The organism is Achromobacter sp. ACRQX, assembly GCF_022346505.1.
In the GTDB taxonomy this organism is placed as follows: Bacteria; Pseudomonadota; Gammaproteobacteria; order Burkholderiales; family Burkholderiaceae_B; genus Achromobacter; species Achromobacter animicus.
Map to the genome: position 1 here is coordinate 56,179 of NZ_JAKRML010000020.1, position 52,667 is coordinate 108,845.

55 protein-coding genes and 2 tRNA genes (1 of these 57 running past the window's edge) are annotated in these 52,667 nt (G+C 66.1%); 7 read left to right on the top strand and 50 right to left on the bottom strand.

The annotated features are described in order from the left end of the window. The 3 genes from MHZ91_RS18130 to MHZ91_RS18140 all read right to left on the bottom strand — a co-directional run. Positions 1-441, bottom strand: partial view of a peptide chain release factor 3 gene (locus tag MHZ91_RS18130; RefSeq protein ID WP_056565700.1) — the 5' portion only. 1,167 nt of this gene lie to the left of the window's left edge; the window shows 441 of its 1,608 coding nt (coding positions 1-441); it begins with the start codon at positions 439-441; the stop codon falls past the left edge of the window. A 110-nt stretch (positions 442-551) separates the two neighbouring features. Next, positions 552-1,181, bottom strand: coding sequence for a LysE family translocator (locus tag MHZ91_RS18135; RefSeq protein ID WP_175123938.1), 630 nt, complete (start codon positions 1,179-1,181; stop codon positions 552-554). Between the two features lie 45 nt (positions 1,182-1,226). Then, positions 1,227-2,765 carry a DEAD/DEAH box helicase gene (locus MHZ91_RS18140; protein ID WP_191576253.1) on the bottom strand — a complete coding sequence of 513 codons (1,539 nt, stop codon included), beginning with the start codon at positions 2,763-2,765 and terminating at the stop codon, positions 1,227-1,229. Between the two features lie 304 nt (positions 2,766-3,069). Between MHZ91_RS18140 and MHZ91_RS18145 the strand changes: the two genes are divergently transcribed. Together MHZ91_RS18145 and MHZ91_RS18150 are read left to right on the top strand one after the other, a co-directional pair. Next, complete coding sequence (locus MHZ91_RS18145) at positions 3,070-4,542, top strand: YdgA family protein (protein WP_239215051.1); 1,473 nt, start codon at positions 3,070-3,072, stop codon at positions 4,540-4,542. A gap of 133 nt (positions 4,543-4,675) precedes the next feature. Next, the gene (locus MHZ91_RS18150) at positions 4,676-6,127 is read left to right on the top strand and encodes a YdgA family protein (RefSeq protein ID WP_239215053.1); all 1,452 of its coding nucleotides are present in this window, start codon (positions 4,676-4,678) and stop codon (positions 6,125-6,127) included. A gap of 3 nt (positions 6,128-6,130) precedes the next feature. Here the strand turns inward: MHZ91_RS18150 and MHZ91_RS18155 are convergent, their stop codons facing one another. The 8 genes from MHZ91_RS18155 to MHZ91_RS18190 all read right to left on the bottom strand — a co-directional run bounded on the left by MHZ91_RS18155 (position 6,131) and on the right by MHZ91_RS18190 (position 16,920). After that, positions 6,131-7,339 (bottom strand): amidohydrolase family protein, encoded by a 1,209-nt coding sequence (locus MHZ91_RS18155; protein WP_239215055.1) that lies wholly within the window; start codon positions 7,337-7,339, stop codon positions 6,131-6,133. A 27-nt stretch (positions 7,340-7,366) separates the two neighbouring features. Further along, positions 7,367-9,094 carry an ABC transporter ATP-binding protein gene (locus tag MHZ91_RS18160; RefSeq protein ID WP_175137045.1) on the bottom strand — a complete coding sequence of 576 codons (1,728 nt, stop codon included), beginning with the start codon at positions 9,092-9,094 and terminating at the stop codon, positions 7,367-7,369. A 7-nt stretch (positions 9,095-9,101) separates the two neighbouring features. Beyond that, positions 9,102-10,028 carry an ABC transporter permease gene (locus MHZ91_RS18165; RefSeq protein WP_105236903.1) on the bottom strand — a complete coding sequence of 309 codons (927 nt, stop codon included), beginning with the start codon at positions 10,026-10,028 and terminating at the stop codon, positions 9,102-9,104. A 23-nt stretch (positions 10,029-10,051) separates the two neighbouring features. After that, positions 10,052-11,023: an ABC transporter permease gene (locus MHZ91_RS18170; RefSeq protein WP_056565682.1), complete on the bottom strand. Its 972-nt coding sequence runs from the start codon at positions 11,021-11,023 to the stop codon at positions 10,052-10,054. 119 nt (positions 11,024-11,142) lie between these two features. Continuing rightward, positions 11,143-12,750, bottom strand: coding sequence for an ABC transporter substrate-binding protein (locus MHZ91_RS18175; protein ID WP_175123932.1), 1,608 nt, complete (start codon positions 12,748-12,750; stop codon positions 11,143-11,145). A 355-nt stretch (positions 12,751-13,105) separates the two neighbouring features. Further along, positions 13,106-14,494 carry a GTPase/DUF3482 domain-containing protein gene (locus MHZ91_RS18180; protein ID WP_239215057.1) on the bottom strand — a complete coding sequence of 463 codons (1,389 nt, stop codon included), beginning with the start codon at positions 14,492-14,494 and terminating at the stop codon, positions 13,106-13,108. Beyond that, positions 14,487-15,932, bottom strand: coding sequence for a DUF2868 domain-containing protein (locus MHZ91_RS18185; protein ID WP_239215059.1), 1,446 nt, complete (start codon positions 15,930-15,932; stop codon positions 14,487-14,489). Before MHZ91_RS18185 ends, MHZ91_RS18180 begins: the two co-directional genes overlap by 8 nt. A gap of 97 nt (positions 15,933-16,029) precedes the next feature. Continuing rightward, positions 16,030-16,920 (bottom strand): helix-turn-helix domain-containing protein, encoded by an 891-nt coding sequence (locus MHZ91_RS18190; RefSeq protein WP_218342383.1) that lies wholly within the window; start codon positions 16,918-16,920, stop codon positions 16,030-16,032. Between the two features lie 171 nt (positions 16,921-17,091). On the opposite strand from MHZ91_RS18190, the gene MHZ91_RS18195 reads away from it, so the two are divergent. Then, the gene (locus tag MHZ91_RS18195) at positions 17,092-18,000 is read left to right on the top strand and encodes a DMT family transporter (protein ID WP_175185557.1); all 909 of its coding nucleotides are present in this window, start codon (positions 17,092-17,094) and stop codon (positions 17,998-18,000) included. Between the two features lie 56 nt (positions 18,001-18,056). Here the strand turns inward: MHZ91_RS18195 and MHZ91_RS18200 are convergent, their stop codons facing one another. The 4 genes from MHZ91_RS18200 to MHZ91_RS18215 form a co-directional block, all read right to left on the bottom strand. Continuing rightward, positions 18,057-19,253, bottom strand: a complete 1,197-nt coding sequence (locus tag MHZ91_RS18200; protein ID WP_239215061.1) for an aminotransferase class V-fold PLP-dependent enzyme — start codon at positions 19,251-19,253, stop codon at positions 18,057-18,059. A gap of 34 nt (positions 19,254-19,287) precedes the next feature. After that, on the bottom strand, positions 19,288-19,761 hold the full coding sequence (locus MHZ91_RS18205; protein ID WP_239215063.1) for a RidA family protein: 474 nt from the start codon (positions 19,759-19,761) through the stop codon (positions 19,288-19,290). A 118-nt stretch (positions 19,762-19,879) separates the two neighbouring features. Next, positions 19,880-20,791 carry a transcriptional regulator GcvA gene (gene gcvA, locus MHZ91_RS18210; protein WP_239215065.1) on the bottom strand — a complete coding sequence of 304 codons (912 nt, stop codon included), beginning with the start codon at positions 20,789-20,791 and terminating at the stop codon, positions 19,880-19,882. Positions 20,792-20,953: 162 nt separating this feature from the next. Further along, positions 20,954-21,029: transfer RNA gene (locus MHZ91_RS18215), tRNA-Asn, on the bottom strand. Between the two features lie 173 nt (positions 21,030-21,202). Here MHZ91_RS18215 and MHZ91_RS18220 point away from each other — a divergent pair. After that, positions 21,203-22,591, top strand: coding sequence for a GntP family permease (locus MHZ91_RS18220; RefSeq protein WP_239215066.1), 1,389 nt, complete (start codon positions 21,203-21,205; stop codon positions 22,589-22,591). Positions 22,592-22,687: 96 nt separating this feature from the next. On the opposite strand, the gene MHZ91_RS18225 is transcribed toward MHZ91_RS18220, so the two are convergent. From MHZ91_RS18225 to petA, 6 genes are all read right to left on the bottom strand, one after another. After that, positions 22,688-22,763 (bottom strand) — tRNA-Thr (locus MHZ91_RS18225). A gap of 68 nt (positions 22,764-22,831) precedes the next feature. After that, positions 22,832-23,284 (bottom strand): ClpXP protease specificity-enhancing factor, encoded by a 453-nt coding sequence (locus MHZ91_RS18230; protein WP_175123921.1) that lies wholly within the window; start codon positions 23,282-23,284, stop codon positions 22,832-22,834. A 13-nt stretch (positions 23,285-23,297) separates the two neighbouring features. Continuing rightward, positions 23,298-23,909: a glutathione S-transferase N-terminal domain-containing protein gene (locus MHZ91_RS18235; protein ID WP_006388039.1), complete on the bottom strand. Its 612-nt coding sequence runs from the start codon at positions 23,907-23,909 to the stop codon at positions 23,298-23,300. 151 nt (positions 23,910-24,060) lie between these two features. Continuing rightward, complete coding sequence (locus MHZ91_RS18240; protein ID WP_175123920.1) at positions 24,061-24,912, bottom strand: cytochrome c1; 852 nt, start codon at positions 24,910-24,912, stop codon at positions 24,061-24,063. A gap of 24 nt (positions 24,913-24,936) precedes the next feature. Beyond that, positions 24,937-26,325 (bottom strand): cytochrome bc complex cytochrome b subunit, encoded by a 1,389-nt coding sequence (locus tag MHZ91_RS18245; protein ID WP_105236915.1) that lies wholly within the window; start codon positions 26,323-26,325, stop codon positions 24,937-24,939. 71 nt (positions 26,326-26,396) lie between these two features. After that, positions 26,397-27,038, bottom strand: coding sequence for a ubiquinol-cytochrome c reductase iron-sulfur subunit (gene petA / locus MHZ91_RS18250; protein WP_063954111.1), 642 nt, complete (start codon positions 27,036-27,038; stop codon positions 26,397-26,399). A gap of 138 nt (positions 27,039-27,176) precedes the next feature. On the opposite strand from petA, the gene mscL reads away from it, so the two are divergent. Further along, positions 27,177-27,623, top strand: coding sequence for a large conductance mechanosensitive channel protein MscL (mscL, locus tag MHZ91_RS18255; protein WP_105236917.1), 447 nt, complete (start codon positions 27,177-27,179; stop codon positions 27,621-27,623). A gap of 87 nt (positions 27,624-27,710) precedes the next feature. Here mscL and MHZ91_RS18260 read toward each other — a convergent pair whose 3' ends face one another. Beyond that, positions 27,711-28,487 (bottom strand): Nif3-like dinuclear metal center hexameric protein, encoded by a 777-nt coding sequence (locus MHZ91_RS18260; RefSeq protein WP_239215067.1) that lies wholly within the window; start codon positions 28,485-28,487, stop codon positions 27,711-27,713. Positions 28,488-28,506: 19 nt separating this feature from the next. Here MHZ91_RS18260 and MHZ91_RS18265 point away from each other — a divergent pair, with 19 nt between their 5' ends. Then, positions 28,507-29,664 (top strand): trypsin-like peptidase domain-containing protein, encoded by a 1,158-nt coding sequence (locus MHZ91_RS18265; protein WP_239215068.1) that lies wholly within the window; start codon positions 28,507-28,509, stop codon positions 29,662-29,664. On the opposite strand, the gene MHZ91_RS18270 is transcribed toward MHZ91_RS18265, so the two are convergent. The 26 genes from MHZ91_RS18270 to MHZ91_RS18395 all read right to left on the bottom strand — a co-directional run bounded on the left by MHZ91_RS18270 (position 29,661) and on the right by MHZ91_RS18395 (position 49,813). Next, positions 29,661-30,068 (bottom strand): helix-turn-helix domain-containing protein, encoded by a 408-nt coding sequence (locus MHZ91_RS18270; protein ID WP_175137059.1) that lies wholly within the window; start codon positions 30,066-30,068, stop codon positions 29,661-29,663. The two genes, MHZ91_RS18265 and MHZ91_RS18270, sit on opposite strands and share 4 nt — an antisense overlap. Positions 30,069-30,167: 99 nt before the next feature. Continuing rightward, positions 30,168-30,959 carry a twin-arginine translocase subunit TatC gene (gene tatC, locus MHZ91_RS18275; protein WP_175123917.1) on the bottom strand — a complete coding sequence of 264 codons (792 nt, stop codon included), beginning with the start codon at positions 30,957-30,959 and terminating at the stop codon, positions 30,168-30,170. Next, positions 30,956-31,567, bottom strand: a complete 612-nt coding sequence (gene tatB / locus MHZ91_RS18280) for a Sec-independent protein translocase protein TatB (RefSeq protein WP_239215069.1) — start codon at positions 31,565-31,567, stop codon at positions 30,956-30,958. The genes tatC and tatB overlap by 4 nt, the downstream gene beginning before the upstream one ends. 75 nt (positions 31,568-31,642) lie before the next feature. Then, complete coding sequence (gene tatA, locus MHZ91_RS18285; protein WP_056320404.1) at positions 31,643-31,870, bottom strand: Sec-independent protein translocase subunit TatA; 228 nt, start codon at positions 31,868-31,870, stop codon at positions 31,643-31,645. Between the two features lie 14 nt (positions 31,871-31,884). Further along, a complete protein-coding gene (locus tag MHZ91_RS18290) occupies positions 31,885-32,253 on the bottom strand; it encodes a histidine triad nucleotide-binding protein (RefSeq protein ID WP_175123915.1) in 369 nt (122 codons plus the stop codon). A 16-nt stretch (positions 32,254-32,269) separates the two neighbouring features. After that, positions 32,270-32,620, bottom strand: coding sequence for a phosphoribosyl-ATP diphosphatase (locus MHZ91_RS18295; RefSeq protein ID WP_175123914.1), 351 nt, complete (start codon positions 32,618-32,620; stop codon positions 32,270-32,272). Further along, positions 32,617-33,021: a phosphoribosyl-AMP cyclohydrolase gene (gene hisI / locus MHZ91_RS18300; protein WP_239215070.1), complete on the bottom strand. Its 405-nt coding sequence runs from the start codon at positions 33,019-33,021 to the stop codon at positions 32,617-32,619. The genes MHZ91_RS18295 and hisI overlap by 4 nt, the downstream gene beginning before the upstream one ends. Before the next feature lie 2 nt (positions 33,022-33,023). Next, positions 33,024-33,845 carry an imidazole glycerol phosphate synthase subunit HisF gene (gene hisF / locus MHZ91_RS18305; protein ID WP_239215071.1) on the bottom strand — a complete coding sequence of 274 codons (822 nt, stop codon included), beginning with the start codon at positions 33,843-33,845 and terminating at the stop codon, positions 33,024-33,026. Continuing rightward, complete coding sequence (gene hisA / locus MHZ91_RS18310; RefSeq protein WP_006224535.1) at positions 33,842-34,582, bottom strand: 1-(5-phosphoribosyl)-5-[(5-phosphoribosylamino)methylideneamino]imidazole-4-carboxamide isomerase; 741 nt, start codon at positions 34,580-34,582, stop codon at positions 33,842-33,844. Before hisA ends, hisF begins: the two co-directional genes overlap by 4 nt. Before the next feature lie 56 nt (positions 34,583-34,638). Further along, entirely contained in the window at positions 34,639-35,337 is a 699-nt protein-coding gene (gene hisH / locus MHZ91_RS18315) for an imidazole glycerol phosphate synthase subunit HisH (protein ID WP_175123911.1), read from the bottom strand. Between the two features lie 48 nt (positions 35,338-35,385). After that, positions 35,386-35,973 (bottom strand): imidazoleglycerol-phosphate dehydratase HisB, encoded by a 588-nt coding sequence (gene hisB, locus MHZ91_RS18320; protein ID WP_105236925.1) that lies wholly within the window; start codon positions 35,971-35,973, stop codon positions 35,386-35,388. A 1-nt stretch (position 35,974) separates the two neighbouring features. Then, positions 35,975-37,078: a histidinol-phosphate transaminase gene (hisC, locus tag MHZ91_RS18325; protein ID WP_239215072.1), complete on the bottom strand. Its 1,104-nt coding sequence runs from the start codon at positions 37,076-37,078 to the stop codon at positions 35,975-35,977. Continuing rightward, positions 37,075-38,379, bottom strand: coding sequence for a histidinol dehydrogenase (hisD, locus tag MHZ91_RS18330; RefSeq protein ID WP_175137062.1), 1,305 nt, complete (start codon positions 38,377-38,379; stop codon positions 37,075-37,077). The genes hisC and hisD overlap by 4 nt, the downstream gene beginning before the upstream one ends. 65 nt (positions 38,380-38,444) lie before the next feature. Then, a complete protein-coding gene (gene hisG / locus MHZ91_RS18335; RefSeq protein ID WP_175123908.1) occupies positions 38,445-39,119 on the bottom strand; it encodes an ATP phosphoribosyltransferase in 675 nt (224 codons plus the stop codon). Further along, positions 39,116-40,384, bottom strand: a complete 1,269-nt coding sequence (gene murA, locus MHZ91_RS18340) for a UDP-N-acetylglucosamine 1-carboxyvinyltransferase (protein ID WP_239215087.1) — start codon at positions 40,382-40,384, stop codon at positions 39,116-39,118. Before murA ends, hisG begins: the two co-directional genes overlap by 4 nt. Next, on the bottom strand, positions 40,384-40,629 hold the full coding sequence (locus MHZ91_RS18345) for a BolA family protein (RefSeq protein ID WP_175123907.1): 246 nt from the start codon (positions 40,627-40,629) through the stop codon (positions 40,384-40,386). The genes murA and MHZ91_RS18345 overlap by 1 nt, the downstream gene beginning before the upstream one ends. Positions 40,630-40,634: 5 nt before the next feature. Next, positions 40,635-41,447 (bottom strand): ABC transporter permease, encoded by an 813-nt coding sequence (locus MHZ91_RS18350; protein ID WP_175123906.1) that lies wholly within the window; start codon positions 41,445-41,447, stop codon positions 40,635-40,637. Then, positions 41,444-42,256, bottom strand: a complete 813-nt coding sequence (locus MHZ91_RS18355; RefSeq protein ID WP_175123905.1) for an ABC transporter ATP-binding protein — start codon at positions 42,254-42,256, stop codon at positions 41,444-41,446. Before MHZ91_RS18355 ends, MHZ91_RS18350 begins: the two co-directional genes overlap by 4 nt. Positions 42,257-42,431: 175 nt before the next feature. After that, the gene (locus MHZ91_RS18360) at positions 42,432-43,061 is read right to left on the bottom strand and encodes a phospholipid-binding protein MlaC (protein ID WP_175123904.1); all 630 of its coding nucleotides are present in this window, start codon (positions 43,059-43,061) and stop codon (positions 42,432-42,434) included. Positions 43,062-43,099: 38 nt separating this feature from the next. Next, the gene (locus MHZ91_RS18365; RefSeq protein ID WP_175123903.1) at positions 43,100-43,909 is read right to left on the bottom strand and encodes a VacJ family lipoprotein; all 810 of its coding nucleotides are present in this window, start codon (positions 43,907-43,909) and stop codon (positions 43,100-43,102) included. An 82-nt stretch (positions 43,910-43,991) separates the two neighbouring features. After that, positions 43,992-44,492 (bottom strand): outer membrane lipid asymmetry maintenance protein MlaD, encoded by a 501-nt coding sequence (gene mlaD / locus MHZ91_RS18370; protein ID WP_175123902.1) that lies wholly within the window; start codon positions 44,490-44,492, stop codon positions 43,992-43,994. A 12-nt stretch (positions 44,493-44,504) separates the two neighbouring features. Continuing rightward, on the bottom strand, positions 44,505-45,293 hold the full coding sequence (mlaE, locus tag MHZ91_RS18375) for a lipid asymmetry maintenance ABC transporter permease subunit MlaE (protein WP_175123901.1): 789 nt from the start codon (positions 45,291-45,293) through the stop codon (positions 44,505-44,507). Beyond that, complete coding sequence (locus MHZ91_RS18380; protein ID WP_175123900.1) at positions 45,290-46,126, bottom strand: ABC transporter ATP-binding protein; 837 nt, start codon at positions 46,124-46,126, stop codon at positions 45,290-45,292. Before MHZ91_RS18380 ends, mlaE begins: the two co-directional genes overlap by 4 nt. Positions 46,127-46,499: 373 nt before the next feature. Further along, on the bottom strand, positions 46,500-47,561 hold the full coding sequence (locus MHZ91_RS18385; protein WP_239215073.1) for a nitronate monooxygenase family protein: 1,062 nt from the start codon (positions 47,559-47,561) through the stop codon (positions 46,500-46,502). Between the two features lie 18 nt (positions 47,562-47,579). Next, a complete protein-coding gene (locus MHZ91_RS18390; RefSeq protein WP_175123898.1) occupies positions 47,580-48,557 on the bottom strand; it encodes a tripartite tricarboxylate transporter substrate binding protein in 978 nt (325 codons plus the stop codon). 26 nt (positions 48,558-48,583) lie between these two features. Then, positions 48,584-49,813 (bottom strand): YbfB/YjiJ family MFS transporter, encoded by a 1,230-nt coding sequence (locus tag MHZ91_RS18395; RefSeq protein WP_239215075.1) that lies wholly within the window; start codon positions 49,811-49,813, stop codon positions 48,584-48,586. Positions 49,814-49,878: 65 nt separating this feature from the next. On the opposite strand from MHZ91_RS18395, the gene MHZ91_RS18400 reads away from it, so the two are divergent. Next, positions 49,879-50,751: a LysR family transcriptional regulator gene (locus MHZ91_RS18400; RefSeq protein ID WP_239215077.1), complete on the top strand. Its 873-nt coding sequence runs from the start codon at positions 49,879-49,881 to the stop codon at positions 50,749-50,751. Positions 50,752-50,790: 39 nt separating this feature from the next. Here MHZ91_RS18400 and MHZ91_RS18405 read toward each other — a convergent pair whose 3' ends face one another. Then, positions 50,791-51,432, bottom strand: a complete 642-nt coding sequence (locus MHZ91_RS18405; RefSeq protein ID WP_175123895.1) for an OmpW family protein — start codon at positions 51,430-51,432, stop codon at positions 50,791-50,793. A 203-nt stretch (positions 51,433-51,635) separates the two neighbouring features. Further along, on the bottom strand, positions 51,636-52,667 hold a 1,032-nt coding region (locus MHZ91_RS18410; protein WP_239215079.1), incomplete at its 5' end, for a glutamate synthase subunit beta.

Below are 52,667 nucleotides of genomic sequence, written 5' to 3' on the forward strand. Positions count from 1 at the left end.
CTCGCGCACTTCGCGGTCCATCTTGTTGATGAACGTGATGATCGGCGTGTTGCGTGCGCGGCAGACCTGCAGCAGGCGGATGGTCTGCGGCTCGACGCCGTTGGCCGCGTCAATCACCATCAGCGCGGCGTCCACCGCCGTCAGCACGCGATACGTGTCTTCGGAGAAGTCCTGGTGGCCCGGGGTGTCGAGCAGGTTGATGACGCAGTCGCGGTACTCCATCTGCATCACCGAGGACGCCACGGAAATGCCGCGCTGCTTTTCGATTTCCATCCAGTCGGACGAGGCATGGCGCGACGCCTTGCGCGCCTTGACGCTGCCGGCGATCTGAATGGCGCCTGCGAACAGCAGCAGCTTTTCCGTCAGCGTGGTCTTGCCCGCGTCAGGGTGGGAAATGATGGCGAACGTACGGCGCCGTGCGACTTCGTTGGAAATGCTCATGATCGGAGGATTCTACTTAACGCCGCTTTTCAGGCCGGTGCGGTCCGGTGTCATGCACGAAAACATGTGGGGCACGCGCCGTTGCCGGCCCGTGCCCCACGCTTTTAATTTCAGTTGTGGCGGCGGAAGGTTGCCAGGAACACGCCGGCCAGGATGAAGAGCGACCCGAAGGTGCGGTTCATCCAGCGGATGTGCTTGGCGTCGCGCAAGAGGCGCAATACGCGCGCCGCCAGCAGCGTGTACACGCCCATCGCCACCAGGTCGGTGAACGCCAGCGTGGCCGCCAAGGCCGCATACTGCGGCGTCAGCGACAGCGCCGGATCCACGAACTGCGGCACCACGGCCAGCAGGAACACGGTGCCCTTGGGGTTCATGGTGTTGATCAGGAACCCGCGCAGGACCAGGTCACGAATGGACGCCTGACGCGGATCGCCGGCATCCACCGCGACCGGCGCGGCATCCGTGCGGATCTGGCGCACGCCCAGGTAGATCAGGTAGGCAACGCCCAGGTACTTGACCACGTTGAACGCCATTTCCGACGTCGCCAGCACGGCGCCCAACCCCACGGCGACCACGACGAACTGGAACAGGATGCCCAGGATCAGGCCTGCCGTGTTCCAGTAGCCGCGCGCAAAGCCGTATTTCAGGCCGGACGACATGGCCGAGATGGCGCCGGCGCCCGGTGAGAACGAAATGGCCCAGGAGGCCAGGAAGAACGTCAACCAGGTGGATAAGGGCATGATGGCGCGGGTCCGTGGATCGCAGTGTCGGGGTTGCAGGAGATATTACTTGCTCAGCAACGCGGCACGCGGCGCGCCGCTCGGACGGCCTTGGCCGGCGCGTCCCTCGGCCGGGCGGCCCGAACCAGCATTGCCGGCCGGACGCGACGACCCTTCGGGACGGCGATTCTGTTGCGGACGGCCCTCGTTGCGGCCGGCGTGAGCCGGACGGTCGGCGGGCTTGCCATCGCGCGAACCGCCGTTGCCACGGCCTTCGCCGGCGCGGGCCGGTGCGGGGGCACGGCCGCCTGCCGCTGCGCGAGGCTGGCCTTGGGCAGGACGCGAGGAGCGGCCCGAGCCGCCGTTGCCGCCGCGGCCGCCATTACGGGGACCGCCGCGCATGCTGCGCGAGTCTTCGTCGCGTTCCTGGCGTTCGAAGGCGGCTGCGCTGGTGGCGGGCGGTGTCCAGCCTTCCACGGGCTTGCGTTCGATCGTCTTCTTGATGAGGCGCTCGATGTCCTTGAGCAGCTTGATTTCGCTGTTGTCGACCAGCGAGACCGCGGCGCCGGTGGCGCCCGCGCGGCCCGTGCGGCCGATGCGGTGGACGTAGTCTTCCGGCACGTTGGGCAGCTCGAAGTTCACGACCTGCGGCAACTGGTCGATGTCCAGGCCTCGGGCGGCGATGTCGGTGGCGACCAGCACGGTCACGCTGCTGTCCTTGAAGCCGGCCAGCGCGCGTGTGCGGGCCGATTGACTCTTGTTGCCGTGGATGGCGGCGGCGGTCAGGCCGTCCTTCACGAGCTTTTCGGCCAGGCGGTTGGCGCCGTGCTTGGTGCGCGTGAAGACCAACACCTGGTGCCAGCCGCTTTCACGGATGATGTGGCTGATCAGGTCGCGCTTGTGGTGTTGCTCGACGATGTGCACCGTCTGCGTGACCAGCTCGGTGGCGGTGTTGCGCGGGGTGACCGAGACTTCGCCCGGATTGTTCAGCACGCCGCGCGCCAGGGTGCGGATCTCGTCGGAGAACGTGGCCGAGAACAGCAGGTTCTGACGTTGCTTGGGCAGCAGCGCGAGAATCTTGCGGATGTCGCGGATGAAGCCCATGTCCAGCATGCGGTCGGCTTCGTCCAGCACCAGGATTTCGACGCCCGACAGGTCGACCGTCTTCTGGCCGCAATGGTCCAGCAGGCGGCCGGGGGTGGCGACCAGGATGTCCAGCGGCTTGCGCAGCGCGGAGATCTGGGGGTTAATGTTGACGCCGCCGAACATCACCATGGACGTCAGCGAGGTGTACTTGCCATAGGTTTGCACCGATTCGGCGACCTGCGCGGTCAGTTCACGCGTCGGGGTCAGGATCAGGCAACGGGGGCGGCCGGGCTTGCGGGCCTCGGGCTTTTTCTGCGACAGCAGGTGCAGGATCGGCAGCGTGAAACCGGCGGTCTTGCCGGTGCCGGTCTGGGCGGCTGCAAGCAGGTCGCCGCCTTTCAGCACTTGGGGAATGGCCTGGGCTTGAATGGGCGTGGGCGCGGTGTAGCCGGTGTCGGCAATGGCGCGCAACAGCGAATCAGCCAGCCCGAGGTCGGCGAAAGGGGAAGTGGTAGTCAAAACAGCTCCAGCGGCAGCCTGTCGCTCTATTTGAGAGACTCCAATCCAGGCGGTCGAATAAGGAGAAAAGGGGAAGCGCCCATCAGGGCGAAGCTTGGCGGCGAAGGGCCGAGCGGACGTGCGCAGATTGGCTTGGCGCACGGAACGGATTGTAGCTGATGTGGCGGCGCAGCAAGCGCTCAAAAGGTCTCTATAGAATCATTCAGCAATATTTTGAATTAAATTAGAACAAAATAAGTGTTTTCCCTAGTCGGCCCTCCCTATAATCCGTCGGCTTTCATCTATTCAAAATAAAAGGGATGCAATGAAGAAATCGGCATTGGTTGGCATCGTCGTCGCGCTGGGCGCGGTCTGGACCGGCACGGCTTGGTACACGGGCCAAAAGGCCGAAGCATTCGTCAAGCAGGCCATCGAGGACTCGAACGTCGAGCTCAAGAAGGTCGCCGACAAATGGGGCATCAATGCCGTCGCCGAGCTGGTCTCGTTCGACCGCGGCGTCTTCACCTCGACGTCCCGCTACCGCATCAAGTTCACCACGCCCGCCGCCGAAGGCAAGCCCGCGCAAGAGCGCGACGTGGTCTTCATCGAGCACCTGAGCCACGGCCCCCTGCCGCTCTCCAACCTGAAGTCGGGCAAGTTCATGCCGGCCATGGTGGCCAGCGACTTCGCGCTGGAAGAAAGCGAGACGGTCAAGGAGTGGTTCGCCGCCGCCAAGGGCGCGGTGCCGCTGTCGGGCCACTACAGCGTCAGCTACGGCAAGGACATCACCGGCACGTTCAACATGGCCCCGGTCGAAGTCGCCAAGGACACCACCAAGCTCGTGTTCTCGGGCATGAAGGGCGACTTCGATTACGCCACTTCCACCAAGCGCGGCATCTTCGACGTGGTCGTCGACAGCCTGGAGCTGTCGGGCCCGTCCGACAACAGCGACATCACCGCCATGGCGGTCAAGGGCATCACCCTGACCAGCGACCTGAAGCCGGCCGCCAACGAAATGTACGTGGGCAGCCAGAAGGTGACGCTCAAGGACTGGACGATCACGTCGCGCGAAAAGCCGCCCGTCCAGCTCAAGGACACGTCGATCGCCGTGGACATGACCGAGAACGGTGCGGCCATGGGCGCCAAGATGGCCGTCGACTTCGGCATGATCAACGTGCAGGCCAAGGACATGGCCGGCCTGAAGCTGGTCATCGACGCGCAGAACATGGACTCCAAGGCGCTGAAGTCGCTGAACGACATCTATGAGGCCGCCTCGCGCCGTATGCTGCAAAGCAAGGGCGAAGAGCAGACGCCGCAATTCACGGACGAAGAAAAGGCTGCGATCCAGACCAACGTCGAGCAACTGCTGGCCGGCAACCCGACGCTGGCCGTCGCGCCGCTGGAAGTGCGCACCGCTAACGGTACGTCGACGTTCAACCTGGACATGGCGCTGGTCAAGCCGGCCCAGCTGGAAGGCGACGCGTCCGACATGGCGGTGAAGGCCCTGAAGAAGCTGGATGCCAAGCTCGTGCTGTCCAAGGGCAACCTGGCGGACCTGATGGCCATCGAACCGCAAATGCGCGGTGTGGCGGCCGAACAGGCCGCGCAGACCGCCAAGGGTCAGGTTGAAATGGTCGGCACCATGGCCACGGCAATGGGCCTGGGCAAGATCGAAAACAACAATATCGTCTCGTACCTGAACTACGCCGACGGCCAGGTCGACTTCAACGGCAAGAAGATGCCGCTGCAGCAGTTCCTGATGATGGCGATGGGCGGCGTGCTGGGCGGCATGCGCTAAGCTGCCGTAGCACGATCGGCACGCCGCGATCTTCTCGGCGTCGCCCGCGACGGGCTGTCCTTGCGACAGCCCGTTTTTCTTTATGATCGCCCCTTGCGGCAATCACGGCGTATCTCAAACGGACAGAGGCATCATGAACAAGCGGATCGTGGCGGTTGGCGTGGTGGTGGCGGTGGTGGCCGCGGCGTGGGTCGGCACCGCGTGGTACACCGGCAAGCAGATCGAAGCCCGGCTGGCGCAGGATGTGCAGGCGTTGAATGCAGAGGCGCAGCGCCTGAGTGCAAAGCTGGGCGTGCCCGTGACGCTCGAACTGCAATCGTTCGAACGCGGCGTGTTTTCGTCCGATGCGCGGTTCGGGGTGAAGGTCAACGTGCAGTCCGGACGCAAGCCGGCCGAAAAGACATTCGCGTTCACGAGCAAGATCGAACACGGTCCGTTTCCTGCCTCTCGGCTTGCGTCTGGCGCTGTCGCGCCCGTGATGGCGGCGGGCCGGTTGCATATGACGGAGACGCCCGACGCAGCCGCCTGGTTCGCGGCCGCGGGTGGGTCGGCGCCGCTGACGGCAAACTTCTTGATCGCGTATGACCGCGACTTTTCCGGCGATCTGGCGCTGGCGCCGGTGAAGTATGCCGACGCTCCGATCACGTTCGACTTCTCGGGCTTGCAGCTGCAGGTCAAACATGCCGGCGACGGCACGCACGACACGGTGTCACTCGCCGTCAACAAGGCCTCGCTGACCGAAGTGATCAGGGGCAATCCCAACACGCTGACCCTGGATGATCTGGCGGTGTCGCATGAATTGTCCGGCACCGCGGCGTCCTCCACGAGCAGCTCGACGCTGACGGTCAAGCAATGGGCGTCCGATATGGACAAGCTGCCGCTGGGCCTGAAGGACATTGCGCTGACGCTGGGTTCGGAAGGGACACCTGAGCGCATGGCCGGCAAAATGACGCTCGATGTCGGCAGCATCAGCGTGCGCCACTTGCATGTGGCCAAGCTGCGGATGGAGGCGGGCGGCAAGGATATGGACGTGGCGGCGCTCAAGGCGTTTCAGGACGCCACCACAAGCACGCCGTTGAACGCGAAAAAGGCCGATCCCCTTTCGGGCGAGGGGATGCTTGCCGCGTCGCAAATGTTGAAGTTTCTTCTGGCCCGTCCCAGCTTCACGCTGTCGACGCTGCAGGTCGATACGGCGCGTGGCACATCGACGCTCAGCCTGGATATCGGCCTGGATTCGCCGTCATTCTGGAAACACGACCCCATCGCCGTCGCCAAGGAAGTCGTGCGCAACCTGAGCGTGCGGCTGAAGCTGTCGCCGGAAAACCTGGCCGACGTGATCGCGGCGCGGGCGGAACTGAAGGGCGCCACGCGTGAGGCGGCCCGGTCGGCGGCCGAGCGGGAAGCCGCAGGGCTGCGCGGCCTGGTCGCCGCAACGACCTGGGCCCGTATCGAGGACGGCGTGATCCAGTTCGAGGCGGACTACCGCGATGGTCAAGTCGACATCAACGGCAAGCGCATCCCCGTCGAGATGTTCCTGGGCCAGATGTTCATGCGCAATTCGCCGGGCGCCGCGCCGGCGCCCTGAGGGTCAGAACGGCAAGGCCCCCGCCGCAAGTTCGCCGTTGCGCAGCACGGCGACGTGAAACCGCTTGTCGGCGGCCTTCATGATGTCTTCGGCGGGGTCGCCCTGCACCAGCAGCAGGTCGGCCACCTTGCCCTCTGCAATCACGCCGTGCTCGGTCATGCCCATCAGGTCATGGCCGCGTGACGTGCCGGCGATCAACGCGTCCACCGGCGTCATGCCGAATTCCACCATGTAGGCCAGTTCCATGGCGTTCTCGCCGTGCAGGTTGAACGGCGTGCCCGCGTCGGTGCCCAGCGCGATGCGCCCGCCCGCCTTGTAGTACATCTGGAACGACTCGCGATGGCGCTGCTCCACCGCGCGGGCCTTTTCCACCGCGTAGGCGGGAATGCCGTTGTCGGCGTTGGCAATGATGTTGCGCACGGCGGCGATGGTCGGCACCAGGTACGTTTCGGCTTCCAGCATTTCGCGCAGGCAGTCGTCGTCCATGAAGATGCCGTGCTCGATCGAATCGATGCCGGCGCGCACCGCGTTCAGGATGCCCTGCGTGCCTTGCGCGTGACTGGCCGTGCTTTTGCGAAAGCGCTTGGCCTCGTGCACGCCCGCCTTCATTTCGTCGAAGCTGTAGTGCGCATCCATGGGGCTGACGCCCGGCGTCATGACGCCGCCCGTGGCCATGATCTTGACCAGGTCGCAGCCGGCGTGAACCTGTTCGCGCACGGCCTTGACCACTTCCTCGCAGCCGTCGGCCACGCGGCCGATTCGGTTGCCGTGGCCGCCCGTCATGCAGATGATGCGGCCCGAGGCCTTGATGGTGGGGCCGGGAAACACGCCGCGCGCGATGGCGTCGCGCACGCCGAATTCCAGATAATCCTTGCCGCCGCAGTCGCGCAGCGCCGTCACGCCGCCGCGCAGGCTGGCCTGTGCGTTTTCCAGCGCGGTCAGCGTGATCTGCGCGGGGCCCTGCTTGCTCAATTGCGCATTGGGGTCTGCGCCGCCCGTGTAGACCAGATGCACGTGGCAATCCGCCAGGCTGGGCATGAGCGTCATGCCGGTGGTGTCGACCCTTGCACCCGCGTAGCCCGAGAACTCGCCCGCAGGCGCCACGCGGGCCACGCGTGCGCCCTCCACCAGCACGCCGTGGTTGGGAAGTGTCTTGCCCTCCCCGTCGAAAACCTTGCCGCCGATGAAGAGGGTTTGCCGTGACTCGCTCATGTCAGTGGACTCCGTTGGCGCGCGGTCTCAACCCACCACGTCCAGCCCTTCGCGGGACATGGATTGCAGACGAGGCATCAAACCGAGCAGATGTTGGCTGTAGGGATGCTGCGGGTGTTCGAACAGGGTTTCGGTCTCAGCGACTTCCAGCAGTTCGCCGTGGCGCATCACGCCGACGCGATCGCACATCTGCCGGATCACCGGCAGGTCGTGGCTGATGAACAGCATGGTCAGGCCAAGCTCTTCCTGCAGGTCTTTCAGCAGGTTCAGGATCTGTGCCTGGATGGAGACGTCCAGCGCCGACGTGGGCTCGTCGCAGATCAGAAAACGCGGCCGCGTGGCCAGCGCCCGTGCGATGCAGATGCGCTGCCGCTGACCGCCGGAGAACTCGTGCGGAAAGCGCTCCGCGGCGCGGTCCGCGAGGCCCACCACGTCCAGCAGGTCGGCCACGATGCGGCGCGTCTCGGCTTCGCTGGCGGCAAGCTTGTGGAAGCGGATGGGCTCGGCCACGATGTCCAGCACGCGCATGCGCGGGTTCAGCGACGAGAACGGATCCTGGAAGATCATCTGGATCTGCCGCCGGAATGGATTGAGTTCCTTCTCGCCCTTGAGCGCCGTGAGATCGGTGCCGCCGAACGTGACCGAGCCCTCGCTGGGCGTGTACAGCCCCGATATCAGCCGCGCCACGGTCGACTTGCCCGAGCCGGATTCGCCGACCAGACCGAAGACCTCGCCTTCGCCGATGGATAGATTCACGCGCTTGACCGCGTCCAGCGTGCGCTGGTTGCGCTTGAAGAAGGCGCTCTTGAGCACAAAGCGCATGGACAGGTCGCGCACCTGCACCAGCGGGCCTTCCGTTCGCTTGCCGAAGTCGCGGCGCTGGCCCAGCCAGTGGGTGGCCAGGTCCAGCGGCTGCGCAGGCGTGCGCACGGATTCGATATAGGTCACCAGCGGAAAGCGCTTGAGCTTGATGTCCGGACGCGGCACGGCCGAGATCAGGCTGCGCGTGTAGGCGTGGTCGGGGTCGCCAAGAATCTTGGCCGTGGGCCCCTGTTCGACAAGCTTGCCGCGGTACAGCACCGCCACGCGGTCCGTCACATCCGCGATCACGCCCATGTCGTGCGTGATGATGATCATGCCGACCTGTTCTTCGCGGCACAGTTTCTTGAGCAGATCCAGGATCTGCGCCTGGATCGAAACGTCGAGCGCGGTGGTGGGTTCGTCGGCGATGATGACTTCAGGCTCGCAGCACAGCGCCAGCGCGATCACCACGCGTTGCCGCATGCCGCCGGAGAACTGGTGGGGATACTGCTGCACGCGCAGCTCGGGCTGGTCGATGCCGACCTGCGCCAGCAGCTGCACGGCCCGTTTCTTTGCGGCGTCGTGCGTCAGGTCCAGATGCACCTGCATCGTTTCCACCAGCTGGCTTTCGACGGTCTGCAGCGGGTCTAGCGAGGTCAACGGATCCTGGAAGATCATGCCGATGCGTCGGCCGCGCACTTTGCGTTTCTGTGCGGGCGTCAGCGTGTCGATGCGTTCGCCGTTCAGCAGCACCGATCCGCCGGCCAGCCGTCCCGGCGCTTCAAGCAGGCCAATGACCGCGTTGCCGATGGTGGACTTGCCCGCACCGGATTCGCCCACCACGCCCAGGATCTCGCCTTTTTCCAGCGACAGGGAAACGCCGTCCACTGCCACCAGCGTGCCGCGGCGGCTGGGGAATTCGATCCGGATGTCATCAATGTTCAGCAGGGCCATGGCGTCCTCAGCGCAGCTTGGGGTTGAGCGCGTCGCGCAGCCAGTCGCCCAGCAGGTTGACTGACAGCACCAGCGCCACCAGCGCGATGCCGGGGAAGATCGAGATCCACCACATGCCCGAGAACAGATAGCTGTTGCCGATGCGGATCAGCGTGCCCAGCGACGGCGCGGTGGGCGGCACGCCCACGCCCAGGAACGACAGCGTGGCCTCGGTGATGATGGCGATTGCCAGATGAATGGTGGCGATGACCAGCACCGGCCCCATGACGTTAGGCAAGATGTGGCGGCGCAGGATGGTGATGGGGCCGATGCCGATCAGCTTGGCCGCCTGCACGTATTCCTTGTTGCGTTCGACGAGCGTCGAGCCGCGCACCGTGCGCGCGTACTGTACCCAGCCGGAAATGCCGATGGCGAAGATCAGCACGTAGAGCGCAAGCTGGTCGTGCATGTCGCGCGGCAACAAACCGCGCGCCACGCCGTCGATCAGCAGCGCGACCAGGATTGCCGGGAAGGAGAGCTGCACGTCGGCGATGCGCATGATGAAGCTGTCGACACGCCCGCCCGCGTAGCCGCTGATGAGCCCGAGCGTCACGCCCAGCACCATCGAGAACAGCACCGAGGCAAAGCCGACCAGCAGCGATACGCGCGAGCCGTACATGACGGCCGACAGGATGTCGCGGCCCTGGTCGTCCGTGCCGAGCAGGAAGTCAGGGCTGCCGCCCTCTTCCCAGGCCGGCGGCGTGTTGGCGTCCATGATGCTCAAGGACGCGAGATCGAACGGATTGTGCGGCGCGACGACCGGCGCGAACAGCGCGCCGAGCACGATGACCAGCGTGACGATCGCGGCGATGATCGCGCCGGGCGAGCGTTTGAAGCTGTGCCACAGGTCGCTGTCGGCGGCGCGTGTGAAGAAAGGAGCGATGCGAGCAATCATTCGAGTTCCTTTTTTACCGCATCTCATTTGCTCTGCACGCGTAGACGCGGGTCCACGGCGAAATACAGGAGGTCGACGACCAGATTGATCACCACGAACATGAAGGCGATCAGAACGAGATACGCGGCCATGACCGGGATGTCCACCATGCTGATGGCCTGGATGAACAGGAGCCCCATGCCGGGCCACTGGAACACCGTCTCGGTGATGATGGCGAACGCGATGATGGAGCCCAACTGCAGCCCCGTGATGGTGATGACGGGCACCATCGTGTTCTTGAGCGCATGGCGGAAATTGATCAGCCGTTCAGGCAACCCACGCGCCCGAGCAAATTTGATGAAGTCGGCACGCAGCACTTCCAGCATCTCAGCGCGCACCAAACGCATGATGAGCGTCATCTGAAAGAGCGCCAGCGTGATCGCGGGCATGATGAGCGCCAGCCATCCGGATTTGGTAAGAAAGCCCGTTGTCCACCATCCCAGGCTAACCACATCGCCGCGCCCGAAGCTGGGCAGCCATCGCAGCTGCACGCCGAAGAACAGAATGAGCAGGATGCCGATCAGGAACGTGGGCAGCGAGATGCCCGCCAGCGAAATCGCCATGAACGCCTTGGACAGCACACCGTGGCGCTTGAGCGCGGTGTAGATGCCCATGGGGATACCGAGCGCCAGCGCCATGACGGCGGACACGAACGACAGTTCCAGCGTGGCCGGCATGCGCTCTTCGAGCAGGTCGCTGACCGGGCGGCGGTGCCGGTACGACATGCCGAAGTCGCCCTGCACCGCGTTGATGACGAAGTGGGCGTACTGCACGACGAAGGGGTCGTCCAGGCCGAGCTGTTCGCGCAACTGGGCGCGCTGTTCGGGCGTCGTGTCCTGACCCACCATGCTGGCGACCGGATCGCCCACGTAGCGGAACATGGAGAACGCGATCAGCGCCACCGTCAACATCACGAGCACCGACTGAAACAGCCGCTGCGCAATAAAGGAAAGCATGTCAGGAAGCCCTCTGGTTCGGACGGCGCCGGGCCGCGTTCCGCGCGCGATGCGGGAATGGGGGCTGGGCCGGGCGCGTCCGGGCGGCGCGTGCCGCCCGGGGTTGCATCACGCGCCGCTTACGGCAGCACGACGTCGCGCAGGTCCAGCACGTCGTCGGCGCGCTGGGTGACTGTGACGTTTTCCTTCACGCCCCACGACATGGGCTGCTGGTGCAGCGGCAGGTAGCCGAAGTCGCTGCGCACGATGCCGAAGGCTTCCTTGATCATCGCGTTGCGCTTGGCCTGATCGGTTTCGACGCCGATCTTGTTGGTCAGTTCGTCCACTTTCTTGTTGCAGTAGCCGCCCAGGTTGAACTGGCCGGCGGCCGTTTTGGCGTCGCGGCACGAGGTCAGGTTCAGCAGCGTGTTGTGCGCGTCGGTGGAGCTGGGCGTCCATCCCAGCATGTACATGCTGGTCTGGTTGCCGGCCTGCAGCAGGATCTTGCCGAAGTACTTGGATTTGGTCTGCGCCAGCAGGTTGATCTTGATGCCCACGCGCGCCAGCATGCCGGCCACGGCCTGGCAGACCTTTTCGTCGTTGACGTAGCGGTCGTTCGGGCAGTCCATCGTCACGGTGAAGCCCTTGGGATACCCGGCTTCGGCCAGGAGCTTCTTGGCGCGTTCAGGATCTGGCTTGTACGGCGCGCCGAACGATTCGTCGTAGCCGTTGATGGACGTGGCGATCAGCGAGCCCAGCGGCTTGGCCGCGCCGCGCATGATCTTCTCGTTGATGGCCTTGGTGTCCACGGCCAGCACGACGGCCTCGCGCACGCGCACATCCTTGAACGGGTTCTTGCCCTTGACGTCTGAGAACAGCAGCTCGTCGCGGTCCTGGTCCATGCCGATGAAGATGGCGCGGGCTTCGGGCGCGGTCAGCGGCTTGACGCCCTTGGCGTCTTCCAGGCGCTTCCAGTCCTGCACCGGCACGGGCTGCACGACGTCCATCTCGCCCGAGATCAGCGCGGCCACGCGCGTGGCTTCCTGCGTGATCGGCTGGAAGACGACTTCGTCGATGTTGGTCTTGATGTTCTTGTTCCAGTAGCCGCCGTAGCGCTTGAGCACCGTCTTCACGTCGGGCTGGCGCTCGGTCAGCATGAACGGGCCGGTGCCGTTGGCGTGCAGGTTGGCGTAGTTGCCCTGGTTGTCGCCCTTGACGTTGGTGGCCTCGGTGGTCTTGTTCTTTTCCGCCCAGTTCTTGCTCATGATGTACAGGAACACCCATTCGCGCGGCAGGATGGGGTTGGGCGTGGGCGTGGTGACTTCGATGGTGTAGTCGTCCACCTTCTTGATGTCGCTGGCCTTGGCGCCGTAGCCCTTCATGTCCGAGCCGGGCGTCAGGCTGCGCTTCCACGAGAAGATCACATCGTCGGCGGTGAACGGCGAACCGTCATGGAACTTCACATCCTTGCGCAGCTTGAAGACCCATTTGGTGGGCTCGGGGTTCTCCCAGCTTTCCGCGAGCAGCGGCGTGAGTTTCAGGTTGCCGTCGTAGCCGGCCAGCGTTTCGTAGATGTTGCCCTGGAAACCCAGCGTGAAGGTCTCGTTCAGGGCCATCGGATCCATCGACGTGGCGTCGCCCTGATACGACCAGTGCAGCGTTTTGGCAGCTGCGCCGGCGCTGAAGGCCAGCGAGGCGGCCACGGCAGCGGCCAGCGCCGCCTGCTTGAAGTGGGGAAAAGTACGCATAGCCCTCATGCTCCGTGTGGTGCGCGGATCGCGCGACAGAAGTGACAGGGCCCCGGCCCCAAGGGGATCCGGGGCATGGCGTTGCTGCTTACGACGATGGAAGGATGGGGGCCGGGCGGCGCGCGGCGCGAACTGCGCGCAGGCCGTGGTTGGCGATGCCGGTAATCACTGCGCAGGACTTCGACTTCACGATAGACCGACCCCTTGTGATTGGCATGACGGGGACGGACCCGCGCCGATGCAGATCGAATCTTATCGACGCATTCGTTTAAGCGTCAATTGCTTTGGGTTGGGGTTATCACGCGCTTGCCGGATGCCGTGAATGGTGCGTCCTGCGGGGCAAGCGGGCCGCCGGTCATTCGGCCGGGAGCGGCGTGGATGCTAGGGTTTTCGCCAATTCGTGCAGCATGCGCTTGCGGCGGTCGCTGTCTTCATAGTGTTTACCCAGGGCCGACCATTCGGGGCGGCTGCGCGCTTCCTTCAACGTGTCGGGCAACGGGCCCTTGCGCCATGCATCATCGGCGGGAAGGTCCAGGCGCAATGGATCGCGGGCCGCGTGGCCACGGCGCTCCAGCGCCTCGATCAACTGCCGTTGGCGCAAGGCGAGCAGGCGCAGCACGGCATCGTCGACGCTGATCTCGCGATAGCCGCGCAGCTTGCCCGCGACCCGCTTGCCCAGCTTTTCGACGCCTTGCCACAAGCCGCCCGCGGCCGCGCCGATCAGCATGCCGGTGCCCAGGCTCAGGCCCGCGCTCATCAGGTCCACGGCGGCGCCGGCCATGGCGCCTGCGGCCGCGCCCATGCCGACCTGCACGCCCATGTCCTTGAGCGCCTGCGGATGAAAGAGATCCATGCCCCAGCGTTCGCCCTGCAGGGGCAACGCGTCGTCGGTGTAATCGGTGGCGCGGAAGTTGTACAGCGCGAGCAGCGCGTTGACGCAGGTCTGTTCGCGCTGGCGCACCTGATCGCGTAGCTGGCTGGACGCGGCGGCCAGCGCGGCTTCATCGCTTGGACTCGACAGGTGCAGCGCAGCCACGTCGATGAGCAGGTCCGCGACCAGCTCGTAGGCGGCGGCGTGGCGTTCGCGGCGCTGGGCGGCAAGGCTGTCCGACAGCCGGGCCAGCGCGCCGGCGTGGCGATCCAGCAGCACGCCGAGTTTGGCGTACAACTGCTGTTCGCCGTCGAGCGGCGGCGCGACGGTATCGAACTCCACCACGGCGTGCAGGCCCAGTCGTGCCATGGCATCGCGCCATTCGTCGGCGCGGTGCGCGGGTGCGTTGACGAAGTTGAGGACCGGCAGCAGGGGCCGGCCGCACGCGGCCAGGATGGCGAGTTCATCGCGATGCTTGCCCAGCACCGGATCGCGGGCGTCGATGACGTACAACGCGGCATCGCAATCGAGCATCTTGGTCAGGACGCGCGCCTCCTGTTCGTAGCGGCCGTGCGCTTCGGGCGTGTCCAGGAAACGGCGGATGCGCGCCGGGCCGTCCAGCCGTTCGCCGGGGCGGTCCAGCCGTTCCAGGTATTCCAGCAAGGCGATGCTGTCTTCCATGCCGGGCGTGTCAAACCATTCCAGCACGGGCCGCCCGTCCAGACGCAGGCGTGCGCCTTCGACGTGACGCGTGGTGCCCGGGCGGTCGGCCACTTCACCAAACGTCGTGTCGCGGGTCAGCGTGCGCAAGAGCGACGTCTTGCCGGTGTTGGTGTGACCGACGAGGGCGATCTTGATGAGCGGGTCAGCCATGACCGGACTCCAGCCAGGTGAGCGGTGCGACGGGCGCCTGCAGGATGGCGTCGGCGGGCAGGCCCAGCGCCAGCAGGCGGTCGCGCCAGAGGCCGGCGCGGGTTTCGGCAGACGTGTCGTCGCCGGCGCGCGGCGTGATCAGCCAGACGCGCGTCTGTCCCGCGTGGCCCGACAGGTCCGCCACCAGCGACAGCGTGCCCCGGTCGGGCGTCTGGCGCGCGTCGCAGGCAATCAAAAGACGCGAGGCCGCCGATTGGGCCAGCGCATCGAGCACGCGGTTGCGTTCTTCGCGGGTATCCAGGTTGCCGGCCTGGCGGATGGTGCTGGGCACATCCGCGGGCGGCCAGGTCAGGTCCGCGGGCAGCTCCAGCGCCAGCAGCACGGGCTGCCCGCCCAGGCCGTCCAGCGCCGGGGCACGCACCCGCGGTTCGTGCAGCGGATCGACGGGGCGGTCGATGCCGGTGGACAGCGCGGGCGGTTCAAGCCGGTCGCGCAGGGGCGAGAAACCTGCCAGCGCGGGATCGATGCGTACGCGACGCAGCGCGCGCAGCGTGGCGGCGACGCACAGCGCGCCTGCGATCAGGCGCGGCACGATGCCGTAGACCACGAGCACACCGATCAGCCAGAGCGACCATTGCGCCTGCGCGCCGGCCGGCAGGACCTGCGTGCCGTCGCTGGCGCGGATCGTTTCGGCATCGGGCATGGGAAAGCCCAGATGCGCGGGCAGCCAGCCGATGACCTGCGTCAGCCAGACGAAGGTGTCGGGCGCGAGCAACGTGGTGGCCCAGATGAAGCGGTAGCTGGCGGTGGACAGCACGGCCAGCAGCGTCACGAGCGCGGCGCACAGCGCGGTCAGCCACAGCAGATGGCTGATGCTGCCGAACAGGCCGCGCAAGGCGCCGGCGCGTGACAGCAGATTCAGGAAGGCCTGCGGCACCAGCGCGCCATCGGGTCCGCGCGCCAGCTTGCGCGTTGCCCATAACCAAAGCCGCCCAAAGCCGGTTACGGCCCCGGGCCGCAGCAGAAAGCTTGCCAGCCACAGCAGGAAGGTCAGCGCGTGCAGGCCCAACAGGGCACCCACGGCCCACAGCACGTTGACGGGCCGCGTGCCATCGCCCAGCGCGCCCATGGCAGCCGCGGCGCCGGAAACCAGCGCCAGCACAAACAGGGCGGCCAGCATGGCCGTGGCGCTGCGGCGCCAGGCGTCGACGAGGGGATTGAGGTTTTCGCGTTGCGCCAGCAGCGCGGCGCGGGCCAGGATGCGCGACGGCAGGTCGGCATCGAGTTGGCGCACCTGGCGCACCGCCTGCGCATCTTCGAGCGGCCCCCAGTGCGTTTCGCGCAACCGGATGAGTTCGGCCAGCCAGTGCGCGCGCAAGGGGCGCTGACCGGCGCTGTCGATGAGGGGGGAAGTATCGCGAGAGGTCGGAAGCGGCATCGCGTCGGAGCAGGCGGGAGGTGGCCGGGTGAGCCGCTAGGGCGATGCGCCATTGTAGACCGCGCGCTGCGGCCGGCATGATGCCGGATGGGCGGTGTCAGTGCCGGGCGTGCGCACTGCGGTACTGGCCCGGCGTGACGCCGATGGCGTCCCGGAAGACGCGGGCCAGGTGGCTGGCACTGCCAAAGCCGCAGGCCTGGGCAACGCTGGCGAGGTCGCCCTTGCCGGCCGCCAGCAGGTGTTGGGCGCGGGCCAGACGCCTGCCCCGTACCCAACCGTGGGGCGGCTCGCCGAACGAGGCGTGGAACATGCGGGCGAAGTGATACGTGGACAGCGCGGCGACGCCAGCCAGCTCGTCGAGCGTCAGCGGATCGGCCAGATGCGCGTCCACGTAGTCCATCACGCGGCGGCGCACGCCCGGCGCCAGGCCGCCGCGCGCGGGTTGCGGCGTCTTGCGCGCCACGCCCTGCATCAGCAGATGGTGCAGCACGGTCTCGGCCGCGCTGCTGGCGGCCAGCCGGTCGGCGGGTTCGTTCCAGTCCGCGCCCAGCAGGCGGCGGCAGACGTCGATCAGCGAGTCGTCCTGGATGTAGGTGCGGTCGCGCAGTTCGAGGGTGCGCGGTTCGCAGTCCAGCCGCATGACGGCTTCGCGCGCCAGCCGCTGCGGAGCGATGTACAGGTGCAGGAAGCGCACGTTGTCGTTCATGCTCCAGCGGGAATGGTGCTCGGCGGGCAGCACGCAGAATTTGCCCGCACCGCCATGCAGCGAGTCCTGGCCCACGCGAAACGACCGGTCGCCGCCGTGCAGGTATAGCGACAGCGTGTGGTGGCCGGGCGTTTCGTAGCCCAGCGTTTCGCGGGCGGTGCGCGACCACTGCGAGATCGCCATGCCCTCGCCCAGCGACGTGGCGCGCTGCAGCGTCGCGGTCGAGCGCGACAGCGTGCGGAATACGGAGAAATCGGCCGGGGCCGTAGCGGTGTTGCCCATGGGAAGGAATGCTACTGCGTTCGCGCGCGCGTGACGCGCCCGATCCGGACAAAAGCGCAAGAAACGGCAATCGCGGCGTGGCTCGGGGGCGCACACTGGATGCCCGGTGCGCCAGGTGGCCGCCGGTGTCCGAATCGGCTCTCAGGGCTGCTTTACCGCGCCCCTCGCATCATGAATCTTTTCCTGTATCTGCTCACCGTCCTGATCTGGGGCACCACCTGGATCGCCATCAAGCTGCAGCTTGGCGTGGTGGCCATTCCCGTGTCGATCTTCTACCGTTTCGCGCTGGCGGGGCTGCTGCTGTTCGTGACGCTGCTCGCGATGCGCAAGCTGCAGAAGCTGGACCGGCGCGGCCACTGGCTGTGCGTGGGTCAGGGCCTGTGCCTGTTCTGCCTGAACTTCCTGTGCTTCTATTCGGCCACGCAATGGATTCCGAGCGGCCTGGTGTCAGTCGTGTTTTCGGCTGCCACGCTGTGGAACGCCCTTAACGCGCGGATCTGGTTCGGCACCCGAATCTCGCCGCGCATCATGGTGGCCGGCGCGCTGGGATTCTGCGGCCTGGTGCTGCTGTTCTGGCCGGAACTGGCGGGCCAGGAGGCCAGTCACGAGACGCTGCTGGGGCTGGGTTTTGCGCTGCTCGGCACGCTCTGCTTTTCCACGGGCAACATGCTGTCGTCCCTGCAGCAGCGCGCCGGCATCCGGCCGCTGACGGGCAATGCGTACAGCATGCTTTATGGCGCGGCGATTCTGCTGGCGGGCTGCGTGGTTGCCGGTCTGCCGTTCGGCTTCGATTCCTCGCCGGCCTATGTGGGCGCGTTGCTCTATCTGGCCGTGCTGGGGTCGGTCGTGGGTTTTACCGCCTATCTGACGCTGGTCGGCCGCATGGGACCGGCGCGGGCCGCCTACTGCACGGTGCTGTTTCCGGTCGTGGCGCTGAGCATATCGACCGTCGTCGAAGGCTACCGCTGGACGCCCTACGCGTTCGCCGGCCTGGCGCTGGTGATGCTGGGCAACCTGCTCGTGTTCACGAAATGGTCGCCGTTTTCGAAGCGGGCGGGCGTGGCGGGCAGGATCGCGTAATGCGGGCCGGAGGCGCCGCCGCGCAGTCGTACGCGGGCGGCTCGATCCAGCACCCGTTATGAGGCCAGCTTGCGCAGGGCTTCCAGCAGCCGGTCGATCTCGTTGCCGCTCGTCAGATAGCTCACCGATGCGCGTGCGACCCGGTCCAGGCCGCGGGCCTGCATGTCCAGCGGGGTGTAGGGCACGCCGTTGCTGCCGATGGTGATGCCCTGCGCGGCCAGCGCGCGTTGCACGTCGACCGCGTCGTGTCCGGCGAGGTTGAAGGCGACCAGCCCGGATTTGTCGCGGCCCTGGTCCAGCACCGACACGCCGGGAATGGCCGCCAGTTCGGCGCGCAGCGCCTGGGCGTTGGCGTCGATGGTCGCCCGGATCGTGTCCAGGCCCACATCCAGTGCTTCGCGCAGGGCATTGGCAAGGCCGCAGCGCAGCGCCAGCGAGTTCTCCGCGGATTCCAGGCGTGCGGCGTCGGCGCGGAGCATGGGCTCGCCGTCAGTGCCCAGCGGCGCGGAATGCGTGTCCACGAAGGCGGGCGTGAGCCGATCCAGGAAGTCGCGCCGCACGTACAGCAGCCCCGTGCCGCGCGGTCCGCGCAAGGCCTTGCGGCCGGCGCCGCTCAGCACGTCGCAGCCGACCTCGCGCACGTCGATGGAAAACTGACCCACCGCCTGTGCGCCGTCCACAAAGTACGGAATGCCATGCTTGCGCGCCACGCGTCCGATGGCGGCGGCGGGGTTGATGAGGCCGCCGTTGGCGGGCAACCAGGTCAGCGCGATCAGCCGAACCCGGTCGTCCAGCATGGCTTCCAGCGCCTCTGCATCCACGCAGCCGCTGTCGTCCGACGGGATCGTTTCCAGCGTTGCGCCCGCGCGCTGCGCAATCAGGCGCATGGCGGCCAGGTTGCCGCCCCATTCGTGGCGGCCGACCAGAATGCGATCACCGGGCCGCCACGCCGGCAGCGCCGCAAACGCGGCGCCCCAACCCGGCGAGTTGCCGCCTGTCAGCGCGATCTCCTCGATCTGCGCATTGAACAGCTGCGCGGCCAGCGTGCGGGCTGCTTCGATGAGATCGCGCGCCGCCACGCCCGCTTCCATCGGCCCCTGCGCCGCTTCGCGCTTCAGATGCGCATGAATGGCCAGCAGCGTGGCTTCTGACGGCAGCGATGCGCCGGCGTGATTGAAGTGCACCGTGCTTTGCGCGCCGGGCGTGAGGGCGCGCAGCGCCTGGACGGCGCTCGGGGTCAGGGGGGCGGTCATGGCGGTTCCTGTTGTGGCTTTCAGTCGGCAGGCATCAGGCCGGGGTCAGCGCGATCACGGCCTCGACTTCCACCGACACGCCTTGCGGCAACGCGGCGACGCCGACGGCGCTGCGGGCATGGCGTCCCGCGTCGCCGAACACCTCGACCATCAAGTCCGAAGCGCCATTGGCGATGGCGCTCTGGCGGTTGAAGTCCGGCGCGCTGGCAACGAACACGCCCAGCTTGACGACGCGCGCCACGCGATCCAGGCGGTCTCCCGTGGCGGCGGCAATCTGCGACAGGATGCCCAGTGCGCAGGCCCGCGCCGCCTCGACGCCGTCGGCGTCCGACACCTGATGGCCCAATTGGCCCAGATAGGCCGCCTTGCCGTCCTTGCGCGAGATCTGGCCAGAGATATAGAGCAGGTTGCCTTCCTGGACGAAGGGCACGTAGTTGGCGGCCGGCGCGGCGGCCGCTTCCAGGACCAGGCCAAGTTCGGCAACGCGGGCGGAAATGCTTTGGGTCATATCGGATCACCTATGAAGAATGGGAAAGCGCGTCTTGACGCTTCCCCGATGCTATCGGCCGCGGGGCGGCATGACCAATCAATTCTTGCTTGGTATGTATGAGTAAAACTAATACGTGTCAGGCGCCGGTGGATTGGGCCGCGGTCTGCTCCAGCCAATCGTGCAACGCCTGGACGGGTTCGCTGAATGCACCGCGCGGCGTGACGAACCACCAGCCGATGCGCGGATCTTCCAGCACCGCACCGGGCAGCGCCTCGACCAGCGCCCCACTCGCCAGGTGCGCGGCGATCAGCCGTTCCCGGCCCATCGCCAAGCCCTGCCCTGCAAGCGCGGCCTCGACGACGATGTTGTAGTCGTGCAGGCGCACCGTGCGCGCGGCGCCCAGATCCAGCCCGTACCGGTGCGCCCAGGCGTTCCATTCGAACTGCTGCCGCGCGTGCGAGACCAGCAGCGGGTGGCGCAGCAGGTCTGCGGGCGTTTTCGGCCGCTTCCTGCCCGCCACCAGCGCGGGCGCGCACACGACCGACAGGCGTTCCGTCATCAACAACGTGCTGCGCACGCCGGGCCAGCCACCGCGACCATAGCGGATCGCGGCGTCAACCTCGCCGCCCGCCACATCCGCCAGCGCGATGTCGGGCTGCAACTGCAGATCGATGTGGGGATGCGCGGCGGCAAAGGCGGGCAGGCGCGTCGCCAGCCAGCGCGTGGCGAACGACGCCAGCAAGCCGATCCGCAGCGTATGGCGCGCGGGCTCTGGTGCGCGCAGTTCGTCGGTGCCCTGGCGCAGCAGCTCGAATGCCGCGTGCACGTGGGCGTAATAGGCCTGGCCCGCGTCGGTCAGCGCAACGGCGCGCGTGCGCCGCTCAAAGAGCGCCACGCCCAGTTCCTTTTCCAGCCGCTGGATGTGATGGCTGATCGCGCTCTGCGTGACGAAGAGCTCTTCTCCGGCCTGCGAAAAGCTCAACCGCCGCGCGGCGGCCTCGAAGGCGCGCAGGGAGACCAGAGGCGGCAGGGATCGCGAGGAACGCATTGTTGTGCGGGGATGGAAGGTGCGGCAGATCCGGGTGATGCTACGCGATGCGCGCGGGTTGGCAACTCGTGCGCCATCCCGCGCAAGCCGCCGCGCCCCAATGCAAAAAGCCCGCAAACAAGTTGCGGGCTTTTTTAAGGGTACTGCGGTACTGTAAATTCTTGGCTCCCCGAGCTGGGCTCGAACCAGCGACCTGCGGATTAACAGTCCGTCGCTCTACCGACTGAGCTATCGGGGAACAGGTAGAGGGGGCGAATTATGCACAAAAAAACGGAAGAATGCAAAGCGGGGCCGAAAAAGCGCGTTTCGGCGGCCGAAACCGGCCCTTTTTTTCAAGCTTGCCGTCAACCCGATCCCGTATGATGGCGCGCAGAGGGCTCGCGACCTCTCTCGATTTTTCTGGGTTCTCATATGTCTTCGTTCGACATTCAATTGCTGCTCACCGCTCTGGTGAGCGTTCTGGTCCTGGTCGCACTGATCGTCTCGCGGATACGCATGCATCCGCTCCTGGCGCTCTTGATCGTGTCGATCGGCGTCGGCTTTGCAACGGGCATGGCCCCGGGCGCCATCGTCAAAAGCCTGACCGACGGCGCCGGCAAGACGCTGGGCGCCGTGGGCGTGGTGATCGCGCTGGGCGCGATGCTGGGCAAGATCCTCGCGGACTCCGGCACCACCGAGCGCCTGGCCAATGCAATCCTGCGCCACACCTCCCCGCGCCTGATTCCCTGGGCCATGACGCTGGTGGCGTTCGTCATCGGCATCCCCATGTTCTTTGAAGTGGGTCTGGTGGTGATGCTGCCGCTGATCTTCAGCGTGGCGCGCAAGCTGGAAAGCCAGGCTCGCTTCAAGGGTTCGGCCTATGTCTACGTAGGCGTGCCGGTGATTTCGGCCCTGGCCGCCATGCACGGCATGGTGCCGCCGCATCCCGGCCCGCTGACCGCCATCGCCACGCTCAAGACCACGGTCGGCCCGACCATGATCTACGGCTTTATCGCGGCCCTGCCGGCCATGATCTTCGGCGGACCGCTGTATGGCGCCTTCATCGCCCCGCGCATGACCACGCGGCCGGACGAGGCGCTGCTTGAACAGTTCACCGCCTCCACCGACAGCCCCGCGGGTCAAAATGCGCCCAGCGTCGTTCTGGGCGTGCTGGCGGCACTGCTGCCGGCCTTGCTGATGCTGGTCCATGCCGTGGCCGAAATGCTGCTGCCCAAGGACTCCAGCGTGACCCACGTGGCCGCCTTTCTGGGCAATCCCGTCGTCGCCATGCTGCTGGGCGTGCTGTTCGCGGCCGTGACACTGGTCTTCATGCGCGGCGGCGACCCGGAAAAGCTGCGCGGCGCGCTGGGCCAAAGCTTGAAGCCCATTGCCGGCATCATGCTGATCATCGCCGGCGGGGGCGCCTTCCAACAGGTCCTGACGAATGCCAAGGTCGGCGACGCCATCGTGCACCTGACCCACCAGTTCGCGTTCCCGCCGCTGATCCTGGGCTGGCTGATCGCCATGCTGCTGTCGGTGTCGACTGGCTCGGCCACCGTCGGCATCGTGGGCGCTGCGGGTTTGCTGGCGCCACTTGCTGGCGCCGACCCCAACCTGAATCTCCCGCTGTTAGCGCTGTCGATTGGCTGCGGCTCGCTGTTCTTCAACTATGCGAATCACGCCGGTTTCTGGATGGTGAAGGAATCGTTCGGCATGACGATGGGCGAAGCCACGAAGACGATCTCGGTCGTGCAGTCGATCGTGTCGGTGGTGGGGTTGGTGATGGTGCTGCTGTTTAACCTGTTGCCGGCGCTGGGGTGACAAAGACAGCGGGGGCGGATGCGCGCCATGCACGAACTGCCCCGCAAACAAAAAGGCCGATCCACATGGAATCGGCCTTTTTGATGGGTATTTCTCTGGTGCCGGTGAAAGGAATCGAACCCTCGACCTTCTCATTACAAGTGAGCTGCTCTACCAACTGAGCTACACCGGCGATGCGTGCCGGGGCACGCGCAGGGACTGCATTGTAATGAAAAAAATGCAGCCCCTCTTGTGGGGTCGTTATTTGACGATGGTCAGGCGCGGGCGCTTGGGTTCGTCGTCGTCGCCGTCATCGTCGCCGGAGGCGGGATTGGCGTCCGAGCCCTCGGGGGCGGCGGGGTTCGGCGTGGCGCCTTGGGCGCCTGCCTCGGGCGGCTCGTAGGGCTGAACCTCGAAGCCCATGCCGGCGCCGGTTTCGCGCGCATAGATGGCGCTGACGGCGCCCACGGGGACGTAGACGTTTTCGGTCACGCCGCTGAAGCGGGCCTGGAATTCGATGAATTCGTTGCCCAGCACCAGGCGGTTGGTGGCCAGCGTGCCCACGTTCAGCGTGATCTGGCCGTCGCGCACGTGGGCGACGGGCACCATGGTGTGCTCGTCGACCTGCACGGTGATGTACGGCGTGTAGCCGTTATCGGTGCACCATTCGTGCAGCGCGCGGATCAGATACGGTTTGGTCGAAGTTTCACCCATTACACAGCCAGCCTTAACGACGCATCACTTTTTCCGAAGGCGTCAGCGCTTCGATGTAGGCCGGGCGCGAGAAGATGCGTTCGGCGTACTTTTGCAGCGGAGCCGCATTCTTGGGCAGTTCGATGCCGTAGTGGTCCAGGCGCCAGAGCAGCGGAGCGACGGCCACGTCGAGCATGGAGAATTCCTCGCCCAGCATGTACTTGTTCTTGAGCAGCATGGGAGCCAGCTGGGCCAGGCGGTCGCGGATGTTCTGGCGAGCGTTGGCGAGCTTCTTTTCGTCGGGCTTGGCACTGCGGTCTTCCAGCGTCGAGACGTGAACGAACAGTTCCTTCTCGAAGTTGTACAGGAACAGACGCGTGCGGGCGCGCATGACCGGGTCGGCGGGCATGAGCTGCGGGTGCGGGAAGCGCTCGTCGATGTACTCGTTGATGATGTTCGACTCGTACAGCACCAGGTCACGTTCGACCAGAATGGGCACTTGACCGTACGGGTTCATCACCGAGATGTCTTCGGGCTTGTTGTACAGGTCGATGTCGCGGATCTCGAAATCCATACCCTTTTCGAACAACACGAAGCGGCAGCGTTGCGAAAACGGACACGTGGTTCCGGAATAGAGCACCATCATGGCGGTAAGTCCTTTATTGAAAAACGAAAGGCCAGCGCCTAAATCTAGCAGGCGCTGGCCCCAATTGCCAGGCAGGATAGGCTTACAGCCCTATCCGCCTCTTCCGTCCCCGATAGACGGGGTGGCTGGGGAACCTGGCGGGGCGTTACGGTTAGCGCACGTGTTTCCAGTACGAGGCATTCAGGCGCCACGTAACAAAGAAGAACAGGAGCAGGAACAACATGACGCCGACGCCGATGCGGACGCGCAGTGTCTGGACGGGCTCGGCCATCCAGGACATGAATGCGGTCAGATCAGCGACGTCGTTGTCGTATGTTGCGGTTTGGGCCGGGTTGGCGGCCTTGAATTTGGCATCGAAGGTGGCATGGCCATGGTGATTGGCTAACGGCTCGGCCTTCACCGTGGCAAAACCCTGTGCATCGTACACCGTTGTGACGCGTTCCCACGTTTTGGGGGCGCCTTCCTTGCCTTCGACTTCGTGAACGGCGACGGTGGTGAGCTCGCGCGGACCCTGTTCCTGCCAGAGCGCGTGCGGCATGCCGACCGACGGGAAGACCAGGTTGTTCCAGCCCGTGGCGCGCGACGTGTCGCGGTAGAACGTGCGCAGGTAGGTGTACAGGTAGTCGGATCCCGAGGGGCCGGCGTTCACGGATTTGGCGCGGGCGATCACGGACAAGTCCGGGGGCGTCGTGCCAAACCACGCCTTGGCGTCCTTCGGCGTCATGGCGACGTGCATCATGTCGCCGATCTTTTCGCCGGAGAACAGCAGGCTTTCCTTGATCTGTTCGTCGGTCAGACCGATATCCCGGAGCTTGTTGTAGCGCATCGAAGACGCGCTATGACAGTTCAGGCAGTAGTTGACGAACAGCTTGGCGCCGTTTTGCAGCGACGCCATGTCGTTGACGCGGTAAGGCGCCTTGTCCAGCGGGAATCCGCCTCCGGCGGCAAAGGTTGCGGTACACGTGAGCATCAAGGCCACGGCACCAATCAGCTTCTTGATCATGGTTAGTCCGTTATTCTCGTTGGCTCAGTGGGCGTGGAACGTGACGCGGTCGGGCACTTGCTTGAACGTGCCCAGGCGGCTCCATACCGGCATCAGGAAGAAGAAGGCCAGGTACAGCAGCGTGCCGATCTGCGACGTCAGGTTCAACGGCGGACTGGGCGGCTGCGTACCGATGTAGCCGAGCACCAGGAAGTTGACCATGAAGATGCCGTAGATCCACTTGTGCCACGTGGGGCGGTAGCGGATCGACTTGACCGGCGAATGATCGAGCCAGGGCAGGAAGAACAGGATGACGACCGTGCCGCCCATGGCCACCACGCCCCAGAACTTGGCGTCGATGACGCGCAGCAGCACGGCGACGACGATCAGGATGCCGGGGACGGCGATGCGCATGAAGCCCTTCAGGTTGCTCTTGGCGAACAGCACGATGGCGCCCAGCACCGACGCGCCCGCCAGCACCCACGTGAATTCATCCGTGGTGGCGCGCAGCATCGAGTAGAACGGCGTGAAGTACCAGACCGGGGCGATGTGCGGAGGCGTCTTCAGCGAGTCAGCAGGAATGAAGTTGTTGAACTCGAGGAAGTACCCGCCCATTTCCGGGGCGAAGAACACGATGGCCGCGAACACCAACAGGAAGCCCGCCACGCCCACCAGGTCATGCACCGAGTAGAACGGATGGAACGGGATGCCGTCTTTCGGGCGGCCGTACTTGTCTTTCGGGCCCTGCTTGATTTCGATGCCGTCCGGGTTGTTCGAGCCGACTTCGTGCAGCGCCACCAGGTGAGCCGCGACCAGACCGATCAGCACCAGCGGAATGGCGATGACGTGGAAGGCGAAGAAGCGGTTCAGCGTGGCATCGGACACGACGTAGTCGCCGCGGATCCAGATGGACAGTTCAGGACCAATGAACGGAATGGCTGCGAACAGGTTCACGATCACCTGGGCGCCCCAGTACGACATCTGGCCCCAGGGCAGCAGGTAGCCGAAGAAGGCTTCGGCCATCAGACAGAGGAAGATCGCGACGCCGAAGATCCACACCAGTTCGCGGGGCTTGCGGTAGGAACCGTAAAGCAGACCGCGCAGCATGTGCAGGTAGACGACGACGAAGAACATCGACGCGCCGGTCGAATGCATGTAGCGCACCAGCCAGCCCCACGGGACCTCGCGCATGATGTATTCGACGGATTGGAACGCGCGCTCGGCGTCCGGCTTGTAATGCATGACCAGGAAAATGCCGGTCACAATCTGCAGCACCAGCACCAGTAGCGCCAGCGAGCCAAAGAAATACCAGAAGTTGAAATTCTTGGGTGCGTAGTACTCGGACAGATGGGCTTTCCAGGTGGAGGTCACCGGAAAGCGCCGGTCCAGCCAGCCCAACAGGCCTGTCGTCTCGACGGTTTTCTCGCCAGCCATGTAACGGCTCCTTCTATACGTGGCGTATTGTTCTTACTTACGTAGATCGGGAAAAAAGCGCGACGCGAGCGTCAGGCCTTGTTGTCTTCATCGACGCCCACAATGATGCGGGTGTCGGTGAGGTACTGGTACGGCGGAACTTCGAGATTATCGGGAGCAGGCTTGTTCTTGAAGACCCGGCCAGCCAGGTCGAACGTGGAGCCGTGGCACGGACAGAGGAATCCGCCTTGCCAATCCGCGCCCAGACCGCCGCCGCCACCCGTTTCGAAATGCGCGGTGGGCGAGCAGCCCAGGTGGGTGCAGATGCCGACGCAGACGAAGATCTCGGGCTTGCGCGAGCGGGCTTCGTTTTCGGCATACGGAGGCGTGAAGCCGGGCCGCTTGGATTGCGGGTCGGCGAGCTGGGGATCCAGCGCTTTCAGTCCGGCCAGCTGCTCGGGCGAGCGGTGGATGATCCAGACCGGTTTGCCGCGCCATTCGACCGTTTTCATGGCGCCGACGGGAATGTCGCCGATATCCACTTCAACGGGCGCTCCGGCCGCGCGGGCTTTTTCGGAGGGGGAAAACGTGCTCACAAGCGGCACTGCCGTTGCGACACCTGCTACGCCGCCCACAGCACAGGCGGTGGTAACCCAGAAACGTCGCGAAGGATCAGGTGGCAGGTTGGGATCAACCGCACCGTCATCGTCATGCACCAGCGTATCCTGACTCATCTTCCTATCCTTGTTGATGCGCCCGCTCAACGAGTAGCATCACTTCTGCGGCATCGGGTTCGCGGGAATATGTAACAACATAGCAACCGCGTATTATAGGCCAGCCTACCCCAGGCGTATCACGAATGGAGCGGATTTATGAGCAAATCGACTGGTTTCGTCAAAGAGTTTCGAGATTTCGCGGTCAAGGGCAACGCGGTCGACTTGGCCGTTGGTGTGATCATCGGTGCGGCGTTTGGCAGGATTGTCGACTCGCTGGTCCGAGACATCATCATGCCGCTCGTCAATTTCATCCTTGGCGGATCGGTCGATTTCTCGAACAAGTTCCTGGTCTTGTCGATGCCTGAAGGCTATGCCGGGCCGATGACCTACGCGGATCTCACCAAGGCCGGCGCCAACGTGTTCGCGTGGGGCAACTTCGTCACCATCATCATCAACTTCGTCTTGCTGGCGTTCGTGATCTTCTGGATGGTCAAGGCCATCTACAAGGCCCGCAACAAGCAGGAGGAAGCGCCGGCGCCCGCCAAGACGCCGGAAGACGTGGCCCTGCTGCGCGAGATTCGCGACCTGCTGAAGCGGCCGTAAACAGCAAAGCGCCCCAACGGGGCGCTTTTGTTTTCTGCCGGGTTGACGGCCGGCGCTCCGGCGCTCCGGCGCGCCGGCGTCAAGGATTCAGGCCGGGTTGTCGATGTCGACGAATTCGACCTTGATGCCGAAGCGCTCGGCCACGGCCTGCCCCAGTGCCTGAACGCCATAGCGTTCGGTGGCGTGGTGCCCGGCGGCGATGAAACCCACGCCGGTTTCCCGCGCCAGATGTACCGTGGACTCCGAGACCTCGCCCGTGATGTAGACGCTGGCGCCCGCGTCAACGGCGTCGCCCATCATGCCTTGCGCGCCGCCCGTGCACCAGGCGATTGTGGCCAGCGGCTGGTCCGGGTCGCCCACGACGAGCGGCTGGCGGCCAAGGCGTTGGGCCACCTGGTCGCCCAGTTGGCCCAGCGTCTGCAGGCCGCTGGCCTCGCCCAGCCAGATCAGCCCGTCCTGCCCGCAGGTCCGCGGGGCGCCGTCGTCGCGCAGCGCCGGCGTCAGACCCAGCACGCGCGCCAGCTGCGCGTTGTTGCCCAGCGTGGGATGCGCATCCAGCGGCAGATGGTAGGCAAACAGGTTCAAGTCGTTCTTGAGGGTCAACGCCATGCGCGTGCGGCGGGTGCCGATGACGCGGCGGTCTTCGTTGCGCCACATCCAGCCGTGGTGCACCAGCACCGCATCGGCGCCGCGGTCGACTGCCTCGCGCAGCAATGCTTCGCTGGCCGTGACACCGGTGATAATGTGTCCGACCTCGGATCGGCCTTCCACCTGCATCCCGTTGGGACAGTAGTCCTTGAAACGGGCTGCCTGCAGGGTGTCGTCCAGCCAGTTGGCCAGGACGCGGGAGTCCACTTTATTCATTGCTAGTCCTATCAGAAACATGCGCCGATATTGGCTGATCTTTGCTCAGGCCGTCACGGTCTGCCTGGCTATTCTATTCGTGGTGACGACGTTGCGGCCCGACCTGCTGCGGGTGAACGGGCCCGGCACGGTCCCGCCAGCCACTGCCGCGGCGGGCCGCGCGCCCGCGGGTGATGTGGGTGCTGTGTCGTACGCGGACGGCGTGGCGAAGGCGGCGCCGTCGGTGGTGAATGTGTTCACCACCAAGCACGTGAACGTGCCCTTGATTCCGCTGCCCGATGATCCGGTGCTGCGCCAGCTTTTCGGGCAGGTGCCCGGCGTGAGCCGGCGCGAGGCGTCGACCAGTCTGGGTTCGGGCGTGATCGTGAATGCGGACGGCTACGTGCTGACCAATTACCACGTGGTGCAGGCCGCCGATGCCATCGAGGTGGCGCTGCGCGACGGACGGCGCGATACCGCCAAAGTGGTGGGCGCGGACCCGGACACGGACCTGGCGGTGCTCAAGCTGTCCAAGTTGCGCGACTTGCCTGCGGCAACGCTGGCGTCCGACAAAGGCTTGCGAGTAGGCGACGTGGTGCTGGCGATCGGCAATCCGTTCGGCGTGGGTCAGACCACCACGCAGGGCATCGTGTCGGCGCTGGGCCGCAATGGCCTCGGGCTGAACACGTACGAGAACTTCATCCAGACCGACGCGGCGATCAATCCGGGCAATTCGGGCGGCGCGCTGGTCGATGCCTACGGCAACCTGGTGGGCATCAACACCGCAATCTATTCGGAGTCGGGCGGGTCGATGGGCATCGGCTTTGCGACGCCGATCGAGATTGCGCGCAAGGTCATGGACGACATCGTCAAGACCGGGGCGGTCAAGCGCGGCTGGCTGGGCGTGGAGCCGCAGGACATGACGCCGGAACTGGCGCGGGCCTTCGAGCTGCCGCGCGACGCGGCGGGCGTGATCATTGCCGGGGTGATGCGCGACGGCCCGGCCGCGCGCGGCGGCCTGCGCGTGGGCGATATTGTCCAGTCGGTCAATGGCAAGCGGGTGGCGGACACAAACGGCCTGCTGTCGGAGATTGCGCAGGTGCCGCCGGGCCAGCGGGCCACGCTGGGCATCTTGCGCAGCGGCAAACCTGCGGAACTGGCGGTGGTGGTGGGGACGCGGCCGGGCAAGCCGCGCTAGGCGCATTTGCGCGCCGCTGGACGGGTGGCGGGGGTGGCGCCGGTGTCTGGTTTGTCGGAGAGTTCACGCACCAGGGCCAGGATCAGGCGCTTGGTGCTGTCGGGTTGCGGCGCCAGCCGCGCGCAGATTTCGGCGCAATAGCCGTCGATGCCGTTGGCGGCGGCGTCCTGCGGTCCAGATCCCGGGGACGTGGCGGGCACCACGCCATCCGTCAGCCACGACGCGCTGGTGCCCAGGGCCTGCGCCAGCCGCACCACCGTGTTGCGCGCTGGCGAATAGCGGTCTTCGCGAGTGAGGATGCGGTGGATGCAGGACTGCGGCACGCCCGACAGGCGCGAAAGCTGGTTCTGGCTATGGATGCCGCGCCACCGCATGAGGGTGCGCAGTCTTTGTGAGAGCGACATGACTGCAATGTAGGACTGCAGTCATGGGCCGACAAGGTAAAACGGTCCGCTTTTGTGCGGACCGTTCTGGTTTCCTTCTACCCTGCCGTCTGCATGATTTCAGTGGCGTTCGGTCAGGGAGTCGGCGGCATCATCTGTCGACGCACCTTCTTTCGGTGTGACCATCCGGGCGCAGATCAGCCCGACTTCATAGAGCAGGCACAGCGGCACCGCCAGCATGAACTGGCTGACCACGTCGGGCGGGGTGACGACGGCAGCAATGATGAAGGCGCCCACCACGACGTAGCCGCGCGCCGCCTTCAGCTTGGACAATTCGACCACGCCCATCTTCACCAGCAGCACCACGGCCACGGGCACTTCGAACGTGATGCCGAACGCCAGGAACATCGTCATGACGAAGCTGAGGTAGGCCTCGATGTCCGGCGCCGGGGTGATGGACTGCGGCGCGAACGTGGCGATGAAGTGGAACACCGTGCGGAACACCACGAAGTAGCAGAAAGCCATGCCCGCGATGAAGAGAAAGGTGCTGGACACGATGAGCGGCAGCGCCAGGCGCTTTTCGTGCCGGTACAGCCCGGGCGCGACGAAGGCCCACGCTTGGTACAGCACCACGGGCAGCGCCAGGATGAACGCGGCCATCATCGTGACCTTGACCGGCACCATGAATGGCGTGATGACGCCGGTGGCGATCATGCGGGTGCCTTCGGGCAGCGAGGCCAGCATCGGGGCGGCCAGCACGTCATAGATGGCCGACGCGCCGGGATAGATGAAGAGCACGATAAACACGGCCACCACGGCGCCGACGGCGCGCAAGAGGCGCGTGCGCAGCTCGACCAGGTGGGAGATGAAGGTCTCTTGCTGGCCTTCTTCTTGGGTTGCGTCCTGGGTCACGACGGAGTTCCGGAGGGCGAGACGGGCTTGGCGGCGGGCGCGGCGACGTCGGCCGCTGGCGCGCTGGGCGCCGGGGCGGGTGGTTGAGGGGCGGCGGCCGGACGCGGTGCGGGCTCGGCGGCAGGCAGGTCCAGGTCCAGATTGTGGTTCTGGCTGGGCGGTGCGATCGTGCGCGCAGGCTCAGCGGATGCGCCAGCGACGGACGCGTCGGCAGCGGGCGAACCTGCGGCAGGCGCTTGTGCGGCATCAGCCACCTGGGCGGTCACCGGCGCCTGCGCAACCGCCGGCGTCGCCTTGCCGCTGGCTTCGCGGGCGACTTCGTCGAGTTCGGCGCGGAACTGCTGCACGGGTTCCTGCAGCGAGGCCCCGGTTTCGTTCAGCGATTGCTGCACGCCCTGGGCCGCGTCTTCCATTTCGGTCTTGAACTTGCGGAGTTCGTCGAGTTCGATTTCGCGCTGGATATCGGACTTGACGTCATTGACGTAACGCTGCGCGCGCCCGAGCAGGTGGCCGACGGTGCGGGCAACCTTGGGCAGGCGTTCGGGGCCGATGACGATCAGGGCGACGACGCCGATCACCATCAGTTCAGTGAGGCTGACATCAAACATTCGACGGCCGCTCGGGAATTGAAGCAATAAGGGCCGGCCCGTTCAGGGCTGGCCCGGAGGGAGACTGGCTGGCGCTCAGGAGTTGGACTTTTCCTTGGCCTGCACGTCGATGGTGTCGCCGGCGACGCGTTGCTGCGTGACCGGTTCAGCGGGCTTGTCGCTGTTGGCTTCTTTCATGCCGTCCTTGAAGCCCTTGACCGCGCCGCCCAGATCGCCGCCGATGTTGCGCAGCTTCTTGGTGCCGAAAATCAGCGCAACGATGACCAGGACGACCAACCAATGCCAAATGCTGAAACTACCCATGATGATTCTCCGAATTACGCAGTGGGAGCCACGCGCCCTTTCCAGGGACGCGAGCCGCCGATGATGTGGAAATGCAGATGCGGGACTTCCTGGCCGCCTTCGACGCCAGAATTGATCATGATGCGAAATCCGCCATCAGGGCCCGGACGGCAACCGTTCTCGGCGGCAAGCCGCGGCGCCAACGACATCATTCTACCCAACCAATCTGCGTCCTCGCCCGTAATATCCTGCATGGATGTGACATGACGTCGAGGGATCAGCAGTAAATGCACCGGTGCGGCCGGATTGATATCGTGAAATGCAACAAAGTCCTGGTCCTCGTAGACCTTCTTGGACGGGATCTCGCCGGCGGCGATCTTGCAGAAAAGACAGTTGTCGCTCATGGGGTGGTTTCCGTGGTCAGTCCTTGGGGCGGCTTGCCTTTTCCACCAGGCCCGACAGGCCTTCGCGGCGGGCCAGCTCAGCCAGCACGTCTTCGGGCCGCAGGTTGAAATGCGTCAGCGCCACCAGGCAATGGAACCACAGATCGGCGGTTTCGCTGACGATGCGGTCGGGCACGCCGTCCTTGGCGGCCATGACCAGTTCCGTGGCTTCTTCCCCGATCTTCTTCAGGAAGGCATCCGGCCCCTTGGCCAGCAGCTTGGCCGTGTAGGAGGCGGCAGGATCGCCGCCATTCTGCGGGCGGCGGGTTTCCAGGGTGTCTGCGATGCGGGCCAGGATGTCGGCCGCGGTCAGGGTCTGATCGGTCATTTGTAGATGAGTTCCGGATCTTTGAGCACCGGATCCACCGTGACCCAGGACGCGTGGTCGGTCTGGCCTTCCAGGCGGCGGAAGAAACAGCTGGCGCGGCCGGTATGGCAGGCGATGCCGCCTTCCTGGTGCACCTTCAGCAGCACCACGTCGCCGTCGCAATCCAGGCGCAGTTCGTGGACTTCCTGGACGTGGCCGGATTCTTCGCCCTTGCGCCACAGGCGCTGGCGCGAACGCGACCAGTACACGGCGCGGCCGGTGGCGGCCGTTTCGGCCAGGGATTCGCGGTTCATCCAGGCCACCATCATGATCTGGCCGTTGTCGGCGTCTTGGGCGATGGCGGGAATCAGGCCGTTTTCGTCGAAGACGACGTCGGCCAGCCAGGCGGGTTCGTTGCTCATAATCAGTCCAATCGTACGGCGATGCCCTGTTCGGCCATGAAGTGCTTGCACTCGCCGACGGTATGCTGGCCAAAATGGAAAATGCTGGCGGCCAGCACCGCGCTGGCGCGGCCGGTGGTGACGCCGTCGGCCAGATGCTGCAGGTTGCCCACGCCGCCGGAGGCGATGACGGGCACCGGCACGGCGTCCGAGACGGTGCGGGTCAGTTCGAGGTCAAAGCCGGACTTGGTGCCGTCACGGTCCATGCTGGTCAGCAGGATTTCGCCGGCGCCGTAGGCGGCCATGCGGCGCGCCCACGCCACGGCGTCCAGGCCGGTGGCCTTGCGGCCGCCGTGCGTGAAGACTTCCCAGCGTGCCGGTTCACCGGGCGCGGACACGCGGCGCGCGTCGATGGCCACGACCACGCATTGCGAGCCGTGGTAGTCCGACGCGGCGCGAACCAGTTCAGGGTTGGCCACGGCGGCGCTGTTGATGCTGATCTTGTCGGCGCCGGCATTGAGCAGGCGCTGGATGTCGGACACCTGGCGCACGCCGCCGCCCACGGTCAGCGGAATGAAGACCTGCGACGCCACCTGCTCGATGATGGGCAGGATCAGGTCGCGGCCGTCGCTGGTGGCGGTGATGTCCAGAAAGGTGAGTTCGTCGGCGCCCTGCTCGTTGTAGCGGCGGGCGATCTCGACGGGGTCGCCCGCGTCGAGCAGGTTGACGAAGTTCACGCCCTTGACGACGCGGCCGGCCGTGACGTCAAGGCAGGGAATGATGCGGCGGGTCAGCGCGTTCTGTGCGGACGCGCCGGCCCTGGGGGGGCTGCTGGATGTGGTCATTTTGCCAATTCGTCGGCGCGCGCCTGCGCGGCCTGGAAGTCGAGCGTGCCTTCGTAGATGCTGCGGCCCAGGATGGCGCCTTCGACACCCTCTTCCTCGACGGCGCACAGCGCCTCGATGTCCTGGATGCCGGCGATGCCGCCCGAGGCGTACACGGGAATGCGCACGTGCTGGGCCAGGCGGACCGTGGCTTCGACGTTGACGCCGGACAGCATGCCGTCGCGGCCGATGTCGGTGTAGATGATGGCTTCGCAGCCGTAGTCTTCGAACTTCTTGGCTAAATCCAGCACGTCGTGGCGGGTGAGTTTGCTCCAGCCGTCGGTGGCGATCTTGCCGTCGCGGGCGTCCAGGCCGACGATGATCTGGCCGGGGAAGGCGCCGCAGGCGTCCTGCAGGAAGCCCGGGTTCTTGACCGCGGCGGTGCCGATGATGACGTACGAGATGCCGGCGTCGAGGTAGCGTTCGATGGTGTCGAGGTCGCGGATGCCTCCGCCGATCTGGACGGGAATGTCGTCGCCGACGGCGTCCAGGATCGCCTTGATGGGGGCTTCGTTCTTGGGCTTGCCGGCGACGGCGCCGTTCAGGTCGACCAGATGCAGGCGGCGGGCGCCCTGGTCCAGCCAGCGGGTGGCCATGGCGGCGGGGTCTTCGGAGAACACCGTTGCATCGTCCAGGTCACCCTGGCGCAGGCGAACACAGCGCCCGTCTTTGAGGTCGATGGCGGGGATCAGCAGCATGGTTGGCAGCGAGTAAGAAAGTGGGGTTGAACGGGCTGGCGCACGCGGCTCGAGGCCTAGGGCTGCCAGTCTACAAAATTGCGATACAGGCGCAAACCGTGCTCGGCGCTTTTTTCGGGGTGGAACTGCACCGCGAAAATGTTAGCTGCCGCCACCGCGCAGGTAAAGGCGACGCCATAATCGGTTTCACCAACCGTCAGGCCCGGATCGGCCGGATCGGCGTAATAACTGTGGACGAAATAGAAGTGCGAGTCGTCCGGAATGCCGTCCCAGATCGGGTGAGAGCGGGTGTGACGGACTTTGTTCCAGCCCATGTGCGGAACCTTCAGGCGCTCGGGACGGGTGTCCACGAGACCGGCCGCGCCCGTGTCGGCCAGGCAGGCCTCGTCGTCGGCGGGGATCAGGTCGGCAAAGCCGGGGCCGGAAAAGCGGCGCACGACCCCCGGGAACAGGCCGAGGCAGGCGGTGCCGCCCTCTTCGCTGGATTCGAACAGCATCTGTTCGCCGACGCAGACGCCCAAGAGGGGCTTCTCGCGGGCGGCGCGCACGACGGCGTCGCGCAGGCCGGATTCGTTCAGGGTGCGCATGCAGTCCGCCATGGCGCCCTGGCCCGGGAAGACCACGCGGTCGGCGGCGGCGATTTCCTGGGGCTGGTTGCAGATGCGGATGTCGGCGTCAGGCGCGGCGTATTTCAGGGCGCGTGCAACGGAATGGAAATTGCCCATTCCATAGTCGACGATGGCGATAGTGGTCACTTCTGTCTGCCTGGTGCGGTGCGAAGGTGGAATGCGTACGTTACAGCGTTACAGCACGCCCTTGGTGGACGGCACGACGTCGCCCATGCGGGGGTCGACTTCGAGGGCCATGCGCAGCGCGCGGCCACAGGCCTTGAACACGGTTTCCGCCTGGTGGTGCGAGTTGAAGCCGCGCAGGTTGTCGATGTGCATGGTGATCAGCGCGTGATTGACCAGGCCCTGGAAGAATTCGCGCGTGAGGTCCACGTCGAAGCTGCCGATGTGCGAACGCGTGAAGGGGATGTGGTATTCCAGGCCAGGGCGACCGGAGAAGTCGATCACGACGCGCGACAGGGCTTCGTCCAGCGGCACGTACGCATGACCGTAGCGGCGCAGACCCGCCTTGGTGCCGGCGGCCTTGGCGATGGCCATGCCCAGCGTGATGCCCACGTCTTCCACCGTGTGATGCGCGTCGATGTGCAGGTCGCCCTCGGCCTTGATGTCCAGGTCGATCAGGCCGTGACGCGCGATCTGGTCCAGCATGTGGTCCAGGAAGGGCACGCCGGTGTCGATCGTCTGCTTGCCGGTGCCGTCCAGGTTGATGGCCACGCGGATGCGGGTTTCGTTGGTGTTGCGGGTGATTTCTGCGGTACGCATGTTAAGCACTCAAGATCTCTTGCAGGGCAGCCAGCAAGGCGGCGTTCTCGGCCGGGGCGCCCACCGAAATGCGCAGGCAGTCGGCCAGCAGCGGGTGGGCATTGGAGAAGTTGCGAATCAATATTTTGCGCGCTTTCAGGGCAAGATGCACGGCGTTGCCGTCGAGCTTGCCGGAAAAGCGGGCGAGTATGAAGTTGGCGGCGGAAGGGAATACCCTGACGCCGGGCAGTTGCGCCAGCGCCGCGGCCAGCGGTTCGCGGTCCGCGCGCAGCCGTGCGGCCTGTTCGTCCAGCACGGCCTTGTGGCGCAGCACCGCCAGCAGCGTTGCCTGGGTGAGCACGTTCAGGTTGTAGGGCGGGCGCACCTTGTTCAGTTCGGCGATCCACGCGGGATGCCCGGCCAGGTAGCCGAAACGCAGGCCGGCCAGCCCGATCTTGGACACGGTGCGCATGACCACCACGTTGGGCGCATCCAGTACGCGCGGCATGAACGTGTAGTCGGCGAACGGCTGGTAGGCCTCGTCGATCACCACCAGCCCGGGCGCGGCCTGAATGATGGCGTTGACGTCTTCCGGCGACCACAGGCCGCCGGTGGGGTTGTTGGGCGTGGCCAGAAACACGAGCCGGGGCTGGTGTTCGCGGATGGCGGCCAGCATGGCCGGCAGATCCAAGGCCAGGTCCGCTGTCAACGGCACGCCCACGAAGCGCGCGTGATCGAAGCGGGCCGCCATGTCGAAATACACGAACGACGGCCACGGCGACAGCACCACGTCGCCCGGGTTGCAGCACGCCTGCACCATCAGGTGGATGAGCTCGTCCGAGCCGTTGCCGAACAGCACGTCTGCGGCGTCCGGCACGCCAAAGGCCATCTTGACGGCGGCCTCGAGCGCCGACAGGTCGGCGGACGGATAGCGGTTCAGCGGCGTGTCGCGGACGGCGCGCGCGATGTCTTCGCGCACGGCCTCGGGCAGCTCGTACGGGCATTCCATGGCGTCCAGCTTGATGCAGCCTTCGGCATGGGCGACGGGGTATGCCGCCAACCCGCGAATGTCCGCCCGGACGGTGCCTTTAATGCGGCCGGCGACGTCCGCCGGTCCGACGCTCATGACTTGTCGATCCGGTACTGGGCGCTGGCGGCGTGCGCCTGCAGGCCCTCGCCCAGCGCCAGTTCGGCGGCGATGCGGCCCAGCGTCTGCGCGCCGGCGTGCGAGACCTGGATCAGGCTGGAACGCTTCTGGAAGTCGTAGACGCCCAGCGGCGACGAGAAACGCGCCGTGCGCGAAGTGGGCAGCACGTGGTTCGGGCCGGCGCAGTAGTCGCCCAGGGCTTCCGAGCTGAAACGGCCCATGAAGATGGCGCCGGCGTGGCGGATGCGGGCGGTCCAGACTTCGGGTTGCTCGGTGGAGATCTCGAGGTGTTCGGGGGCGATGTCGTTGGCGATCTGGCAGGCTTCTTCCAGATCGCGCACAAGGATCAGCGCGCCGCGGTTGGCCAGGCTGACGCGCAGGATGTCGGCGCGCGGCATGGTGGGCAAGAGGCGGGCGATGGACGCTTCGACTTCCTCGATGAAGGCGGCGTCGGGACAGAGCAGGATGGACTGGGCCAGTTCGTCGTGCTCGGCCTGCGAGAACAGATCCATGGCGATCCAGTCGGCCGGCGTCTTGCCGTCGCAGATGACCAGGATTTCGCTGGGGCCGGCGATCATGTCGATGCCGACGACGCCGAACACGCGGCGCTTGGCGGCGGCGACGTAGGCGTTGCCCGGGCCGACGATCTTGTCCACGGCCGGCACGGTGTCGGTGCCATACGCCAGCGCGCCAACGGCCTGCGCGCCGCCGATGGCGAACACGCGATCCACGCCGCTGATGGCGGCCGCGGCCAGCACGATGGGATTGCGCGCGCCGTCAGGCGTGGGCGTGACCATGACCAGTTCCTGCACGCCGGCGACCTTGGCCGGGATGGCGTTCATCAGCACGGACGACGGGTAGGCGGCCTTGCCGCCGGGCACGTACAGGCCCACGCGGTCCAGCGGGGTGACCTGCTGGCCCAGCAGCGTGCCGTCGGCTTCGGTGTAGGTCCACGTCTCGGCGCGCTGGCGCTCGTGGTAGGCGCGCACGCGGTCGGCGGCGGCTTCCAGCGCATTGCGCTGGGCGGCCGGCAGCGCGGCCAGGGCCGCATGCCAATCGGCCTTGGGGATCTCTAGCGTATGCGCTGCCGCGTCCGGCATGCGGTCGAACCGCTGCGTGTATTCCACCAGCGCGGCGTCGCCGCGGGTGCGCACGTCGGCCAGGATGCTGGCGGCGGCGCGGTCGATGGATTCGTCCTCGGTGGCCTCGAAGGCCAGCAGCGTGGACAGGGCGGTTTTGAAACCGGGATCGCGGGAGTCGAGACGATTGATCAGGGCCATGGCGTCATGGAGCAAAGCGGGTAACGGTAACGTCCGCCACGCCGGGCGCGGCGGACGGTCGGGAATCAGACGTTGCGGGAGGCGGCTCTTGCAAAAGCGTCCAGCAGCGGTTGCAGGCGGTCGCCGCGGGTCTTCAGGGCGGCCTGGTTGACGATCAGGCGCGACGAGATCGGCATGACGTCTTCCACGGCGACCAGGTCGTTGGCGCGCAGCGTGCCGCCGGTGGACACCAGATCGACGATGCAGTCGGCCAGACCGACCAGCGGTGCGAGTTCCATCGAACCATACAGCTTGATGATGTCGACGTACACACCCTTGCTAGCGAAGTGTTCACGGGCTGAGTGCACGTACTTGGTGGCCACGCGCAGGCGTGCGCCCTGGTGGACGGCGGCCTCGTAGTCGAAGCCGTTGCGCACGGCCACGGCCAGACGGCACTTGGCGATGTTCAGGTCGATGGGCTGGTACAGGCCGCCGGGTTGTTCCTTGGCGTGCTCGATCAGCACGTCCTTGCCTGCAATGCCCAGGTCGGCCGCGCCGTACTGCACGTACGTGGGCACATCCGAGGCGCGCACGATGATCAGGCGCAGGCCGGGATCGCTGGTGGGCAGGATGAGCTTGCGCGAGCTTTCCGGGTTTTCCGGGACTTCGATGCCGGCTTCCGCCAGCAGCGGCATGGTTTCTTCGAAGATGCGGCCCTTGGACAGCGCCAGGGTCAGGGGGGTGACGGTCGCACCGTTCATCGCTGTTCCTTGCCGGTAACTCGTTGGATGTTCGCGCCCAGGGCGCGCAGTTTCACTTCCATCTGGTCGTAGCCGCGATCCAGGTGGTAGATGCGGTCGACCAGCGTGTCGCCATCGGCAGCCAGGCCGGCGATGACCAGGCTGGCCGAGGCGCGCAGGTCGGTCGCCATGACGGTGGCGCCGGACAGGCGCGGCACGCCGCGCACGATGGCGGTGTGGCCGTCGATGTCGATCTGGGCGCCCATGCGGCGCAGTTCCTGCACGTGCATGTAGCGGTTTTCGAAGATGGTCTCGACGATGACCGACGTGCCATCGGCCACGGCGTTCAACGCCATCAGCTGGGCCTGCATGTCGGTGGCAAAGCCCGGGTACTCGTGCGTGCGAAAGCCCACGGCCTTGGGACGCTTGTCCATGGCGCCGCGGATCCAGTCCGGGCCGGTCTCGATGGTCAGGCCCGCTTCGGTCAGTTTGTCCAGCGTGGCGCCCAGGATGCCGGCATCTGCGTTCTTGAGCAGGATGTCGCCGCCGGCTGCGCCCACCGCGCACAGGAAGGTGCCGGCTTCGATGCGGTCGGAGATGACGCGGTGTTCGGCGCCGTGCAGGCGGTCGACGCCATCGATGACAATGCGGTCGGTGCCGTGGCCCTGGATGCGGGCGCCCATCTTGATAAGCAGTTCGGCCAGGTCCACGACCTCGGGTTCGCGCGCGGCGTTTTCCAGCACGGTGCGGCCTTCGGCCAGGACGGCGGCCATCAGCAGGTTTTCGGTGCCGGTGACCGTAACCATGTCGGTGCGGATAGAGGCGCCCTTCAGGCGCTTGGCGCGCGCCACGACAAAGCCGTGTTCGATGCTGATTTCAGCGTCCAGCGCGGCCAGACCCTTGATGTGCTGGTCGACCGGCCGCTGGCCGATGGTGCAGCCGCCCGGCAGGCTGACGCGGGCTTCGCCAAAGCGTGCGACCAACGGACCCAGCACCAGGATCGAGGCGCGCATCGTCTTGACGAGGTCGTACGGGGCTTCCAGGCTGTCGACGTTGCCGGCTTGCAGCGTCACCACGCCGTCGTCGGCGCGCTCGGCGCGCACGCCCATCTGGGCCAGGAGGCGCAGCATGGTGCCGGTGTCGTTCAGGCGCGGCACGTTGGACAGGACCAGCGTGTCGGCGGTCAGCAGGCCCGCGCACAGGATCGGCAGGGCCGAATTCTTGGCCCCGGAGATCGAGATCTCGCCGTGCAGCTGCGCGCCGCCGGTGATGCGTAGCTTGTCCATCATTCGCCCGCTTTGTTGTATTCGGCGGGGGTGAGGGTGCGCATCGACAGTGCGTGGATCTCGGCCTTCATGCGGTCGCCCAGCGCGGCGTAGACAAGCTGGTGACGCTGGATCAGGCGCTTGCCTTCAAAGGCGGTGCTGACGATGACGGCGTCAAAGTGCGAACCGTCGCCCTGCACGTCGAGATGTTCACAGGGCAGGCCGTCAGCGATGTATTGGCGGACTTGCGCGGGAGTGGGAAGCATGGACGTCAGTTCCTGAGTTTGTAGCCGCTGGACAGAAGCCGCAGCGCGTAAGCGGAGAGCGCGAGGAACACCGCCGTCACCACCGCCAGGCTGTGCCAGGGCGAGACGTCCGACACCGAGAAGAATCCGTGGCGGAATCCGTCGATGGTGTAGAAGATGGGGTTCCAGTGCGAGACGCTTTGCCAGAACGGCGGCAGCGTATGGATGGAATAGAACACGCCGGACAGGAAGGTCGCCGGCATGATCAGGAAGTTTTGAAAGGCCGCGAGCTGGTCGAATTTTTCGGACCACAGGCCCGCGATCAACCCCAGCGTGCCCATGATGCCGCACGCCAGCACCGCAAACACCAGCACCCACAGCGGATGCGCGGGCGACAGCGGCACGAAGAACAGCGCCACGGCCCACACGCACAGCCCGACGGCGAGACCGCGCGCGATGGCGGCCAGCACGTACGCGCCGAAGATATCGCGGTGCGACAGCGGCGGCAGCAGCATAAACACCAGATTGCCGGTGATGCGGCTTTGGATGAGCGACGAGGACGGGTTGGCGAACGCGTTCTGCAGCATGCTCATCATCATGAGCCCGGGAATCAGGAACGACGTGTAGGGCACGGTGCCGTACACGGTGACGCGCCCTTCCAGCACGTGGGCGAACACCAGCAGATACAGCAGCGCCGTGATGACGGGGGCGGCGATGGTCTGGAAGCTGACCTTCCAGAAGCGCAGCAATTCCTTGCGCAGCAGGGTCGGAAAGCCGGAACCCGCGTCCAGGCGGGGCTGCACCAGCGGCTGGCCGGCAGACGTGGCGGGCTGGGTCATGATGAGATCTCTTCGGGTTGCAGGGCGCGCGCGCCGGGCTCGTCGTCCTGATGCATGATGCGCACGAAGGCGTCTTCCAGGTCCACGCCGCCGACGCGGGCCAGGAGCGCCTGGGTGGTGTCCAGCGCCACGATGCGACCGCCCTTGAGCATGGCGATGCGATTGCAGAGCGCCTCGGCTTCTTCAAGGTAGTGCGTGGTCAGCATGATGGTGTGGCCGGCCTTGTTCAGCCGCGAGATGAACTCCCACAGCGTGCGGCGCAGGTCCACGTCGACGCCGGCGGTCGGCTCGTCCAGCACGATGACCGGCGGCCGGTGCACCAGCGCCTGCGCCACCAGCACGCGGCGCTTCATGCCGCCCGACAGCGCGCGCATGTTGGAGTTGGCCTTGTCGGCCAGGCCCAGGTTGAACAGGATTTCGTCGATCCAGTCGTCATTCTTGCGCAGGCCGAAATACCCGGACTGGATGCGCAATGTTTCGCGCACAGTAAAGAACGGGTCATAGACCAATTCTTGCGGCACGACGCCCAGCGCCCGCCGTGCCGACTTGTAGTCGGCCACGACGTCGTATCCACAGACGGTGGCGCGGCCCGCGGTGGCGTGCGCCAGGCCCGCCAGAATGGAAATGAGCGTGGTCTTGCCCGCGCCGTTTGGACCGAGCAGGCCGAAGAACTCGCCGTGCTCGATATTCAAGCTGACATTGTCCAGCGCCTGGAAGCCGGGCCGGGGCGTGCGCCCGAGCAGCTTCTGCCAGCCGCGCTGGCGCGGCGAGTAGATCTTGGAGACGTTTTCTAGGCTGACGGCGGACATGACGGGGGGAGATGGCCCGAAAAGAGCGAATTGACCATTATATAAGCGCGATGTGGCGGAAACCGGGGATGGCCCCGGTGGCGATGGGGGCGGCGCCCTGTTGCGTCCCCCAAAACAATCGGCCCGGCGGACCCCCGAGGGGTCGCGCCGGGCCGAGGCAAGCCTGAGCGAATCTTTACTTGTTGCGCTGGTTCAGCGCCTGGATCAGGCCGTCGATACCGTTCTGGTTGATCTGCTGGGCGAACTGGTTGCGGTAGTTCTCGATCAGCCAGATGCCTTCGACGTTCATGTCGTAGATCTTCCAGCCTTGGGGCGTCTTTTCCAGGCGGTAATCCACGCCCACCGGCTGGCTGTTGGACTGGCTGATCAGGGTGCGCACGACCACGTCGTCGGCCTTGGGATCGCCGCGGAACGGCAGGCCGGTGATGGTGGTGCTGGACGTGACGCGGGTCAGCGCGCCGCTGTACGTGCGGATCAGCGTGCCGCGGAAGGCGTCGGCCAGCGCGGTTTTCTGCTGGTCGGAGGCCTGGCGCCAGTAGCGGCCGGCGGCCAGGCGCGTGGTCTTCTGGAAATTGACGTACGGCAGGATGTGCTGGTCAACGACTTCGTTGATGCGGGCGGTGTTGCCGGCCCGCAGCGCGCCGTCGGACTTCAGGACCGCGAGGGCCTCGTTGGCGGCGGCCAGGACGAACTGCTCGGGCGGGCCGTTGGGGTCCGGCTTGGCGTTCGCGGCCGTGGCTGCCGCCAGGCCGACGAGGCCCGTGAACACCAGCCGCTGCAACAGAGAGGGAATGGAAAATCGCATCAAATCTCCTTCAAATACCGAAAGCGCAAGGCCTCAGCTTACTTGTTCGCGGGTTGCGGCGCAGGCACGGGGGCCGGCGCGGGCGCGGCGGGGGTGTCGTCGTCGCCGTCGTCTTCGTAGTTGGGCAGCGAGCCTTCCTCGTCCACGCGGTGGCCCAGCACCATGGCGGCGCGGCGTTGCAGGAAAGCGTCGCGCACGAAGCTGTACGGGTCGAGCGCCACGCGGTCGATGGTGTCGGTGGTGTCGAGCAGGCTGGCGCGCGTGTCGACGATGCGCAGGCCCCACAGCGAGTTGCGCAGGCGCACGTTGTCGATCGAGTCCACGCCCATGTAGCCGTAGGTGGTGCCGTACAGGTCGCCGACCAGGCCGACGCCGTCGCGCACGCTGGAGGCGCCGAAGAATGGCAGCACCAAATACGGACCCTGGCTGAAGCCCCAGACGCCCAGCGTGGTGCCGAAGTCGTTGGGGATCTTGCGCGCGCCATTGGCCGAGGCGACGTCGAAGCAGCCGCCCACGCCCATGGTCGTGTTGAACAGGAAGCGGCCCAGCGTGTTGACGAAGTCGTGGCCGCGGCCCTGCAGGAAGCTGTTGGTGCCGGACCAGAGGTCGCCGACGTTGCTGAAGATGTTGTGAATGCAGCTGCGCACCGGCTGCGGCGTCACGAACGTGTAGGCCTGCGCGACCGGCTTGAACACCGCGCGGTCGACCGTGTCGTTGAACTGGTAGACGCCGCGGTTGAAGCCTTCCCAGGGGTCGCGCGGATCCGGATTCTTGGGGGCGGCGCAACCAGCCATCAGCGCGCCCGCGGCGGCGACAGTGGCAATTCGGGAAATAGCTTTCTTATTCATGTTCCGGGTATCCCTATCAACAATTCTTTTGTTATCGCGACGGCGAGACGCAGCGTTGTAACAGCTTGATGGCGCCGCGCCTTTAGTCCTGGGCTTTGGGGGCCGATTCCGGCGCGGCGGTCGTGCCTTGCTTTTCCGCCGAGCCGTACAGGAACTGGCTGATCAGCTGCTCCAGGACCACGGCGCTTTGTGTATAGCGGATTTTTCCGCCGTCGGTAAAGTTATCTTCCTCGCTGCCGGCGGTCAGGCCCAGGTATTGCTCGCCCAAAAGGCCGGAGGTCAGGATGGCCGCCGACGAGTCCTTGGGGAACTGGTAGGCCGTCTCCAGATCGACCGACACAATCGCCTGGAAGGTCTTGTCGTCGAAGGAAATGCCCGTGACCCGGCCCACCACCACGCCGGCGCTCTTGACCGGCGCGCGCACCTTGAGGCCGCCTACGTTATCGAAGTTGGCGGTCACGGTATAGGTCGGGGCAAAGGAAAACGTGCTCAAGTTGCCGGCGCGCAACGCCAGGAACCCAAGCGCGATCGCGCCCAGCAATACAAACAGGCCTACCCAGAAGTCGGTTTTTTCGCGTGACATGATCGATCCGTATCAATTTCCAAACATCAAGGCGGTGAGCAGGAAGTCCAGCCCGAGAACCGCCAGGGAGCCCACGACCACGGTGCGCGTGGTGGCGCGGGCAACGCCTTCGGGGGTGGGCTTGGCCTGCCAGCCTTCATAAAGCGCCACCAGCGTCACCGTGACGCCGAAGACGACGCTCTTGATGGCGCCGTTGGCGACGTCTTTCCATACATCGACGCCGTTCTGCATCTGCGACCAGAAGGCGCCTGCGTCCACACCGATGAGCAGCACGCCCACGACCCAGCCGCCCAGGATGCCCACCATGGAGAACACAGCCGCCAGGATGGGCATGGCGATGATGCCGCCCCACAGGCGCGGCACGAGCACGCGGCGGATCGGGTCGACGGCCATGACTTCCATGGCCGACAGCTGTTCGCCCGCTTTCATCAGCCCGATCTCGGCGGTGAGCGAGGTGCCGGCGCGCCCCGCAAAGAGCAGTGCAGTGACCACCGGACCCAGTTCGCGTACCAGCGACAGGGCCACCAGCAAGCCCAATGCCTCTTCGGAGCCGTAGCGGTTCAGCGTGTAATAACCCTGCAGACCCAGCACGAAGCCCACGAACATGCCGGAGACGGCAATGATCAGCAGCGAATAATTGCCGATGAAGTGGACCTGCTGAGACACCAGGCGCGGCCGCGACAGCGCGATGCCGCTGCGCGCCAGCATGGCGCCGAAGAAGCGGGTGAAGTAGCCGATGCCGGCGACGCGGGAGCGCACCCAGTGGCCCAGTACGGCGACGGCGTTATTGGAAGCGCTCATGCTTTGCGCCCTTTCTGTTGCGACAGCCATTTCTGGAAGGCGGGCGTTTCGGGATACTGGAACGCGACCGGACCGTCCGGCTGGCCCTTGAGGAATTGCTGGACGTAGGGGTCCGGCGAGGCGGCCAGCATCTGCGGCGTGCCGGCCGCAGCCAGTTGGCCGCGGCCCACCAGATAGACCTGGTCCGCGATGGCAAAGGATTCCTGCACGTCGTGGGTGATCAGCACCGAGGCGCAGCCCAGCCGGTCGGCAAGGCTGCGGATCAGACGGGCGGTGATGCCCAGCGAGATCGGGTCCAGCCCCGCGAAGGGTTCGTCGTACAGGATGAGTTCCGGCTCAAGCACCACGGCGCGGGCCAGTGCCACGCGCCGCGCCATGCCGCCGGATATTTCGGAGACCTTCAGGTGCGCGGCGGCGCGCAGGCCTACGGCGTCCAGCTTGTCGAGCACGCGGTCGGTGACCTCTGCCTCGCTGATACGGGTGTGTTCGCGCAGCGGAAACGCCACGTTTTCGAAGACGTTCAGGTCGGTGAACAGCGCGCCCTGCTGGAACAGCACGCCCATGCGCTTGCGCAGGGATTGCACTTCGGCGCGGGAGGCGGCGCCGATATCCTGGCCGAATGCCAGCACGCGGCCCTGCTGAGCGGTGATCTGGCCGGTGGCCGCACGCAGCAGCGTGGTCTTGCCGGAACCGGAGCCGCCCATGACTGCCACCACCTGGCCCGCCCGGACGTCCATGGAAATATCGCGCAAGACGGTGAAATCACCGTAGCCAAGCGCCACACCTTCCAGGCGCAGGGCGAATTCCGGGGTGCTGCTGGTTTGAGCGGGCATGGGCAACGAAAGGGAGTTTCGGCGGCGGAGCTTGCCCTGCGGTCCTGTCGACACGCGGGACCGAGGACCTGGCCGGCGCGGGCAAGACAGACTGCGTCGGGAAGCGCCCTGTTACTCAGATACCGGGGCAAGCGTAAGCGTTCGCTCCCGGCGGCGAGGCGCCATTGTAGCCCGACGCTGTGTAATCACAATTGGAGCGGCCGCCCGTGGAACAGTGTTTTCGGCTTCAGGAACAATCGGGTCGTCGCCGTTTCGGTGCTGATGGCGTTTGCCGATGCTCCATGGGTGTCTGACACCCTTGAGGCACTGGCCCGGCACACACGGCTCCTACACGGGTGTCAGACACCCATTCCGGACAGACCGCCGCCAGCACTCAACGTCGCGCCTGCGCCGCCACCGTTTCCCGGGCCAGCCGCTGGATCAGTTCCGCTGTCGACTCCCGCCGTGCCAGCGGCGCGCCCTGGCCGGCCCACAGGGACAGGACATTGATGTTGCCGCTCTTGCCGCCCGCCGTGCGCATGGGCCGGGTCAGGGCGTTCTGCAGCGGATACGGCAGGATGTCGCCGCCGATGGCGTCCACATCACGCATGAAGGCATTGGCGATGCCGCGCGCCGGGCGGCCGGAGAAGCCGCGGGTGATCCGGGATTGTTCGGCGCGGGAGGCCGCCACGACCGCCTTGTAGGCGTCGCTGATGCCGGATTCTTCCGTGGTGAGGAAGGCCGTCCCCATTTGGGCGAAGTCGGCGCCCAGCGCCAGGGCGGCCGCGATGCCGCGCCCGTCCATGATCCCGCCCGACGCGATGACTGGCACCGAGACGGCGTCCGCCACCTGCGGGACCAGTGCCATGGTGCCGATCATGGACGCCTCGAACGTGTCGAGGAACGTGCCGCGGTGGCCGCCCGCCTCCGCGCCCTGCGCCACGATGGCGTCAACGCCGTCCTGCTCCAGCGCTTGCGCCTCGCGGACGGTCGTGGCCGTGCCCACGGTCAGGATGCCGAGTTCGCGGCAGCGGGCCAGCGCTTCGGCCGGCAGGCGGCCGAAGGTGAAGCTGAGGACGGCGGGCCGGATGCGCAGCACGGCCTCGAGCTGGCCCGGCAGCGGATCGGCCTGCGGGCCGGGGGCCTCGGGCGCCGGCAGACCAAGTTGCTCGTGATAGCGCGCCATCAGGGCCAGCATCCGGCTCGCATCGCCCTGCATGGGCTCTGGCGGCACGGATGCGAACAGGTTGATGGCGAACGGGCGATCCGTGCGGGCGCGGACCCCTTCGGCCGCCGCCTCGATCTGTTCGGGCGTCATGTACGCCCCGCCGAGCGATCCCAGGGCGCCCGCCTTCGATGCCTCCGCCACCATGTCCACCGTGGTGGCGCCGCCCGCCATGGGCGCCTGGATGATGGGATGGATCAGCTTGAGCAGTTCAATCAAAGGGGTGGCCATGGGAAAACTCCTGGGAGGTTATTGGAGCTGGATGTTTCCAGCCTTGATGACGTGCGCCCACTTGTCGCTTTCGGTTTTGATGAAGGCGGCGAATTCCTCGGGCGTGCCGCCGCCGGCCTGGCTGCCGGTGTCGGCAATGGCCTTCTGCACATCCGGGTCCTTCAGGATGCGGTTGAATTCGGCATTGAGCTTGGCGATGATCGGCGCGGGCGTACCGGCGGGCGCCACGATGCCCTGCCAGTTGTAGGACTCGAAGCCCGGCAGGCCGGATTCGGCCATGGTGGGTACATCGGGCAGCACGTCCAGGCGCTTGGCGGATGTGACGGCGATCGGGTGGATCTTCTTGCCCTGAATGGCGGGCAGCGCGGAATAGCCCATTTCGAACATCATCGCGATGTGGCCGCCCATGAGATCGGTCGCAGCCAGGCTGCCGCCCTTGTAGGGCACGTGGACGATGTCGATGTTGGCCTGCTCGCGGAACATTTCGCCCGACAAGTGGTGCGCGCCGCCCACGCCGGACGAGCCGAAGGTCAGCTTGCCCGGTTCCTTCTTGGCCAGTGCGATCAGGTCGGCCAGCGTCTTGACCGGCAGTTCGTTGTTCACGCTCAGGACCAGCGGGCTGTTCTCGATCAGGATGATCGGGGCCAGATCCTTTTGCGGGTTGTAGGGCATTTCCTTCATCAGCGACGGGTTGACCGCCATCGGGGCCAGGTTGCCCGTGCCGATCGTGTAGCCGTCCGGGGCCGCCTTGGCGATGAGGTTGGTGCCGACCACGCCGCCTGCGCCCGCCTTGTTTTCGACAACGATGGGCTGGCCCAGCGATTCGCCCAGCTTGCGGGCCAAGAGGCGCACGCGGGTGTCGGCAAAACCGCCCGGCGCGTAGGGCACGATCATAGTCACGGGTTTGGCGGGCCATTCGCCGGTCTGGGCTTGGGCAGCGCCGCCAAAGGCGGCGGTGGCGGCCAGGGCGGCGATCAGGGGGCGTAGTGCTTTCATGCTGGGAACTCCTCTTTACCTGCTTTCTAATTGCTGTGTGGTTGGCCCGAAGGGCCGATGGCATTATGCCCAGCGCCATTGCCGTCTGTCGTGACTTTTCCCAGCGCCCACGCCGACGCCGCCAGCAACGCCGCGCTGGCCGCCAGCACCTGCGGCAGGCCGGCGCCCCAGCGCGCCGCCCACGAGGCCAGCAACGGCCCCAGAATCTGCCCCGCCGCAAACGCCGCCGTCATGATGGCCGCCGCCCGCGGCGCCGCCGGGCCGGACAGGCGGCGCGCGGTCAGCATGCCCGCCTGCGTGATCACCATGAACGTGCCGCCGACCAGCAGCGCTGCCAGGATCACGGCGGCGATGTGGTGCCACAGCGCCACGGTCAGCATGCCGGCCGCCATCAGCGCCTGCGCGCCGCGCCACACCTGCCGGTCGTCTCGGCCGCGCGCCAGCCGCGGGACCAGCAGGCACGACAGCGCCGCCGCCATGCCAAAAAGGGGCCAGGCCCAGCCGAAGATCGCCGGGTCGGGAAAGATCTCTTTGGCCATGGCCGGCAGAAAGGTGGCGGGAATGATGTAGCCGACCCCGAAGACACCGTAGTGCAGCGACAGCGCGGCGATGCCGCGCGGCAGGCGGGTTTGCGGCGCTTCAGCAGCCGTCCGTCGCACGGGAGGCGATTGCCGGCTGAGTCCGGGCCACGCCGCCACGGACAACGCCAGCGCCAGGCCGCCCAGCGCGGTCCAGGTCACGCCGGCGCTCGCGTGCGAGGCCATCAAGGCCAGACAGGCCAATCCCGTCAGCGCAATGCCCGCGCCCACGCCGGCATACGTCACCGCCGAAGCCGCGGCCTCGCGCGGGTCGCCGGCGGGCACCGGCCGCCATGCGACGACGCAGATGAAGGCACTGGCGCTGGCATAGCCGGCCGCCAGCCGCAGCACCGACCAGCCCGCCACGCTGTTGAGCATTGGCATGGCCAGCGTCAGCGCGGCCACGGCGGCCAGGCTGGCCGCCAGCGTGATGCGCAGCCGGCGCACCGGCCAGACGATCGCCGCCAGCGCGCCCAACAAATAGCCCGCGTAGTTGGCCGACGCCATCCAGCCGCCCTGCGCCAGCGACAGGCCGGATTCCTGCGCCATCAGCGGCCATACCGGCGTGAAGGCGAAACGGCCGATGCCCATGGCCGCCGCCAGCGCAAGCGCCGCGGGCCAGGCCAGGCTTGCGGCGCTGGCCGAGGGGTGGGGGGAAGGGTAAGCAGGCGTTGACATGGAGCCTACTCTACGGCTGTACTTATATCTTGAATAGTGAATTATTAAGAACGTGAGTTCGCAAAATGAGAAACTTGGATCTCGACGCGCTGCAAATCTTCAAGACTGTGGCGGATCAGGGTGGCGTTGCGCGCGCCGCCGCGCATCTGAACCGCGTGCAGTCCAATGTGTCGACGCGCCTGAAGCAGCTGGAATCCTCGCTGGGAACGCCGCTCTTTCGGCGGCAGAACCGCCGGCTGGTGCTGTCGGATCAGGGCCGCGTGCTGCTGTCCTACGCCGACCGCCTGCTGCGCCTGTCCGATGAGGCGCAGGCGGCCGTCCGGGAAGGCGCCCTGCAGGGCGTGCTGCGCATCGGCACCATGGAAAGCACGGCCGCCGCCCGCCTGCCCCCCATCCTGGCGGCCTATCACGCGGCCTGGCCGCAGGTGCGGATCGAGCTGGTCACCGGCACCTCGGGCGCATTGGCCGCCAAGGTGCGCAATTACGAGATCGAGGCTGCCTTCGTGGCGCAACCCTTCCCCGCAGAGGGACTGGCGGCGATGGATGCGTTCAGGGAGGAATTGGCGCTGATCTCGCCGTTGGCGTGGGATCCGATCGGCAGTCCGAAAGACCTGGGCAACCGGAGCGTCATCGCCTTTGCGGCGGGCTGCTCATACCGGCGCATTCTGGAGTCGTGGTTGAACCAGGAGGGCATTGCGCCCGGCAAGGTGATGGAGTTTGCGTCGTATCACGCCATCGTGGCGTGTGTGGCAGCGGGAACCGGGGTGGCGATCGTGCCGCGGTCCGTGCTGGCGGTGCTGGGGGCGGAGCATTCGGTGCGCGTGGGCGCGTTGTCCGGGTCCCATGGGCAGGCGCTTACCCAGCTGATCTGGCGCGCCGACGACGACACGCCGGCATTGCAGGCGCTGCGCAGCCGGCTTGCGCCGCCGCAGAATTGATAGATGCGCGCGGGGCCGCGCGCATCGTCAGGCCAGCGATCAGAAGCGGTAACCAACGCCCACCGTGGCCACCCACGGATCGATGCGCGCGGTACCGACGCGTTCGCCGTCCAGCGTCACCTTCGACTTGATGTCGATGTAGCGGATGTCGGCATTCATGAACCAGCGATCATTGATCTTGATGTCCGCGCCCAGTTGCGCGGCCACGCCCCAGGAATCGCCCAGCTTCAGATTCGAGCCCTTGAGCGCGCCCTCGGCCTTGGTGTCGAAGAAGTGGGTGTAGTTGATGCCGACGCCGATGTACGGCTGGATCATGCTGTCGGGCAGGATGTGCCATTGCAGGCTGAGCGTGGGGGGCAGTTGCTTGGAGGAGCCGATCTTGCCCAGGCCGCCGCTGCCGCTGACGTCATGCTGGAAGGGCCAGGCGCCCAGCAGTTCGATACCGATGTTGCGGGTGGCCATGTAGGCCAGGGTGAAGCTGGGGCGCACATTGTTGTTCACGTCCAGCTTGACGCTGCCGTCGAGCACGGTGCCATTGTTTTGCGAGGGGCGGACTTGCGTGACGCCGACGCGGAACAGCACGTCGCCCGCTTCGTGGGCGTGGGCGGGAGCGGCAAAGGCGCCGGCAGCGATCAAACCGGCAATGGCGGTGGCGCGGATACGCCCGTTCAGCGAAAACATTTTCTTCTCCGATCTTTCCGTGTGGGGTGAGACGACAGGTTCTCAGACCGCCCCGTCCCCGTTCTTGACGTGTGTCAATTCGTGAAAAGACCGTTTTCAGAAAGTGGTTATGTCGCAACAACTGCGGTTAACCGCAACGCAAGAGCAAAAAAAACGCCGCCGGTGCGCGAGGCAACCGGCGGCGTTGATATGTCGCAATACGATCAACGCGGCAATTCACTGCTTCCCATCAGGTAGGCGTCGACCGAGCGCGCACACTGGCGGCCTTCGCGGATGGCCCACACGACCAGCGACTGGCCGCGGCGCATGTCGCCGGCGGTGAAGACCTTTTCCACATTGGTGCGGTAGTCGTCGGTGTTGGCGCGCACATTGCCGCGGCCATCGCGGTCCACGCCGAACGCGTCCAGCACGTTCTGCACCGGCGACACGAAGCCCATGGCCAGCAGCACCAGATCCGCCTTGATCTCGAACTCCGAGCCTTCGACTTCGCGCATCTTCATCTGGCCGGTGGCGTCGTCCTTGAACCATTCGACGCGCGCGCCGACCAGCTTCTCGACCTTGCCGTTGGCGCCCTTGAGCAGCTTGGTGGTCACCGACCAGTCGCGCTCGCAGCCTTCCTCGTGCGAGGACGACGTGCGCATCTTCAGCGGCCAGTACGGCCACGTCATGGCCTTGTTTTCGGACTCGGGCGGCTGGGGCATCAGTTCGAACTGCGTGACCGATGCGGCGCCGTGGCGGTTGCTGGTGCCGACGCAGTCGGAACCCGTATCGCCGCCGCCGATCACCACCACGTGCTTGCCCTTGGCCAGCGTCTGGTTGGTGAGGCGGTCGCCCGCCACGGCCTTGTTCTGCTGGCGCAGGAAGTCCATGGCGAAGTACACGCCGTCGAGCTCGCGGCCCGGCACCGGCAGATCGCGCGGCGTTTCCGAGCCACCGCTCATCACGACGGCGTCGAATTCGGCCATCAGCGATTTCGGGGTGCGCACCGTCAAGCCATCGGCAACGGGATCCTTCGGATCGCCGACGTAGGTCGACGGCGCGAATTCCACGCCCTCGGCTTCCATCTGCGAGATGCGGCGGTCGATCTGGTGCTTTTCGAGCTTGAAGTCGGGGATGCCGTAGCGCAGCAGGCCGCCGATGCGGTCGCTCTTTTCGAACAGGGTCACGGAGTGGCCGGCACGCGCCAGTTGCTGCGCGCATGCCATGCCGGCCACTCCGTGACCCTGTTCGAAAAG

Excerpts from the sequence above, each read along its gene's own strand:
- MHZ91_RS18145 (WP_239215051.1), top strand. The coding sequence starts at position 3,070 with ATGAAGAAATCGGCATTGGTTGGCATCGTCGTCGCGCTGGGCGCGGTC.
- hisG (WP_175123908.1), bottom strand. The coding sequence starts at position 39,119 with ATGAACGGTGCGACCGTCACCCCCCTGACCCTGGCGCTGTCCAAGGGC.
- MHZ91_RS18200 (WP_239215061.1), bottom strand. The coding sequence starts at position 19,253 with ATGACCGCCCCCCTGACCCCGAGCGCCGTCCAGGCGCTGCGCGCCCTC.
- MHZ91_RS18385 (WP_239215073.1), bottom strand. The coding sequence starts at position 47,561 with ATGGCCACCCCTTTGATTGAACTGCTCAAGCTGATCCATCCCATCATC.
- MHZ91_RS18170 (WP_056565682.1), bottom strand. The coding sequence starts at position 11,023 with ATGCTTTCCTTTATTGCGCAGCGGCTGTTTCAGTCGGTGCTCGTGATG.
- hisB (WP_105236925.1), bottom strand. The coding sequence starts at position 35,973 with ATGCGTACCGCAGAAATCACCCGCAACACCAACGAAACCCGCATCCGC.
- tatB (WP_239215069.1), bottom strand. The coding sequence starts at position 31,567 with ATGTTTGATGTCAGCCTCACTGAACTGATGGTGATCGGCGTCGTCGCC.
- MHZ91_RS18265 (WP_239215068.1), top strand. The coding sequence starts at position 28,507 with ATGCGCCGATATTGGCTGATCTTTGCTCAGGCCGTCACGGTCTGCCTG.
- MHZ91_RS18295 (WP_175123914.1), bottom strand. The coding sequence starts at position 32,620 with ATGACCGATCAGACCCTGACCGCGGCCGACATCCTGGCCCGCATCGCA.
- MHZ91_RS18195 (WP_175185557.1), top strand. The coding sequence starts at position 17,092 with ATGAATCTTTTCCTGTATCTGCTCACCGTCCTGATCTGGGGCACCACC.
- MHZ91_RS18175 (WP_175123932.1), bottom strand. The coding sequence starts at position 12,750 with ATGCGTACTTTTCCCCACTTCAAGCAGGCGGCGCTGGCCGCTGCCGTG.
- hisA (WP_006224535.1), bottom strand. The coding sequence starts at position 34,582 with ATGCTGCTGATCCCCGCCATCGACCTCAAAGACGGGCGCTGTGTTCGC.
- MHZ91_RS18160 (WP_175137045.1), bottom strand. The coding sequence starts at position 9,094 with ATGGCCCTGCTGAACATTGATGACATCCGGATCGAATTCCCCAGCCGC.
- MHZ91_RS18205 (WP_239215063.1), bottom strand. The coding sequence starts at position 19,761 with ATGACCCAAAGCATTTCCGCCCGCGTTGCCGAACTTGGCCTGGTCCTG.
- murA (WP_239215087.1), bottom strand. The coding sequence starts at position 40,384 with ATGGACAAGCTACGCATCACCGGCGGCGCGCAGCTGCACGGCGAGATC.
- MHZ91_RS18360 (WP_175123904.1), bottom strand. The coding sequence starts at position 43,061 with ATGCGATTTTCCATTCCCTCTCTGTTGCAGCGGCTGGTGTTCACGGGC.
- MHZ91_RS18230 (WP_175123921.1), bottom strand. The coding sequence starts at position 23,284 with ATGGGTGAAACTTCGACCAAACCGTATCTGATCCGCGCGCTGCACGAA.
- MHZ91_RS18150 (WP_239215053.1), top strand. The coding sequence starts at position 4,676 with ATGAACAAGCGGATCGTGGCGGTTGGCGTGGTGGTGGCGGTGGTGGCC.
- MHZ91_RS18220 (WP_239215066.1), top strand. The coding sequence starts at position 21,203 with ATGTCTTCGTTCGACATTCAATTGCTGCTCACCGCTCTGGTGAGCGTT.
- petA (WP_063954111.1), bottom strand. The coding sequence starts at position 27,038 with ATGAGTCAGGATACGCTGGTGCATGACGATGACGGTGCGGTTGATCCC.
- MHZ91_RS18135 (WP_175123938.1), bottom strand. The coding sequence starts at position 1,181 with ATGCCCTTATCCACCTGGTTGACGTTCTTCCTGGCCTCCTGGGCCATT.
- MHZ91_RS18355 (WP_175123905.1), bottom strand. The coding sequence starts at position 42,256 with ATGTCCGCCGTCAGCCTAGAAAACGTCTCCAAGATCTACTCGCCGCGC.
- MHZ91_RS18240 (WP_175123920.1), bottom strand. The coding sequence starts at position 24,912 with ATGATCAAGAAGCTGATTGGTGCCGTGGCCTTGATGCTCACGTGTACC.
- MHZ91_RS18390 (WP_175123898.1), bottom strand. The coding sequence starts at position 48,557 with ATGAAAGCACTACGCCCCCTGATCGCCGCCCTGGCCGCCACCGCCGCC.
- hisC (WP_239215072.1), bottom strand. The coding sequence starts at position 37,078 with ATGAGCGTCGGACCGGCGGACGTCGCCGGCCGCATTAAAGGCACCGTC.
- hisF (WP_239215071.1), bottom strand. The coding sequence starts at position 33,845 with ATGACCACATCCAGCAGCCCCCCCAGGGCCGGCGCGTCCGCACAGAAC.
- MHZ91_RS18290 (WP_175123915.1), bottom strand. The coding sequence starts at position 32,253 with ATGAGCGACAACTGTCTTTTCTGCAAGATCGCCGCCGGCGAGATCCCG.
- MHZ91_RS18190 (WP_218342383.1), bottom strand. The coding sequence starts at position 16,920 with ATGGGCAACACCGCTACGGCCCCGGCCGATTTCTCCGTATTCCGCACG.
- MHZ91_RS18405 (WP_175123895.1), bottom strand. The coding sequence starts at position 51,432 with ATGTTTTCGCTGAACGGGCGTATCCGCGCCACCGCCATTGCCGGTTTG.
- MHZ91_RS18270 (WP_175137059.1), bottom strand. The coding sequence starts at position 30,068 with ATGTCGCTCTCACAAAGACTGCGCACCCTCATGCGGTGGCGCGGCATC.
- MHZ91_RS18365 (WP_175123903.1), bottom strand. The coding sequence starts at position 43,909 with ATGAATAAGAAAGCTATTTCCCGAATTGCCACTGTCGCCGCCGCGGGC.
- mlaE (WP_175123901.1), bottom strand. The coding sequence starts at position 45,293 with ATGAGCGCTTCCAATAACGCCGTCGCCGTACTGGGCCACTGGGTGCGC.
- MHZ91_RS18180 (WP_239215057.1), bottom strand. The coding sequence starts at position 14,494 with ATGGCTGACCCGCTCATCAAGATCGCCCTCGTCGGTCACACCAACACC.
- MHZ91_RS18395 (WP_239215075.1), bottom strand. The coding sequence starts at position 49,813 with ATGTCAACGCCTGCTTACCCTTCCCCCCACCCCTCGGCCAGCGCCGCA.
- gcvA (WP_239215065.1), bottom strand. The coding sequence starts at position 20,791 with ATGCGTTCCTCGCGATCCCTGCCGCCTCTGGTCTCCCTGCGCGCCTTC.
- MHZ91_RS18400 (WP_239215077.1), top strand. The coding sequence starts at position 49,879 with ATGAGAAACTTGGATCTCGACGCGCTGCAAATCTTCAAGACTGTGGCG.
- MHZ91_RS18350 (WP_175123906.1), bottom strand. The coding sequence starts at position 41,447 with ATGACCCAGCCCGCCACGTCTGCCGGCCAGCCGCTGGTGCAGCCCCGC.
- mlaD (WP_175123902.1), bottom strand. The coding sequence starts at position 44,492 with ATGTCACGCGAAAAAACCGACTTCTGGGTAGGCCTGTTTGTATTGCTG.
- MHZ91_RS18380 (WP_175123900.1), bottom strand. The coding sequence starts at position 46,126 with ATGCCCGCTCAAACCAGCAGCACCCCGGAATTCGCCCTGCGCCTGGAA.
- MHZ91_RS18185 (WP_239215059.1), bottom strand. The coding sequence starts at position 15,932 with ATGCCGCTTCCGACCTCTCGCGATACTTCCCCCCTCATCGACAGCGCC.
- hisD (WP_175137062.1), bottom strand. The coding sequence starts at position 38,379 with ATGGCCCTGATCAATCGTCTCGACTCCCGCGATCCCGGTTTCAAAACC.
- hisI (WP_239215070.1), bottom strand. The coding sequence starts at position 33,021 with ATGAGCAACGAACCCGCCTGGCTGGCCGACGTCGTCTTCGACGAAAAC.
- MHZ91_RS18235 (WP_006388039.1), bottom strand. The coding sequence starts at position 23,909 with ATGATGGTGCTCTATTCCGGAACCACGTGTCCGTTTTCGCAACGCTGC.
- MHZ91_RS18260 (WP_239215067.1), bottom strand. The coding sequence starts at position 28,487 with ATGAATAAAGTGGACTCCCGCGTCCTGGCCAACTGGCTGGACGACACC.
- tatA (WP_056320404.1), bottom strand. The coding sequence starts at position 31,870 with ATGGGTAGTTTCAGCATTTGGCATTGGTTGGTCGTCCTGGTCATCGTT.
- mscL (WP_105236917.1), top strand. The coding sequence starts at position 27,177 with ATGAGCAAATCGACTGGTTTCGTCAAAGAGTTTCGAGATTTCGCGGTC.
- MHZ91_RS18155 (WP_239215055.1), bottom strand. The coding sequence starts at position 7,339 with ATGAGCGAGTCACGGCAAACCCTCTTCATCGGCGGCAAGGTTTTCGAC.
- MHZ91_RS18165 (WP_105236903.1), bottom strand. The coding sequence starts at position 10,028 with ATGATTGCTCGCATCGCTCCTTTCTTCACACGCGCCGCCGACAGCGAC.
- MHZ91_RS18245 (WP_105236915.1), bottom strand. The coding sequence starts at position 26,325 with ATGGCTGGCGAGAAAACCGTCGAGACGACAGGCCTGTTGGGCTGGCTG.
- MHZ91_RS18345 (WP_175123907.1), bottom strand. The coding sequence starts at position 40,629 with ATGCTTCCCACTCCCGCGCAAGTCCGCCAATACATCGCTGACGGCCTG.